The organism is Halococcus saccharolyticus DSM 5350 (assembly GCF_000336915.1).
GTDB lineage: Archaea > Halobacteriota > Halobacteria > Halobacteriales > Halococcaceae > Halococcus > Halococcus saccharolyticus.
The window spans coordinates 57672-115016 of sequence record NZ_AOMD01000015.1; the positions used below are offsets into that span (position 1 = coordinate 57672).

Annotated in this window: 55 protein-coding genes, 1 tRNA gene and 1 pseudogene (3 of these 57 only partly in view); 34 read left to right on the plus strand and 23 right to left on the minus strand. The window is 60.2% G+C overall.

All coding sequences use genetic code 11. The features are described 5' to 3' along the window. Nucleotide 1: a 1-nt sliver of a hypothetical protein gene (locus tag C449_RS18815; protein ID WP_275039163.1), read on the plus strand. Its footprint begins 125 nt before the window's first position; a 1-nt sliver of its 126-nt coding sequence is all that appears in the window; the start codon falls outside the window, past its left edge; only part of the stop codon is in view: it crosses the left edge, with 1 base visible at nt 1. Then, nucleotides 1-846: the 3' portion of an ethylbenzene dehydrogenase-related protein gene (locus tag C449_RS04990; protein ID WP_006076870.1), read on the plus strand. It extends 3 nt beyond the left edge of the window; the window shows 846 of its 849 coding nt (coding positions 4-849); the start codon falls outside the window, past its left edge; the stop codon is at nt 844-846. The genes C449_RS18815 and C449_RS04990 overlap by 4 nt, the downstream gene beginning before the upstream one ends. Next, nucleotides 846-1550, plus strand: coding sequence for a molecular chaperone TorD family protein (locus tag C449_RS04995; RefSeq protein WP_006076871.1), 705 nt, complete (start codon nt 846-848; stop codon nt 1548-1550). The genes C449_RS04990 and C449_RS04995 overlap by 1 nt, the downstream gene beginning before the upstream one ends. A gap of 1 nt (nt 1551) precedes the next feature. Then, nucleotides 1552-2463, plus strand: coding sequence for a hypothetical protein (locus C449_RS05000; protein ID WP_006076872.1), 912 nt, complete (start codon nt 1552-1554; stop codon nt 2461-2463). After that, the gene (locus C449_RS05005) at nt 2460-3371 is read left to right on the plus strand and encodes a HEAT repeat domain-containing protein (protein ID WP_006076873.1); all 912 of its coding nucleotides are present in this window, start codon (nt 2460-2462) and stop codon (nt 3369-3371) included. The genes C449_RS05000 and C449_RS05005 overlap by 4 nt, the downstream gene beginning before the upstream one ends. Before the next feature lie 3 nt (nt 3372-3374). Beyond that, nucleotides 3375-4625, plus strand: a complete 1251-nt coding sequence (locus C449_RS05010) for a P-loop NTPase (protein ID WP_049913902.1) — start codon at nt 3375-3377, stop codon at nt 4623-4625. Between the two features lie 168 nt (nt 4626-4793). Continuing rightward, a complete protein-coding gene (locus C449_RS05015; protein WP_006076875.1) occupies nt 4794-5018 on the plus strand; it encodes a hypothetical protein in 225 nt (74 codons plus the stop codon). Nucleotides 5019-5143: 125 nt separating this feature from the next. Further along, nucleotides 5144-5893 (plus strand): helix-turn-helix domain-containing protein, encoded by a 750-nt coding sequence (locus C449_RS05020; protein ID WP_006076876.1) that lies wholly within the window; start codon nt 5144-5146, stop codon nt 5891-5893. A gap of 62 nt (nt 5894-5955) precedes the next feature. Further along, nucleotides 5956-8307 (plus strand): heavy metal translocating P-type ATPase, encoded by a 2352-nt coding sequence (locus C449_RS05025; protein WP_006076877.1) that lies wholly within the window; start codon nt 5956-5958, stop codon nt 8305-8307. Between the two features lie 231 nt (nt 8308-8538). Continuing rightward, the gene (locus tag C449_RS05030) at nt 8539-9165 is read left to right on the plus strand and encodes a universal stress protein (protein WP_006076878.1); all 627 of its coding nucleotides are present in this window, start codon (nt 8539-8541) and stop codon (nt 9163-9165) included. Nucleotides 9166-9202: 37 nt separating this feature from the next. Here C449_RS05030 and C449_RS05035 read toward each other — a convergent pair. Next, nucleotides 9203-9276, minus strand: a tRNA-Met gene (locus tag C449_RS05035). 141 nt (nt 9277-9417) lie between these two features. Between C449_RS05035 and C449_RS05040 the strand changes: the two genes are divergently transcribed. Then, on the plus strand, nt 9418-10029 hold the full coding sequence (locus tag C449_RS05040) for a cyclodeaminase/cyclohydrolase family protein (RefSeq protein ID WP_006076879.1): 612 nt from the start codon (nt 9418-9420) through the stop codon (nt 10027-10029). A gap of 80 nt (nt 10030-10109) precedes the next feature. Here the strand turns inward: C449_RS05040 and C449_RS18450 are convergent, their stop codons facing one another. Together C449_RS18450 and C449_RS05050 are read right to left on the minus strand one after the other, a co-directional pair. Next, entirely contained in the window at nt 10110-10580 is a 471-nt protein-coding gene (locus C449_RS18450) for a hypothetical protein (RefSeq protein WP_006076880.1), read from the minus strand. A 19-nt stretch (nt 10581-10599) separates the two neighbouring features. Continuing rightward, entirely contained in the window at nt 10600-11523 is a 924-nt protein-coding gene (locus C449_RS05050; RefSeq protein WP_006076881.1) for a DUF1152 domain-containing protein, read from the minus strand. Between the two features lie 396 nt (nt 11524-11919). On the opposite strand from C449_RS05050, the gene C449_RS17720 reads away from it, so the two are divergent. Beyond that, nucleotides 11920-12168, plus strand: a complete 249-nt coding sequence (locus C449_RS17720) for a hypothetical protein (protein ID WP_152415654.1) — start codon at nt 11920-11922, stop codon at nt 12166-12168. 6 nt (nt 12169-12174) lie between these two features. Beyond that, the gene (locus C449_RS05060; RefSeq protein ID WP_080504895.1) at nt 12175-12639 is read left to right on the plus strand and encodes a TSUP family transporter; all 465 of its coding nucleotides are present in this window, start codon (nt 12175-12177) and stop codon (nt 12637-12639) included. Nucleotides 12640-13316: 677 nt separating this feature from the next. Here C449_RS05060 and C449_RS05065 read toward each other — a convergent pair. Then, a complete protein-coding gene (locus tag C449_RS05065) occupies nt 13317-14186 on the minus strand; it encodes a hypothetical protein (protein ID WP_006076884.1) in 870 nt (289 codons plus the stop codon). Next, nucleotides 14183-15133 (minus strand): hypothetical protein, encoded by a 951-nt coding sequence (locus C449_RS18970; RefSeq protein ID WP_049913904.1) that lies wholly within the window; start codon nt 15131-15133, stop codon nt 14183-14185. The genes C449_RS05065 and C449_RS18970 overlap by 4 nt, the downstream gene beginning before the upstream one ends. A 910-nt stretch (nt 15134-16043) precedes the next feature. Here C449_RS18970 and C449_RS05075 point away from each other — a divergent pair. From C449_RS05075 to C449_RS05085, 3 genes are all read left to right on the plus strand, one after another. Beyond that, nucleotides 16044-16343, plus strand: coding sequence for an Htur_1727 family rSAM-partnered candidate RiPP (locus C449_RS05075; RefSeq protein ID WP_006076887.1), 300 nt, complete (start codon nt 16044-16046; stop codon nt 16341-16343). Then, on the plus strand, nt 16340-17527 hold the full coding sequence (locus tag C449_RS05080; protein WP_006076888.1) for a TIGR04347 family pseudo-SAM/SPASM protein: 1188 nt from the start codon (nt 16340-16342) through the stop codon (nt 17525-17527). Before C449_RS05075 ends, C449_RS05080 begins: the two co-directional genes overlap by 4 nt. A 95-nt stretch (nt 17528-17622) precedes the next feature. Next, on the plus strand, nt 17623-18147 hold the full coding sequence (locus tag C449_RS05085) for an Rrf2 family transcriptional regulator (RefSeq protein ID WP_006076889.1): 525 nt from the start codon (nt 17623-17625) through the stop codon (nt 18145-18147). A gap of 54 nt (nt 18148-18201) precedes the next feature. Here C449_RS05085 and C449_RS17420 read toward each other — a convergent pair whose 3' ends face one another. The 3 genes and pseudogenes from C449_RS17420 to C449_RS05095 form a co-directional block, all read right to left on the minus strand. Next, entirely contained in the window at nt 18202-18543 is a 342-nt protein-coding gene (locus tag C449_RS17420) for a glutamyl-tRNA reductase (RefSeq protein ID WP_080504896.1), read from the minus strand. A gap of 14 nt (nt 18544-18557) precedes the next feature. Then, nucleotides 18558-19660: pseudogene (locus tag C449_RS05090) on the minus strand (TIGR04053 family radical SAM/SPASM domain-containing protein). A gap of 3 nt (nt 19661-19663) precedes the next feature. Continuing rightward, nucleotides 19664-19966, minus strand: a complete 303-nt coding sequence (locus C449_RS05095) for a CGCGG family putative rSAM-modified RiPP protein (protein WP_006076891.1) — start codon at nt 19964-19966, stop codon at nt 19664-19666. Between the two features lie 161 nt (nt 19967-20127). Between C449_RS05095 and C449_RS05100 the strand changes: the two genes are divergently transcribed. Beyond that, nucleotides 20128-20397: a DUF2249 domain-containing protein gene (locus C449_RS05100; RefSeq protein ID WP_006076893.1), complete on the plus strand. Its 270-nt coding sequence runs from the start codon at nt 20128-20130 to the stop codon at nt 20395-20397. 69 nt (nt 20398-20466) lie between these two features. Here C449_RS05100 and C449_RS05105 read toward each other — a convergent pair whose 3' ends face one another. Both C449_RS05105 and C449_RS05110 read right to left on the minus strand, forming a co-directional pair. After that, nucleotides 20467-20700, minus strand: coding sequence for a DUF2249 domain-containing protein (locus tag C449_RS05105; RefSeq protein ID WP_006076894.1), 234 nt, complete (start codon nt 20698-20700; stop codon nt 20467-20469). A gap of 53 nt (nt 20701-20753) precedes the next feature. After that, the gene (locus tag C449_RS05110; RefSeq protein WP_006076895.1) at nt 20754-20990 is read right to left on the minus strand and encodes a DUF2249 domain-containing protein; all 237 of its coding nucleotides are present in this window, start codon (nt 20988-20990) and stop codon (nt 20754-20756) included. 134 nt (nt 20991-21124) lie between these two features. Between C449_RS05110 and C449_RS05115 the strand changes: the two genes are divergently transcribed. The 3 genes from C449_RS05115 to C449_RS05125 all read left to right on the plus strand — a co-directional run bounded on the left by C449_RS05115 (nt 21125) and on the right by C449_RS05125 (nt 22574). Then, nucleotides 21125-21778: a helix-turn-helix domain-containing protein gene (locus C449_RS05115; RefSeq protein WP_006076896.1), complete on the plus strand. Its 654-nt coding sequence runs from the start codon at nt 21125-21127 to the stop codon at nt 21776-21778. Between the two features lie 149 nt (nt 21779-21927). Then, complete coding sequence (locus tag C449_RS05120; protein WP_005046168.1) at nt 21928-22299, plus strand: winged helix-turn-helix domain-containing protein; 372 nt, start codon at nt 21928-21930, stop codon at nt 22297-22299. Further along, nucleotides 22296-22574, plus strand: coding sequence for a DUF7521 family protein (locus C449_RS05125; protein WP_005046166.1), 279 nt, complete (start codon nt 22296-22298; stop codon nt 22572-22574). Before C449_RS05120 ends, C449_RS05125 begins: the two co-directional genes overlap by 4 nt. Nucleotides 22575-22596: 22 nt before the next feature. Here C449_RS05125 and C449_RS18600 read toward each other — a convergent pair whose 3' ends face one another. Continuing rightward, nucleotides 22597-23118 (minus strand): halocyanin domain-containing protein, encoded by a 522-nt coding sequence (locus C449_RS18600; RefSeq protein WP_080504897.1) that lies wholly within the window; start codon nt 23116-23118, stop codon nt 22597-22599. Between the two features lie 151 nt (nt 23119-23269). Here C449_RS18600 and C449_RS05135 point away from each other — a divergent pair, with 151 nt between their 5' ends. After that, the gene (locus C449_RS05135) at nt 23270-25585 is read left to right on the plus strand and encodes a nitric-oxide reductase large subunit (RefSeq protein ID WP_006076898.1); all 2316 of its coding nucleotides are present in this window, start codon (nt 23270-23272) and stop codon (nt 25583-25585) included. A gap of 107 nt (nt 25586-25692) precedes the next feature. On the opposite strand, the gene C449_RS05140 is transcribed toward C449_RS05135, so the two are convergent. Then, nucleotides 25693-26712, minus strand: coding sequence for a halocyanin domain-containing protein (locus tag C449_RS05140; protein ID WP_006076899.1), 1020 nt, complete (start codon nt 26710-26712; stop codon nt 25693-25695). A 15-nt stretch (nt 26713-26727) separates the two neighbouring features. Then, complete coding sequence (gene nirK / locus C449_RS05145; RefSeq protein ID WP_049913905.1) at nt 26728-27828, minus strand: copper-containing nitrite reductase; 1101 nt, start codon at nt 27826-27828, stop codon at nt 26728-26730. A 218-nt stretch (nt 27829-28046) separates the two neighbouring features. Here nirK and C449_RS05150 point away from each other — a divergent pair, with 218 nt between their 5' ends. From C449_RS05150 to C449_RS18070, 5 genes are all read left to right on the plus strand, one after another. Then, complete coding sequence (locus C449_RS05150; RefSeq protein ID WP_049913906.1) at nt 28047-29216, plus strand: hypothetical protein; 1170 nt, start codon at nt 28047-28049, stop codon at nt 29214-29216. Between the two features lie 151 nt (nt 29217-29367). After that, complete coding sequence (locus tag C449_RS05155; protein WP_006076904.1) at nt 29368-31023, plus strand: hypothetical protein; 1656 nt, start codon at nt 29368-29370, stop codon at nt 31021-31023. A 153-nt stretch (nt 31024-31176) separates the two neighbouring features. Continuing rightward, nucleotides 31177-33558 carry a hybrid sensor histidine kinase/response regulator gene (locus tag C449_RS05160; protein WP_006076905.1) on the plus strand — a complete coding sequence of 794 codons (2382 nt, stop codon included), beginning with the start codon at nt 31177-31179 and terminating at the stop codon, nt 33556-33558. A 411-nt stretch (nt 33559-33969) separates the two neighbouring features. Further along, nucleotides 33970-34539 carry a glycosyltransferase family 2 protein gene (locus C449_RS18605; RefSeq protein ID WP_006076906.1) on the plus strand — a complete coding sequence of 190 codons (570 nt, stop codon included), beginning with the start codon at nt 33970-33972 and terminating at the stop codon, nt 34537-34539. Nucleotides 34540-34594: 55 nt separating this feature from the next. Then, complete coding sequence (locus tag C449_RS18070) at nt 34595-34732, plus strand: hypothetical protein (RefSeq protein WP_006076908.1); 138 nt, start codon at nt 34595-34597, stop codon at nt 34730-34732. Nucleotides 34733-35034: 302 nt separating this feature from the next. Here C449_RS18070 and C449_RS05170 read toward each other — a convergent pair whose 3' ends face one another. After that, on the minus strand, nt 35035-35394 hold the full coding sequence (locus C449_RS05170; RefSeq protein WP_006076909.1) for a hypothetical protein: 360 nt from the start codon (nt 35392-35394) through the stop codon (nt 35035-35037). A gap of 457 nt (nt 35395-35851) precedes the next feature. Here C449_RS05170 and C449_RS05175 point away from each other — a divergent pair, with 457 nt between their 5' ends. Then, nucleotides 35852-37537: a transposase gene (locus tag C449_RS05175; protein WP_241430078.1), complete on the plus strand. Its 1686-nt coding sequence runs from the start codon at nt 35852-35854 to the stop codon at nt 37535-37537. Between the two features lie 427 nt (nt 37538-37964). Here C449_RS05175 and C449_RS18240 read toward each other — a convergent pair whose 3' ends face one another. Beyond that, nucleotides 37965-38135: a DUF7838 family putative zinc beta-ribbon protein gene (locus C449_RS18240; RefSeq protein ID WP_006076911.1), complete on the minus strand. Its 171-nt coding sequence runs from the start codon at nt 38133-38135 to the stop codon at nt 37965-37967. 143 nt (nt 38136-38278) lie between these two features. Between C449_RS18240 and trmB the strand changes: the two genes are divergently transcribed. The 3 genes from trmB to gfo6 all read left to right on the plus strand — a co-directional run bounded on the left by trmB (nt 38279) and on the right by gfo6 (nt 42431). Then, nucleotides 38279-39316, plus strand: a complete 1038-nt coding sequence (trmB, locus tag C449_RS05180; RefSeq protein WP_006076912.1) for an HTH-type sugar sensing transcriptional regulator TrmB — start codon at nt 38279-38281, stop codon at nt 39314-39316. A gap of 138 nt (nt 39317-39454) precedes the next feature. Next, nucleotides 39455-41197 (plus strand): pyruvate kinase, encoded by a 1743-nt coding sequence (gene pyk / locus C449_RS05185; protein WP_006076913.1) that lies wholly within the window; start codon nt 39455-39457, stop codon nt 41195-41197. A 142-nt stretch (nt 41198-41339) separates the two neighbouring features. Next, nucleotides 41340-42431 (plus strand): D-xylose 1-dehydrogenase Gfo6, encoded by a 1092-nt coding sequence (gene gfo6 / locus C449_RS05190; RefSeq protein WP_006076914.1) that lies wholly within the window; start codon nt 41340-41342, stop codon nt 42429-42431. Nucleotides 42432-42443: 12 nt separating this feature from the next. Here the strand turns inward: gfo6 and dgoD are convergent, their stop codons facing one another. Genes dgoD through C449_RS05215 form a run of 5 tightly spaced genes read right to left on the minus strand, consistent with a single transcriptional unit; the run spans nt 42444 to nt 48284 of the window. Then, entirely contained in the window at nt 42444-43595 is a 1152-nt protein-coding gene (dgoD, locus tag C449_RS05195; protein WP_006076915.1) for a galactonate dehydratase, read from the minus strand. 44 nt (nt 43596-43639) lie between these two features. After that, a complete protein-coding gene (locus C449_RS05200) occupies nt 43640-44806 on the minus strand; it encodes an ABC transporter ATP-binding protein (RefSeq protein ID WP_006076916.1) in 1167 nt (388 codons plus the stop codon). Nucleotides 44807-44861: 55 nt separating this feature from the next. After that, complete coding sequence (locus C449_RS05205) at nt 44862-45815, minus strand: carbohydrate ABC transporter permease (protein ID WP_049913908.1); 954 nt, start codon at nt 45813-45815, stop codon at nt 44862-44864. After that, nucleotides 45812-46879 carry a carbohydrate ABC transporter permease gene (locus C449_RS05210; protein WP_006076918.1) on the minus strand — a complete coding sequence of 356 codons (1068 nt, stop codon included), beginning with the start codon at nt 46877-46879 and terminating at the stop codon, nt 45812-45814. Before C449_RS05210 ends, C449_RS05205 begins: the two co-directional genes overlap by 4 nt. Then, nucleotides 46857-48284, minus strand: coding sequence for an ABC transporter substrate-binding protein (locus C449_RS05215; RefSeq protein WP_049913909.1), 1428 nt, complete (start codon nt 48282-48284; stop codon nt 46857-46859). The genes C449_RS05210 and C449_RS05215 overlap by 23 nt, the downstream gene beginning before the upstream one ends. A 338-nt stretch (nt 48285-48622) precedes the next feature. On the opposite strand from C449_RS05215, the gene C449_RS05220 reads away from it, so the two are divergent. Continuing rightward, nucleotides 48623-52468: a glycoside hydrolase family 97 catalytic domain-containing protein gene (locus tag C449_RS05220; protein WP_049913926.1), complete on the plus strand. Its 3846-nt coding sequence runs from the start codon at nt 48623-48625 to the stop codon at nt 52466-52468. 140 nt (nt 52469-52608) lie between these two features. Here C449_RS05220 and C449_RS05225 read toward each other — a convergent pair whose 3' ends face one another. Beyond that, nucleotides 52609-53847, minus strand: coding sequence for a mandelate racemase/muconate lactonizing enzyme family protein (locus C449_RS05225; RefSeq protein ID WP_006076921.1), 1239 nt, complete (start codon nt 53845-53847; stop codon nt 52609-52611). Between the two features lie 100 nt (nt 53848-53947). Between C449_RS05225 and C449_RS05230 the strand changes: the two genes are divergently transcribed. Then, entirely contained in the window at nt 53948-54352 is a 405-nt protein-coding gene (locus C449_RS05230) for a hypothetical protein (RefSeq protein WP_006076922.1), read from the plus strand. Between the two features lie 39 nt (nt 54353-54391). Here C449_RS05230 and C449_RS05235 read toward each other — a convergent pair whose 3' ends face one another. After that, nucleotides 54392-55432 (minus strand): zinc-binding dehydrogenase, encoded by a 1041-nt coding sequence (locus C449_RS05235; protein ID WP_006076923.1) that lies wholly within the window; start codon nt 55430-55432, stop codon nt 54392-54394. A gap of 176 nt (nt 55433-55608) precedes the next feature. Between C449_RS05235 and C449_RS18820 the strand changes: the two genes are divergently transcribed. Then, nucleotides 55609-55734, plus strand: coding sequence for a hypothetical protein (locus tag C449_RS18820; protein WP_275039164.1), 126 nt, complete (start codon nt 55609-55611; stop codon nt 55732-55734). A 213-nt stretch (nt 55735-55947) separates the two neighbouring features. Continuing rightward, the gene (locus C449_RS05245; RefSeq protein ID WP_006076925.1) at nt 55948-56934 is read left to right on the plus strand and encodes a metallophosphoesterase family protein; all 987 of its coding nucleotides are present in this window, start codon (nt 55948-55950) and stop codon (nt 56932-56934) included. An 18-nt stretch (nt 56935-56952) separates the two neighbouring features. On the opposite strand, the gene C449_RS05250 is transcribed toward C449_RS05245, so the two are convergent. Beyond that, nucleotides 56953-57345 carry the 3' portion of a hypothetical protein gene (locus tag C449_RS05250; protein ID WP_006076926.1) on the minus strand. The gene runs 72 nt beyond the window's last position, so the window shows 393 of its 465 coding nt (coding positions 73-465); the start codon falls outside the window, past its right edge; it ends in the stop codon at nt 56953-56955.

The following is a 57345-nucleotide window of genomic DNA, read 5'->3' on the forward strand; positions in this document are numbered from 1 at the left end:
ACCGAGGACCTCACAGCGATAGCACGGAAACTGCTCGTCGCGGCGGTGTTCGTCCTTGCTGCAGCCCTCGCCCCGATGCTCGTTGCAGGAGCGCCCGCCGATCAGATTCCAGTTATGGAAGCATCTCAATCGGAAGCTGACTCGGTCTCGAATCCGACGGCTTCGGTATGGAACGACGCGTCAACTGTCACGGTCCCGCTGTCGAGTGCCCCGAGCCAAGTGCCGGATGCTAATAACACCACCATCAGCCGAGCGAACGTCGAGGCGATTCATACGCAACAGCGGCTCTTCCTCCGAGCGTCGTGGTCGGACGCGACAAAGGACGGCAACGTCACGCCGTCTCAGTACGAAGCACCTCGCCTCAATTCCTACGGCGATGCCATCGCTGTTCAGTTGCCAGCAAACGTCAGCCAACAGCCCGGTATCGCCATGGGGAGCCCCGAAGCGATGGTGAACGTCTGGTGGTGGAACGGTGCAATGGGTCAGCAGGAACTCCTGGCCGCCGGTCCAGGGACGACGACGCCGTTCAATCAGACCGCTATTTCGACCAACGCCACATATCGAGATGGTCGATGGCACGTGGTACTCTCGCGGAGCCTTGCTGCCAACGAAACGAACCGCGGCTCGATGGCGATGGACCAGGACGTGCCCGTCTCCTTTGCAGTCTGGAACGGGTCGAACACTGAGCGCGCGGGGCAAAAGGCTGTCAGTGAGTGGTATACGTTTCCGTTCGGACCCGGGCCAGAGGGGCCGCCGTACCAGACGGTACTCTGGACCATTGCAGGAATCGCTATCGCCGTTGTCGCCGTCGTCACTGCAACAGCAGTCAGGCGGGGTGGAACCTGATGACGGCCGACGTTCCTGCACCGGAACCCGATGATCCACCACTCGATCGTGAGGATCTCGAACCGGATGCGGCGGCCCGCGGAACAGTGTACGCCTTACTTGCTAGTGCATTCGAACACCCGACCGAGAGCCTCCACACCGCGCTTGCCGAGGACGACCTCCGCGAGCACCTCGACGACCTGCTCGCTCGGACACCTCTTGATGTCGCCACGGAGGCGGTCGGGACCGACGACGACTACGATACGTTTTGCGCCCGGTACAACGACCTCTTCGTTATTGGCTACTCGGAATATGAGGACCGGACTGATGGTACGCTCTCGACTGACGAACCACCGGTTCCACTCTATGAATCAGCCTACCGACCCGAGGCGTCGTGGACCGACGTGAACCTCGATCTCGCGCGGGCTTACGATTACTACGGGGTACGACCTGCATCGTCCAACCGGGAACACCACGATTACCTCGTCCTCCAGTTGGAGTTTGCTGGCTATCTCGCCCGGCGCGAAGCCGTCGAGGACGGACCGGATGCCGCACGGGCACGGCTCGATCTCCTCGACCGTCACCTCCGAATTCTCGTTGAGGGCGTCGTCGAGCGCATCGACAACGAACCGAACACGGGTGCATATGGACGGTTTGCTCGGTTGCTCGATGAGTTCACCGCTACGGATCGCGAGGAACTCCTCGAACAGCTGGAGGGCGAGTGAGATGAGTCAATCGACCGGCGGAATGAGCGAACGTGTGCGATCGTTCGCGGGGACAGCCTCCCGGGTCGTTCCAAACTCGCAGACGCCGACGGTTCGACTCTCGGCGGGTCTCGTAGCAGTAGTCGGCATCGCTCTGCTGACCCTCACTCGAATCGCCGTGAACGTTCCCGTCGGTCTTCCACTGGTTAGTTCCAGCGTATGGTTCGATACAGTGACGACTGCGGCGGTTGTCGGCCCGGCTGGCGGGATTATCCTTCTTGGTGTGACTGCTGAGGAGGCATGGGAACGAATCGGACTGATACTTGTCGGCGTGTTCGGGCTCCTGTCGGCATTGACGTCCGCAATCGCTGTGCCGGCGGTCGGAGTCACCGTTGCTGGAAGCTGGTTGCTGCTGATCGGCCAAACGAGAGGTCTCAAACGGCAGGACTATCGATGGCAGAGCCTCGGCGGCCTCGTCGCGATAGCGCTTCTCGGAAGCCTGACTCTCTCGTTGTTCGGAGCCATCGGTGTCCGCCCGGCTGCGCTCCGACCTGCCGGTACGACGCTCGCACTCGTCGGGATGGCAATGACGCCGCTTGCCGTTAGATCGAGCCTCGGCCCGCTTGCGGTTGGCGCTCTCACTGGAGTTGGAACGTTCTCCCTGACCGCATCTGCCCCGTTCGTGTCGGGGGCGATCGTGCTGATAGCCGGAAGCGCCGTCGGTGCGTCGGCGGTCCTGCTCGCGGCAGCCGTGGGTGGACTGACCGCAACGATAACAGAGGGGGTAATGCGTCACCGAATCACGCCGGCGGTCGCGGGACTCCTGCTCTTGATGGCGGGCGTTCCCTCGTCGATCCCGCGCGCACTCAGTGTCGTACTTGCAGTAGCACTCATTCTCGGGATTCTATTCGACACCGGAAGTGATTCAGCATGAGCCACAACCACGATCACGACCACGACTGCGGCTGTGATAGCGGATGCGGGTGCGAGAGCAACCCGTACTCGGATGACCCGGAGTACGAGGAGATCGAAGAAGAACCTGACCCACAACTTGATCCGCGGAAGAGTCCAGGGTTCGATCACACTCTTGATAGTCTCGCGGACATCGAGGTAGGCCGGGACGTCACGCTCGGGGAAATGACTCCGGACGAACTGACCGCGAGTGACACTGATCCAGTGGCTGACGCGTCGGCCCGCGAACTGCTCGCCGATCTCGAGGATGGATCGAAAACGGAACGGCGGCGTGCCACGCTTGCGCTCGCCGAAACTGACGGGTCAGCGGCGGTCGTAAGCGCGCTGTCACAGGTAGCGCTTGGCGACGATGATTCCGATGTCCGACAGTTCGCGATCGAATCACTCGCCAAACTCCGAGCCGACGACGCCGGCGATGTCGCACTCGCCATCTCGCACGACGACGAGGACCCCTGGGTTCGGGCTGAGGCTCTCGTTGCACTCGATCGTATCGACCGAGAAGGGTATGCTGAACGAATGGAGGCTGCACTGACCGATGACCACCATGCTGCTCGCCGGAACGCCCTGATCTCGCTGTTCAAAGTTCGCGGCGAGGATATCGAAGACGACGCTATCGAGATGGCGACCGATCCAAGTGAGCGTGTCCGAGAGTGGGCCGCTCATGTCCTCGGAGGTATCGACGACGATCGTGCCCGCCGGACGTTGGAGGGAATGGCAACCTCCGACGACAGTGACATCGTGGCGCTGACTGCCAGACACGCCAGGTCGGTCGATCCTGCCCGCTTCCGGCGGCGGTTCACGGGAGCGATGGAGGAGGGAGACACTCTCCTCCCCGGTGAAGACCTACTGAATCGTCAACCGACCCTCTAACTCATGAGTGAACACGACCCTCAAATTCAGGAAGACGTAGAAGAGACGCTTCGATCGGTTGAGGACTCCCGGTCCGGAATGAACGTATTCGAGGCCGGGCTGGTCGAAGATATCACCATCGAGGGGGACTCGGTCACCGTCGAGGCGAATTTAGCCCAGTTCGATCCCCGGACCAGCACTGAAGTCATGGATACGATGTTGCACGCGGTTCGGGACGTGGCCGGTGTCGAGAGTGCCCACGTCGAGCCCGCGGAAGTCGATACCGGCGACCGGGTATCCATCGCCGAGATCGATACCGTGATCGCCGTCGCATCAACGAAGGGCGGGGTTGGAAAATCCACTGTCGCCACCCAGCTGGCCTGCACTTTCGCGGCCGATCGCGATGTGGGCTTGTTCGACGCGGATATCTTCGGTCCGAACGTCCCCTCACTCCTCGATGTCGATGGTCCGATACTGTCCGACGATGACGATAATCCGATTCCGGCCACCGTCGGAGGTATGGAGGTCATAAGCGTGGGCCTGATGACTGAAGGTGGTCCTTTGGCCTGGCGGGGAGCGATGGCCCACGACGCGCTTTCTGACCTGTTCGCCGACACTGCATGGGACGATCCCGATACACTCGTCATCGACTTGCCGCCCGGCACCAGCGACGTTCTGTTGACGACGCTGCAAGAGGTCCCTATCGATGGTGTCGTCTTCGTCACGACGCCGTTTCACACCAGCGTCGAGGATACCCGTCGGAGTCGGCGTCTGTTCGAGGAGAACGGTGTCCCGGTTCTCGGGTATGTGCTGAATATGGACCACTTCGTTTGCGACGATTGCGAGAAGAACCACGACATGTTCCCCGGGGGGACGCTGACTGAAGAACTCGATATGCCGGCGTTGACTCGTCTTCCGTTCTCGCCAGACTTGCAGGCGCAACCGAAACCGGGCACCGCCCCCGAAGCATTCGAGAGATTGGCCGAGTCGGTTGGTGAGCAGTTGGACGATGCTGACCGCCTCGAACTTCCCGAAGATCCAGTTGATATCCGTGGTCTCGAAGCCCAACAACGAGTGGAGCGGGTGCGCGGAACGTTCGAGTCGCTTGATTCTGGTGAATCACTGTATCTCGTGAGCGACCGCGATCCAACCCCAGTCGGCGAATTTTTAGTCACCCTCACGGGCACAGATGGGGATCCGACTGATGTACTCCCAGAGTTCACGACCGAGCGCCGTGGGCTCGAAAAGTGGGTACTCAAGGCAGTTTCTCCGTGAATATTCTACTCACGAACCTCTCGTTTCAGCTGGACAGCAAGGCGGAGCTCTCTTCCTCAATGAGCGAGACGCCGTGCGTAGGAGAACGAGTAGGAAGGGAGGAGCCAACAATTTGCAGGTACTGGTCCACTATATTATTTAATACCTACAAGCGACGACCAGACGAATATGCCGAATCAACTGGACGACGATGTGCGTGTGTGGCTGGTTGAACGCACCTACACCGACGATGAGCAGAATTTGATTATTCTCACCTATGCGACCACTGGCGGTGAGCAATACTACCGGAAGGAGCGGGCACTTACCTCCTTTACTGACGTGCGCGACACCACAGCGGCCGTCGATGCTGACCCGGATAACCTCGGCTCCGTCGATGACCCGGATCTCCAGTAACGGTACGCCGCCGAGGCACAGCGGATGCAGGAAACGCACGATCCGGACGACGTGATCTGATCCGACTAGTCGAATCTAACAGGCTGAAACCACCTGTTATGGCTCTGTAGTACCTATCGGATCCTATGCGCGAACTCGTCTTTGCCCTCGAATACGAACCCGGCTGCAATCGGGTAGCTGATACTCTCGCTGACCATCCAGATGCTTCGATTCGTTCGCTCTCGCTGCACGTTACTGAGGAGCGTCTCTGGCGTGTCGATCACGCCACGGGGACGCCCGACGCTCTCGCTGCCATCGAAAATGCCTTTCTCAACAGCGATTACTACGCGGACTGTCTCGCCACCGAGGACTGCGACGCTACTCAGAGTACACAGGTTCTCGACCATACCGACGACACACTTGTTCTCTACTCGTACTGGGAGCGCACTCCCCTCTGTTCGTCCATCCCCCACATCGCCCGCGATCATCTCGGTGACGGCTTGCTGTTCGATACGCACCACGAGAGTCGCCACTATACCTGGCGCATCATCCACTCCGGCGAGGGGGATGTGAGTGGGTTTTTTGATGAGCTTGAAACTGCCGTCGGCGACTGCGCGCAGATGGAGATGCTCCGAACGGCAGCTGCCTCGACACCGCCGAGCAACGGAGACGGCAGTGCAACCGAGTTGTCGCCAGAGCAGGAAGCGGCTCTCCAGGCCGCCGTCGAACATGGCTACTACGAGTCACCACGGGAGGTCGATGTGTCTGAGTTGGCTGAGCATCTTGACGCGCCACGGTCAACGCTTACCTACCGACTCCGGCGGGCGGAGGAACACTTGGCGAAGCAGCACGTCGCTCGCGAGCAGCTACCAGACGAGCTGTCGACGCCGCTCTGACCCCCTTTGGATTGGAATGTTCCAACTAACGCTTATCGAGTTGACTGCCCTATCTCGCAGTGATGACCGAAAACGCAGACGCAGCAGCGCAGGAACACGACAGTGGGCAGGCGCGAGAGTTGTCCGTCCGGCTCACCGTTCCGGAGATGGACTGCCCCTCTTGTGCGCAGAAAGTCGACAAGAGTCTCCAGCGCGTCGACGGAATTACTGACACCACCCTCCAACCCACGACGGGCATGGCCACGGTAAGCTATGATCCTGACCGTGCCGCCGAGGCCGACGTGATTGCGGCCATCGAGGGCGCGGGCTATGAAGTCATCGGCGGCGAAGACGGTTCTGACGGAGAATCCGTCGATGGCATGGAAATTGCACCTCCGTCCGAGATCTGGACGAGTTCGCGCGCCATCAAGACGTGGATAGGGGCAGGATTCGTCGTGCTCGGTCTCCTCTTCGAGTTCGTCCTCGCCGGACAGAACCCAGAGATTGCGACCCTTCTCAGCCATTCGTTCACGGTTGCGGACGGACTGTTTCTCGTCGCGATCGCCGTCAGCGGCTATCCTGTCGTTCGTGGCGGGTACTACTCGGCGCGGAATCTGAGTCTCGATATTGAGCTTCTGATGGGGACGGCGATCATCGCGGCCACCGGCATCGGCTACTTCGTCGAAGCCGCGACGCTTGCGGTCCTGTTCAGTGTCGCGGAGCTCCTCGAAGACTACGCGATGGACAGGGCACGGAACTCGCTGCGTGAACTGATGGAACTCTCGCCCGACGAGGCCGCGGTCCGCCGCGACGATGAAGAGGTGACCGTATCCGTCGAAGAAGTCGAGATCGGCGAAACCGTCGTCGTCCGTCCCGGCGAAAAGATTCCACTGGATGGCACGGTCATCGAGGGTGGGAGTGCGGTCGACCAGTCACCGATCACCGGCGAGAGCGTCCCCGTCGACAAGGCCGAAGGCGACGACGTGTACGCTGGCTCCATCAACGAGGAGGGCTACCTCGAAGTAAAGGTTACATCGACCGCGGGGGACTCGACACTCTCGCAGATCATCGGGATGGTACAGGGTGCTCAGGAAAAGAAAACGGAAAAAGAGCAGTTCGTCGACCGCTTCTCGGGCTACTACACGCCCGCGGTCGTCGTACTGGCGATCCTCACTGCTGCTGTACCGCCGCTCGTGCTCGGGTGGCCGTGGCAGACATGGTTCATTCGTGGCCTCACGCTGTTGGTGATCGCCTGTCCTTGCGCGTTCGTCATCTCGACGCCCGTTTCCGTGGTGTCGGGCATCACGAGCGCCGCGAAGAACGGCGTCCTAATCAAGGGCGGCAACCACCTCGAAGCGATGGGCGAGGTCGATGCCGTTGCGCTGGACAAGACTGGAACGCTCACGAAGGGCGAACTCACGGTCACCGATATCGTTCCGCTTGGAGACCACAGCGAGTCGGATGTTCTCCGGTACGGTGCAGGATTGGAGCAGCGCAGTGAACATCCGATTGCCGAAGCGATTCTCACCCGTGCCGACGAGGGCGACGTGACTGACCTCCCAGCACCCTCTGACTTCGAGAGTCTGACTGGAAAGGGTATTCGCGCCACAATCGACGGCGAGACGTACTTTGTGGGTAAGCCTGCACTGTTCGAGGAACTCGGCTTCGACCTCCCACAAGCACGCCGCACAACCGACGGTGGGACCGTGTCAGAAGAGGTCACCGCAGACTCCGGTCTGGAGGAACAGGAGAAGGAGTACACGGACCACGTGCTCGCCGGACTTGAGGAGGAGGGACGGACGGTCGTCCTCGTTGGGACGGAAACGGAATTGGTGGGTGGCATCGCAATCGCCGACGAAGTACGTTCAACCTCGCGGCGTGCCGTTGAGCGCCTGCATGAGTTGGGCGTCGGCCGCGTCGTGATGCTCACGGGCGATAATGAAGGAACGGCCCACGCCATTGCCGAGCAGGTCGGTGTCGACGAGTACCGTGCGGAACTCCTCCCTGAGCAGAAGATCGAGGCACTCGACAAGCTACGTGATGAGTACGGAGACGTCGCAATGGTTGGCGACGGAGTAAATGATGCACCGGCTCTTGCGACCGCGACTGTCGGCGTTGCGATGGGGGCTGCCGGAACGGATACGGCACTGGAGACGGCCGATATCGCGCTTATGGGCGATGATCTCTCGAAACTCCCGTACCTGTACGACCTGTCGCACAAAGCAGGAAACGTGATTCAACAGAATATTTGGGCGAGCCTCGGAGTGAAGGCGCTGCTTGCAATCGGTGTCCCACTCGGCTACGTTAGCGTTGCTGTAGCCGTGGTCGTCGGCGACATGGGGATGAGCCTCGGGGTCACTGGAAACGCGATGCGACTCTCGCGGATTGTCCCCGACAGCCTACACAACGACGCTGATCGAGAGGCGGAAGTGTGAATCAATAAACCACTATTGTTAGTGTGTCAAGAGTGAAATCAAAGATCAAAACACACCAGGGTGTGAACCACCTCGACCGAGCGCAGCTATCGGTTCCTCAACGCGTGGTTCGATACCGAATCGGTTTTTCACCGCCGTATAGCCCATCATCGGTAGACTCATTCCCGCAAACCGAGAATTGGCACAGCCCATTATCCACCGGATAGCGTATGATCTACTGGAAGCCAAACGATGTACGACCGAATCCTCTTCCCGACAGATGGGAGCAACCAAGCGAGCGCGCTCGAACACGCAGTAGACATCGCGGAGCTGTCCGGCGGGACTCTCCACACGCTCTACGTCGTCGACGACGCCGAGATTCCTGAGACGAACCGAAACCAAATCGTCGATTCGTATGAGCGGGAGGGAGCCAATGCCATCGAACACGTCGAGGATGTGGCGGCCGAACGCGACGTCGCTGTCATGGGTGATATCGAACAGGGCACTCCACACGAGGCGATCCTCAACTACGCCGATGAACACGATATCGACCTCGTCGTGATGGGAACCCGTGGGAGATCGGGTCTCGACCGACTCTTGATCGGGAGCGTCACCGAGCGAGTCGTTCGGGCGAGTGACGTCCCTGTCCTCACGGTTTCGTTGGCGAGCCATGAAGCAGCCGTCACGGATACCGAACAGGCGATTGACCTCGCAACTCGAAGTCTCGAAGACGATGGCTACGAGGTGACCTCGATCGCGGACGAACCGTATCGAGTGAGCGGCACGTGGATCGTCAGAGCGCGTACTGGCGACAATGGGACGTTCAACGTCCACATCAACCGCACTACGGGCGATGTGAGCCTTGCAAAGGTCAATTGAGGGGTAGACACGACCGGCGATATGCTTGCAGAAAACATAGCGGGAGGTGGATTCGAACCACCGATCTGCGGGATATGAACCCGCTGGAATGTCTGGCTATCCCATCCCGCTATCGATTCATTTGGCTCGAACGGCAGTAAGGGTGGCGAAATTCATATTTCCGCAAACGGTGCGAGAGTGTACCGAAATCATCCAGAGCCGGGAAGCAACAGCGGGAACAGATACTTGATCGGCCACCACCGGCAGTCAGACATGACCTTCGCCGATCAGACTATCAATCAGTTCCTCGAGAATGTCGCAGCAAGCGCCGTGACTCCAAGTGGCGGTGCAGTCGCTGCCGTCGGCGGTGCTTTCGGTGCGGCGCTTTGTGAGATGGTGTGTATCCACACGATCGAGAAAGACGGCTACGCCGACGTTCGACCCGAGCTAACCGATATTCGTGATGAGCTCGGGACACGCCGGGTTCGCTTGTTGGAACTCGCAGACGAAGACTCGATGGCTGTTGACGAGTTGCAGGCAGCGTTCGAAACACCGAACGACGAAGATCGCGCCGAACTGGTCCAAGAGAAATCACGCCGTACTGCCGAAGTGCCTCTCGAGATAGCTGAGACCTGTCTCGGCGTTCTCGAACATGCGAGAGTGGTAACGGCGAAGGGAAACCGAAATGCCATCGCCGACGCCGGAACAGGTGCATTTCTTGCTCACTCAGCCCTGAAAGCGTCAGTATTCACTGTACAGAGCAATCTGGAGCTGATAGAGGATCCAACTGCTGTCGCGGACATCGAGGCGCGTTTGGCCGAGATCGACAGGCGGGACGACGAAGCGCTGAAACAGGTAGAAGCAAACATTGAGGAAATTGCCTGACCGTCCTGCTTTGCTCCCAGGCCGGTCATGGTCTGAGCGGATCTGTTGTGATTCGTCCCCTATAGCTTCTCACCCCATGGCTACTCCTCATCGGTGCCTCGATTTCTGTGACGACCGACGACCCTAACTCGCTCATATCCAGTGCCGAAAAACAGCCACACCGAGCCCTGTTTGCCCTTCAGATTCCGCCGTTCCCGGTACTCACGCGCGTCATGCGTTCCACTAAGATTGATTGCTCCGGCAGGAGCCTCGATATCCGCTACTCGGTCGTCGCCCTCCTCGATCAACTGCCATGCATACTGCGCTTTCGGCTTGTCTCTGTGCTCCTCCTCAGAAATCACCACGTAGCCGAGATCTTTCTTATCTAAAATCCCATGGAAGGCGTCACACGCCCAGAACATTGTCTCGACGGCGAGATCGAACGCCTCGTCGGCGTCGCTACCGAATGATTTACGATAGAAAGAACCAGACCGCCAGTCCGACCACTGTCTCGACGTAGCGCGTTCCCCGTTCGTCTCGTTGTCGCCTTCAGAATTCGGAGTTTCGTCCATTATTTTCCAGAGAGGGTATTCACTGGGCAGTAAGTCGCCGTTCCAGATCAAGCTCAGTTTCGTAACCGGCTTGGCTCAGAGCTTCGTGAGCGGCCTCGAAACTCTCGGTATCCCGAACGTGCGTATCGAGGGCAGAGCCAGCTGCCACGGCTGCTGGGTCAAGATAGAATGTAACAGTACTCGCAGGCGTGAGTTCGACCGACCGCTCTCCATCCCGAATAGCTTCATCGCCGAGCTTCCCGCGCGCCGCTTCTACTGGAAGCCGATTTGCCTCCGTAGTCACCTCATCCAAGAGCGCATCAAGCTCATCAACAATACGGGGCGTCAGCCCCCACGCACCGAGAAGTCCGTCTCGTCGAGCTGCCCGACCGATCCCAGCTGTGATTTCATCGAGTGTGAGTTCGCCATCGCTCCCGTACCCATACATCCCGAGACAGGTATCGACATTGAGAAGGTCCAACACAGAGAGCATCACGGCGTCTGTCAGTGGACTCTTGATTCCCGGCTCGTCTCCCGCTGCGAGTACGTCACCGCCTGCATCGGTACCGACGACGAGGTCGATATCGAGTTGGTCGCAGGCATCATCGAGCCCTTTTGCTACCCCGCGTGCGCCCCCGCCAATATCGATGAGGAGCACTTCTTCGTCATACTGACGGGCAACGTGTGTCTCGGCAAATTCGATTCCGTCCTGCGTGGCGGTTTCCGCTGACGCAAGCGCAGCCGCGTCATTCAGTTGTTCGATGCCGGTGATCTCCTCGAAATGTCGGGGACCGGGCGTCGGGTCGACGACGACACGCTCCCAGGCGACGCCACCGAGAACGATGTCGACACCATGCGATTCAAGCAGGCGAGCAGTCGGGATCGTGCTGACAATATCTCCACATCCTCCGACACCGAAGACGAGTGCCCGGTCATGGTCGAACGTCTCCTCGAGAGTCTCCATGGTTGTGACTGAGCCTACTTATTCAAAATATTCTCGCACTGCGGCCCCATCATAGCTCTCGGCAAGGAGTGCGCTCTCCGACCGAAGTTTGTCCTTTGGATATCGATATTATATATCCAAACCATGGACGATCAAACATCGTCTGAAGATCGGGGAGAAATCGGTGCCATCGCCCGCGAGCTGGATGCGTTGCCAGTGGTGAATCGTCTCCAACTCGACCGCACGAGCTGGCAGCGAATCGGACTTGCGCTCGTTCTGTATGTGGTTTTGCTCTGGATTCTCGTTGCGTACGTCGTCCCTCGGTTTACGCCCGAGTCCGCCGAATCCGTTGCGTTGTTGCTCCCCGTTGTAGCCGTGTCGGCGTTCGTCTTTGAGACGTTGGATTCAGCCTCCGAGATGGGATTCGGAGCAACGATCGGGGCGCTTCTGTTCGTCCTTGGCTACGACCCGCTGGCGGTCACACCCGTCTTGTTGCTCTCAGAGGCCGCTACTGGGATCGTCTCCGGGTTGTTCCACAACGAGTTCAAGAACGTCGAATTCGGCTTCGAGAACGACTCCGCCGTCGAAGCAACGCGCGTGCTCGGAATCATCATCGTCCTCGGCGTACTCGCAGTCGTCGTCTCAGTCGTATTAACGTACTTCTAGTTCTCGATTCCAAGTGCGTACATCAAGGGCTACGTCGGCGTGGTAGTGCTGCTGGTTGCTTCGACCACGCTCGTCCAGAAGTACGTCGGGGCGGCGACTGAGTACCGACCTCGGTGGTTGATTGGCTTCGCGATCTTCGCCGGGTTAAACAAGGGCATCGCCGGGAGCGGGTACGGACCGGTGATCACGCTCGGTGAAATCATCTCCGGTGTCTACGAAAAGAGCGCGACTGCGATCACGTCGATGGCTGAGGGGGTTGTTTCTCTCGCTGGCATTGCCGCCTTCTTTGGCATTACCGCCGCTGGCGTCGAGATCAATCTCATGTTGCTCCCGTCGGTGTTTGCAGGCGGCTTCCTCGCCGCAATCCTCTCTCCGTATACCGTGCGTGCGCTTCCGAACCGTGCGCTTCAGTATCTCGTTCCAGGGTATGCGTTGGTTCTCGTGGTGATTCCATTCGCCCAGATACTCTGATGTAGGGATTATCGGAGCAATTCATAGATTTGCGCGAGTCCTTCTCTGCAGTTGAGAGATACAGCGTGCGAGATACAAGGCGCTTATGCAGCAATGGCTCGCTGTAACTTCAGAATGCCAGACAGTAGTTTTTGGGATCTACGGTCATTGATTGGGCGGTGGATTTAATCACCGACGATGGGATAGTCGCTACGTATGGTCTGTCCGGTCTGTGGAGGCACGGAGATGACGGAAATCAACGTCCGCATGAATCAAGAGAGCGATCTCAAACAGGTGATTGGCAGTACATGGGATGGGCGAAATATGGCCCGGTGTGACGAGTGTAGCGTTCTCTATGACCATCGACATGCAAACTCAGGAAGCGAAAACGCACAACCAGCCGAGAAAATCAACTGTCCCGAGTGTGGATCTCTAACCTCTCAAGATCAAGATAATTGTTCACATTGTGAGGCAACTTTGAACTCGGAAACGGAGTGAGAAAATCCGAGCACGGTTATGCTCGGCTCCACGGTTATTGGACAGTTCATAGACTCACCCGACGATGCACTCCCCCTATATCTCGCACGGTGATTTCAACAAGACAACAATTTGTGATGTGAGAACTCCGAAAGTCAGTGCAAATCCTCATAGCACGCTTCTTCCCCGGTATCAGGACACGAGTTGCTCGCCTCGGAATATCAGCGAAAACGAACAGTGCCATCGTCCCGTTCGAGAATCCGTTTCTGGCTCAGTCGGTCGACACCTGCTTCCACCTCGGCACCATCGCCCTCCGAGAGCGATCGCACATTAGCCAGAACATCTCTGTAAATTGCATCTATATCGTGAATTCCATCATCGACAGAACGTAGAACCACATGTTCGATCTCGAATTCAGTTGCGAACTCCGATACACGATTTGTGAATGTACTTGGGAGGCCTGAGAGTGAATGTACGGCCGTTTCAATAGCGAATAGCGGATGAGAGCGATCTCGGATTTGTCTTGCTTCGGTCGAGCCTGTGTTGAATGGTCGCTGTTTCTCGATTTCGTTGAGGATAACGTCGTACTCTAGCCCTCGTTGTGCGTACCGTCTCATATCCTCGATATCACGTCGTCTACCGCTCCCGAGGTCACCTCCGGAAACTGCTTTCAGCAAGAACATATCCTCGTCAGATAACACGAAAGCAGTGGTGTGATCCCCTGACCAGAACTTCTCTGCTCGTTCGTGCATCCGTTCGGTGATCCACACCTTCCCGACTACCTGTCGTTCAAAGATATCAATCAGAAGGCCCCGTTCAGAATGGTGAAGCTCGATCGTTTTCCCGACCTCCTCAAACGATGCTGTGGGCTCACCAGTGATCTCGAATCCCTGGTCTTGAAGCGACTCACGAACGTGTTCAAACTCAGAAGAAACTCCTAGCGCAAAATCGATATCCTCCGTTTGATCCGTCAGGCCACGGATAGTCATTGCAGAACCTCCAAGAAGATAGACCTGAACTGATTCCGAGAGCCAGCCGTCAAACTCTTCCAAGAACTCCGTGATCGCATCTCCACCCCGGAATACAGTCATGTTCCTGCGTACTGCGCTTTCAACGCCGAGTATTCGGCTTCACTCGGTAGTCTTACAGTGTGTCCATCCGTCTGTTCCAAATCCTCCCTGAGAGCTTGATACATTTCAGACACCCCAGCCGCTACCCCATACCAGTCGGCGATATCAGTGAGCACCCCTTCATCGATCTCAGCTGTCTCGATCAAGAGCATGGCGTAACTCACTCGTCGGGAATCACTATCGAGTACAAGCGTATGACAGACCACCTCGGCAGGCGTCAGTTCTTCCGTGGGAGCGTACCAGAAGGCAGGCTCGCCCGAAAGATAGAATCGGAGCCCAAACGCTTGGAACCTCGCCAGTCCTGATACCTGCCAGTCGTCAGACGACCGGAGAATATCGGTATCTTCAGGTTCAGACACTCGAATGAGTGCCCGCTTTGGGTCGCACCACTCAACCGTCGCGCTTGGTGCAAGATGTCGAGCTCGCTTCCGATGTTCGTGCGTAACGAGAGCCTGAACGAACTCCAGTAATGGGTGCAGATCATCGGCTAGGGCGTACTCTGGTCCAGCAGGCGATAACATGGCTCGGTTTTTCAACGGTGACAGCGCATTGTGGACTGCTTGGCGAGAGATATCCAAACGGTCGGCAATCGCTGCGACACGACGTGGCTCGTCAAGATACCAACAGATGCGTATGGTGGCTGGAGAAAGGAGATTTATCCATTCTACGTGTCCGAGCTTCGATGTGAGTTGGCGATATGCTTCGACCACTGGATCGTCAGTTACGCGGACACGACGCTGGTTGTGATGACCTCGGGATTCGGTGAGTAGGCCAGCTGTGAGTAAGTCATCTAGCACTCGGTAGAGATGTGTCCGGGAATACGCTGTGCCTGCCACGAGGTCATCAAGAGTTGCTTCATACCCAGAACTGAGTGTGTCTAACACAGCAAGATGGGCTCGCGCGAGCATGCTTGTAAATCGTAGTACCTAATCGTATATAAGGGCTCTCACATTCATCTTTACATCCATGGCATCCTCCCAGTACTAGTCACCAGGAAATGTAGCCACCATTGGGTAATCTCTCTAAGCGTTCGGGCGCGTCGGGCAAGACGGGATTCGGATATAGTACCACTCACGAATAAGCACCTTTAATTCCCAAGGAAGTGATTCATGCCCTTTCGAACAGGAATGTCTGGATAAGAAGTAAAATGACGGAATCGAAAACCATGAAAGACTCGACCTCCTACATGAGAGAATCTGACACGCATTGTCCGCTCTGTGATACTCTCCTCTCGGACGACCGCTATCCGCGCCATCGGATAGTGCTTGAAGACGAAAGTGATAGCGCACCCAATCAACGAAAAGAAAAACGTCTCTGTTCGGACTGTTGGAACAATCTCCTCACTAAAATCTCCAGCACCTCGAGGTGAGAATCATAGAGTGTAAGGCGTATCTCGACACAACTTGAACAATCCAGAAAGCATCCTCACATCTCACATGCGTCGATAGGCGAATATGTTCGGGGTGATTGATTAGTCTCCTAAGGCTGCATTGTCGACCATGGCCCACCCCTGGATCAGGGTGAACTGGACCGAACGCCGGCAGATCATCGGTGGAGCGATAGCACTGGCGATTGGTTCGATATGTTTGTTTTCATTAACGGCCACGAGAATAGGGGGTGGTTCAATTTCGGTACTACTTGCCTTGATTAGTGTCGCTCTGTTCGTTACTGGAACACTATCGATCGGCACCTCTGGTTTGAATTGACGGCCCATCCATGGCTTGTAAGACGGTAAGTGCAAGGTGTAGTTAACATCACTATTCTCACCCGAATATCATCGGGAGAAGGGTGTTTGCGATGGGACTCCCATTCACAATTATGGTTGAGAAATCGAAACAGTACCGTGTCGGTGATCAGCCCCGCGATGCGGTCGAACAGGAGTGGGAGATTTTCATTCGGAATGAGAAGACTGACCCATTACGGCATACAGGCAGCATTTCCGCTCCGACAGCCGATGTTGCTCACATACAGGCGACAAAGCTGTTCAGGTGGTATGCGACCGATATTTGGCTGTGTCCAGCATCCGACGTTCGACGATATTCCACATACACGCTCGATGAACAAGCCGATTCAGTCAGCCCCGATGAAGAAGGTGAAAAGCGGAGCCACGAAGCGTGATTTCGATCAGCAAACTCCTCTGTGACCTCGACGCAGAGGGCGACGGTCTTCGATACGATGCTGCCAGCGAATCTTCAAAGCCCCAGATCACCGATCGCAAGCAACAGCAGCCGGTCGTCGTCTGGAACCTCACCAAGCAGTGCAATCTCTATTGCTCCCACTGCTATGCGGCCGCCGATACTGAAACCGCGCAGGGCGAACTCACTACTGAAGAAGGTAAACGCCTACTGGATGACCTCGCCGAGTATGCGGTTCCAGTAGTGTTGTTTTCCGGTGGAGAACCCCTCGTCCGCGACGATCTGAACGAACTGATCAGGTATGCCGATTCGAGAGGTATCCGTCCTGTTCTCTCGACAAACGGCACGCTAATCACCCCCGAAGGCGCTCGGAACCTGCGTGAGGCGGGGCTCGAGTATGCTGGAATCTCGGTTGATGGACTCCCCGAACGAAACGATGCGTTCCGTGGACAGGACGGTGCATTCGATGCTGCTGTTCGCGGGATTAGAGCGTGTCTCGACGCCGGACTCAAGACTGGGCTTCGGTACACGATCACCAAGCAGAATGCAGGTGATCTCTCCGGTGTCATTGATCTCCTCCACGACGAAGGCGTCAATCGGTTCTGCTTCTATCACCTCGATTACGGTGGCCGTGGTGCGGACATCGTCGACCTCGATCTCCCCCCAGAAGAGAAGCGGGCTGCCGTGAAGCGACTCTGTGATCTCACTCGAAGGTACTACGACCAAGACGAGGAGATCGAGACGCTACTCGTCGGTAACTACGCGGATGCTGCCTATCTCGTGGAATACGCGCGTCAGTATCTGAGTGAGTCCAAAGCTGAACGAATATACGACTACCTCCGCCGGAATGGGGGCGATCCAACTGGCGAGCGTGTCGCCGACATCGACTACCAGGGTAACGTCCATCTCACACAGTTCTGGCAGAACTATAGCCTCGGAAACGTCCGTGATCGCCCATTCAGTGCTATCTGGGAAGACGAATCAAACCCTCTGTTGAAGGCGTTGCGTAACCGAGAGCAGCGATTATCAGGTCAATGTGCCCGATGCCAGTATCAGAACATTTGTCGCGGGGCGTCACGTCTCCGCGCGCTCGCCGTTCACGACGACCCGTTCGCGCCTGATCCGCAGTGTTATCTCACAGACGGTGAAATCGCCTCGAATGCATAATTCCGCTCACCGTCCGTCTTGTACCATCTCAAAGAATGGGCCATCAAGCGCTCACCCACTGGGTTTGAAATGTATAGCCCTCCTAGTATGAGAATATGTCATCAATCGAACTAACGGACAGCCAGAAGAAGGTCCTCCAGACACTGGTCGATCTCTACCGCGAGAGTGAAACCGCGATCAAAGGCGAATCCGTCGCGGAGATGATCGATCGCAAGCCCGGCACGATCCGCAATCAGATGCAGAGCCTCAAAGCACTTCAGCTCGTCAAGGGCGTTTCGGGCCCCAAAGGAGGGTATAAACCGACCGCGAACGCCTACAACGCGCTCGATATCCAGGAGATGGACGAACCTGCATCCGTCCCGCTCACCCTCAATGACGAGCGTATTGAGACCGTGAACGTCCAGGAGATCGATTTCCTCAGCGTCCATCACCCTGAGAAGTGTCGCGCGGAGATTCACATTCAAGGGTCGACGGAGGACTTTCAAGACGGTGATACTGTTACCGTAGGACCGACCCCGAAATCGCGTCTCGCCATTACCGGACGGATCGATGGTATTGTCGATACTGACAACATCCTGGTGCTTGACACCGAGAGCATGGATGCACCTGTCGACAACTGATATCTCAATTGTAGTCGGGAACCCCCAGCATTCACGCCTGGGAAGCTGTCACTGTTATTCTCCATTTGATAGTGAATCCGGATCAAACAACTTCAGCGCTGTCTGAACGTCAGATCGGTCCTCGGACCGAGCGTTTCGAAGTGATTGCGTCGGCGGAGCCACCAACTCAGTAACGAGCGTGTCCGCCATGTCGGCGATGATCTCGCGCTGCGATTCAGTGAGGTTTCCCTGATTTCCTAGCTTCGTGAAAGCTGTCTCGAGTTCCCGCTGCTTGATCCGTTCTGCGTGAGCGTGAATGTGCTCGATAGCTCGCTCTCGTGAGGGATCTGGATCCACTGGTCGTCCTGATGCGTGATTCCGACGGCTCTGAACACTGTTCTCGGTACTTTGGGTCATCGATGAGTAGTCTCTCAGGCGGTGAACTGCTGTTCGGGAAGCGCTCCATCGTACTCATCCGGCGTGTACGCGCAGAGCGGATCACTTGCCAGTGGGTCACCAGTGTACGCGTACGCTCGCGACCGGCTCCCGCCGCAAACGTGCTGGTACTCACACGCGCCGCACTTGCCCTGGAAGGCGTCCGGGTCTCGAAGAGTTTGGAACAGCTCTGATTCTCGGTACACGTCGACGATACTCTCGTGTTTGACGTTCCGGCTGTTTCGGGCAGAAAACCCGAGGGATACACTTCGCCAGTATGGTTGATGAACGCGAACCCGTTCCCGGCGGTGATTCCGAGCCGCCGGCCGATGCCGTCCTCCGCTGGCTTACGGGTAGCATGGTCGGCACGGTCCCGTTCGATCGCAACACGTCGATAGTGAGGTGCCTCGGTCGTCTTGATCCCGAACGATGCCTCATCGCTGACGGTACACAGCCATTCCAAGACTCGTTCTGCACGGTCGGGTGAAATCGGATCGAGGACTCGCCCGCGGCCGATCGGGACGAGGAAAAACACCGACCAGAGTACAGCACCGAGATCCGCAACGAGATCCCTAATAGCAGGGAGTTCGTCGACGGTCTCTGCACAGACGGTCGTGTTGATCTGTATCGGCAGTCCGGCCGCCTGAGCGTCACGTGCTGCTTGCAGGGTTTGGTCGAAACTGCCCCGTTCCTGACGGAGCTCGTCGTGTGTCGTGGCCGACCCGCCATCGATACTTAGTGCCATGCGGCGAAGGCCGGCATCGGCCACCGTCTGGATCCGATCGGCGGTGAGCGATGTCGTCCCACTCGGCGTGAGCGTCATCCGAAGCCCGTTGTCGGTTCCGTAGTCGACGAGTTCGGTGGTGTCATCCCGAGCGAGCGGATCACCACCTGACAACACGACGAGTTGTCCGTCGCCGAAGGCGCGTACATCGTCCAGAAGCTCCTTGCCCTCTGCTGTCGTGAGTTCGTCCGGATCTCGCTGCGGGTGCGCGTCTGCTCGACAGTGTTTGCAGGCGAGGTCACACGCCTGCGTTACCTCCCAGATGAGAACGAACGGTCTTTGGGTGGTGTCGATCTCCCGTGGATTCCTCGGCATCGATTAGACGTGGACGCGGGTGACGTGGCCACCGCAACCACACTGTTCGACGTAGCTCCACTCGATATCGCCGCCGTACTCGTCGGCGAGCGCCCCGAAGAGGTACTCTCGTGGATGGCCGTGATCTCCATGCGTGACGAGATTCACGTGGTTGCCTGATTCCGTGTGATCGATCGCGTCGATAGCCTGCTCGATAACGAGCGTACTGTCGTCGGCGTGGTGAGGCTTTTCGAGATTCGCCGACCACGAATTGTCATGCATACGATCGGTAATCGGTTCGGCATCGTTGTGGGAGACGCTCGCCATATTCGGTCTTCGGCTCGTGGGCTGGAAAGCAAATCCCCGAACGTGTTCGGAGATGGTGGAGCAGGATGGAATGAGATTCACTCTGACGATCCGATACTGACGAGTGGACTCTGAACATCTTCGGGAAAGTATTCGTGAGAGTGTGGCCCATCAACGAAACCATGCCCGCTGTCGAAGAGTACGTGATGGGCACTGAAGCGCCATCAGACCGAGCGCGAGAGACCATGGACGCCCGCGAGCTCCCGCCGCCACAACCGCTCCAGAACACCCTCGAACGCCTCGTCGAGCTGGATGATGAAACCGTGTTGGTGCAATTAAATGACCGTGCTCCACAACACCTGTATCCGAAACTCGCCGATCGTGGATACGAGTACGAGACGATCGAGACGGAACTCGGTGTCGTCACTGTCATCTGGTCCCCGGACCCGTAACCCGAGCGAGACTGCTCACATCTCAAATCCCGTTGACGGACACGAAATCAGACTGGTCCGGTAAGTCGCTCACTTCTTTGGGAGCGTGGCTACGAACTCGTTCTCACCACGTTCTTCGACTTCGTACCCTTCGGTGTCGAATTCAGGGACTTCAGCCTGCATCTCGTAGAACAGCGGCTTCGGGTCGTGGTCGTTGACCAGCGTTAGCGTTTCGCCACTGTCCAGTCCCGCGAACGCGTCGTGGATCTTCGGATGGCGCTCCGGAGCCGGGACATCGCGGAGATCGAGCGTCTGTTCTGACATACGGCTGCTCGTACTCCTCCGGGACCCCAAGGCGTTTTCCCGAAGATGTTCGGTCAGTCGTGCGTGATCGACACGCGCCACTCGTCGTCTCCAGTATGTGTCGTCTCGTAGACGAAGCCACGTCGTTCGAGAACGGTGTAGAGCGGTTCAGGCTCGAAGCTATTGATGAGAACGAGCGTCTCGTCCTCATCGAGCTCTTTGAGCGCTGTCATGATGTCAGTAAACGGTTCGCCGTCAATCGTTCGGACGTCGAGCTCTTGGGTTCCCTCAATGGTTGGTTCGATACTCATGCATGGTCCTTCATGAGCGACACAAATGGCCGTTCCGCCGATGATGTTCGTCTCCTCGAGTCCCTCATCCCGTGACCGAACATGTTCGGGAACACTGATTGGGAGTCAGGCCGAATATATTCGTACGAACACCGATGCCACGAGCCAACCTCACGCTCACGATCCCTGAGAGCGTCTGGATCGGAGAGGTCTCACGCGCACACCCGGAAGCAACGTTCCGCATCCTTGCGGCCCTCGCGGACGATGACGCTGGCGTTGGTCTCGCCGAAGTCACGAGCCAGAATCTCTCTTCGATTCTCTCTGAGATCAATGCGAGTGACTCGATCGTCGAGCTCGACATCCTCCGCCAACATGGTGATGAGGCGCTGATTCAGTTCGAGACGACGATGCCGTTGTTGCTGTTCCCAGTCCAAGACTCGGGCGTCCCGCTCGAAATGCCGTTCACTATCGAAGAGGGAGAGGCCAACTGGGAGATTACCGCACCGCAGCGGCGTCTCTCCGAGCTCGGCAATCAGTTCGAACAGTTCGAGATCCCGTTCACGGTCAATGAAATCCACCAGCATATCGAACCAACGCAACTCCTCACCGACAGCCAACTCGAACTCGTTCGGACAGCCATCGAGCAGGGCTACTACGATACGCCGCGACGTTGCTCGCTGACCGATCTCGCCGCCGAATCCGATGTGGCGAAATCAACGTGTAGTGAAACCCTCCACCGGGCCGAAGAGAAGATCATGAAACGATTCGTCGAGGACCTTTCCGAAGCAACGTCGACGGAACGAACATGAAATGTCGTGGCCGGGCTATCGTCAATAGCGGTGGCCAACGGTCGGCGTGAGAGTACACTTGCGGCACTGTGGAGAGAATGACCACATTCAAGCCCTACATGACCGATCACACAATCGAGCACGACGCGGCTTCCACCCAGGATCAAGGAATGGTACGTGATCCGTTCGCTGCTGACCATCCGCAGCTTCAAGACGTGCTCGATGCCCTCGATGATCCCGAATGCCGAACTATCATCAAACACATGGAGAAACCGATGACTGCAAAAGAGGTCTCGAACAGGTGTGACATTCCGCTCTCGACCACCTACCGAAAGCTCGAGCTTCTCGTCGAGGCTTCATTGATCGAAGAGCAAACAGAAGTCAGAGTTAGTGGTCGACATACAGCACGATACGTACTGGATTTCGAGGAAGTAAACGTCGCCCTCGACGAGGATCGTTCGTTAGAGGTTGCGATTGAGCATCCCGAACGCACGCCGGATCAACAGCTCTCCGAACTTTGGGCGGAGGTGAGAAAGAAATGACAGCACTCGTTGCGACTGCAGTGACCGTCCTCAAGGTGCTGAGCCTCTCGCTCGGCGGGCTGATAACGTACTTTTCGTACAAGGCATATCGGAGAACCGGATCGCCCGCTCTTCGTGCACTCACGCTCGGGTTCGCGGTAATAACGCTCGGTGCGTTCGTGGCCGGTATTGTTGACCAAATCGTGCCGGTCGATCAGAGCCATGCACTCCTCGTCGAGAGTGCGTTCACCACGGGAGGATTTGCTATTATCCTGTACTCTCTCTACGTCGACTGAGGTCGAAATCGTTGTCGCAAGCTCACTTCACCACGATGCCGCCTTTCATTCCCATCGCTCTGTGCGGCGTGCAGTAGTACTTGTAGGTGCCCGTGTCATCGAAGGTGTGTTCGAATGTGGCTCCCTCCGTGCTCTGCAGTTCACTCTCGAAGCTACTGTTCTGTGCCACCACGTCGTGATTCCCACCCTTCCCGGTCCATTTCCAGAGTACCGTCGTTCCTGTACTGATTTCGATCGCCGGTGGAGCGAGGGCATACGCGCCATTGTTCCCCTGTGCACCCACCGAAACGGTGACCTCACTCGCCCCGGTCTTGTCCGCGACGCTGCTGTAGTTTCCAGTATCGCTGAGCCAGGCATCGAACGTACTTGTGCCACTACTGTTCGCTTCAGTTCCAGACGAAGGTGAGTTTGCCGTATCAGCAGGACCCTCCTCACCTGTTTCGGATGAATTGCCAGTACAACCAGCCAACACTGTTCCTCCAACGATGATCGTTGGCGTTGCTCTCAGAAACGTCCGCCGGCTAACACTGGACAGGTGCGACATTGGGACTCTCCGGTAGTGCTATCAGTGGAAGCTACAAGGAACCGTTCTCGATTCCGAGTTACTGGGAATTGCCGAATATGTTCGTCAGGTTTCAATTGCTGAGAATCGGCCACGACATATAATGAGGTAGTCGGCGAACTCTCAGTGAACTATGGAAGTCACTCGAAAGACGCTGGCAAAGCTCCTCGTAGTGGCCTTCGTCTTCAACCTGATCGTCATGGGTGCAGGGGCGTATCTCACCTACCAACAGTCACCCGACCGCCCCGAGCGGATCGTCGGTCCGAACAGTGACACGCTCACGACAAACGAACAGATCGTGAGCGGCAAGGCCGTCTTCCAGCAGAACGGTCTCATGAATCACGGGTCGATACTGGGCAACGGCGCGTACTTTGGAGCCGACTACACCGCTGATGCGCTCGACCGACTCGTGACAAACATGCGCGAGTATGTCGCCCGCGAGCGCTACGGGACTCCCTACGCGAATCTCGATGAGGCACAGGAAGCGGGCGTGAAGACGGTCGTCGAGCGGCAACTCAGCGACAACACCATCGACGACACCATCGAACTCGGTGCGGCTGAGGCATACGCCTACCAGCAAGTCCGCGAGGCATACGTCGAGCGTTACTACGGCGGTGCACCCGAACACGGTATTCCGTCGGGGTTCGTCTCGTCGCCGGAGGATGCACGCCGATTCGCGGATTTCGCCCTCTGGACGTCGCTGTTCTCCGCGAGCGAGCGTCCCGGTTCCGAGAATTCCTACACCAACGAGTGGCCGTTCAACGCCGGTGCGGGTAACGATGCCCCCGCCTCGGCGATGCTCTGGAGCGTATTTGCGATGGTGATACTCGTCCTCGGCGGCGGGGCGGGCATCTGGCTCTACAAGTCCATCCAACTCTCCGAACCGGAAAGCGAGGGTATCGATATTCCCGACCCCGAGGAGGTCACGCTCTCGCCAAGTCAGTTCGCCGCCGTCCGGTTCGTCCCGGTCGCGGCCGCCCTGTTTCTCGTCCAAACGCTGCTGGGCGGGCTGATGGCCCATTACTACATCGAACGCGAGGGATTCTACGGCATCGCGCAAGCGCTCGGCATCGACGCGATGGCGACGCTCCCGTTCGCCATCACAAAGGCGTGGCACATCGATCTCGCGGTGCTGTGGATCGCGACGCTCTGGCTCGGTATCGGACTGTTCCTCCCGCCGCTGCTCACCGGCTACGAGCCCGATAACCAGAAGACGCTCATCCACGTCCTGCTGGGCGCGCTGTTTGTCGTGGTTGTTGGGGGATTGGTCGGCATCTGGCTCGGCGCACAGGGCTACATCGACGGCTCGCTCTGGTGGCTCCTCGGCAACGAGGGACTCGAATATCTCGAAGTCGGTCGGGTCTGGCAGGTCGGTCTCCTCGTGGGCTTTGCGCTCTGGACTGCCCTCGTCGCCCGTGGATTTAAACCGCTTCTCGACCGGGAGAGTCGCTACGGACTCGCCCACATGATCATCTACGCCGGCGGGTCGATTGGGCTGTTGTTCACCGCGAGTATGCTGTACACGCCGAAGACGAGCATCGTCGTGACGGAGTTCTGGCGGTGGTGGGTCGTCCACATGTGGGTTGAGGGGGCCTTCGAATTCTTCGTCGTCGCCGTCACGGGCATCGCCCTTGTCGCGATGAACCTTCTCTCACGCCGGAGCGCGGAGAAAGCCGTCATCCTCGAAGCACTGCTGGTGATGGGAGCGGGCGTCATCGGCGTCTCACACCACTACTGGTGGATCGGGCTGCCCGAATACTGGGTCCCCATCGGGAGCCTCTTCTCGACGCTGGAGTTCATTCCACTGGTGTTCATCCTTTTCGAAGCTATCAACCAGTATCGCGCGTACATGAGCGCCGGCGAGCGGTTCCCGTACAAACTGCCGTTCATGTTCATCATCGCGTCGGGGATATGGAACTTCGTCGGTGCGGGTGCGCTCGGCTTCTTCATCAACCTCCCGATAATCAACTACTACGAACACGGGACGTTCCTGACGGTGGGCCACGCCCACGCCTCGATGTTCGGGGCTTTTGGCTTCCTCGCGCTCGGGATGGCGACGTATCTGCTGCGCTTTACCACCAAACCCGGCGCGTGGGACCCGACGAATCTGAAACGCGCGTTCTGGTTGCTGAATGCCGGTCTCGCGTGGATGGTATTCGTCGGCGACATCCCGATCGGCTTCCTTCAGCTGGAGACCGTTTTCACGCAGGGGTACGACGCCGGCCGCTCGCTCGCGTTCTACAACCGCGGTCTCGTCCAGGACCTGTTCTGGGCGCGGCTTCCCGGTGACATCCTCATCATCCTCGGTGCTGCAGTATTCGGTTACGATGTGGTGAGAAAACGATTCGTTCGCCGCGAAGAGACGGCAACCACGTCTGGCGGGACGATCATCTCACGGCGCGTGCTCGGTGAGGAGGCAGACAGCAGACGGAGCCCCGACGACGACTGAGCACCGCCTCATTCGTTGGCATCGCGAGAGGATCGAACGTCAGAAGACGACTGCCAAACGTCCGTTCGAGAGGGTGAGTGCTGATAGTCGAAACAAATCCGAATCGATCAGGCCGATTCTTCACCGCTCCACGGACCGGTCGCCGTTTCGTTGTGAAGCTTGATGCCCTGGTGGAGGACCCCACCGAGAACGGCAGCACCACCACTCGCTACCACGAGCCCCGTCGGTCCGAGCCCGGGCACGACGCCTCGTCCGACGATGACCGCTCCGCGCATCCCACGGTCGCTATGTGAAACGCACTCGTATTTGCTGAGGCCATCACCGCCGAATTTCATCGCGAACTGATGGCCCGCCGTCGCTACCTTCTCACTCTGATACTGTCCGTTCGTGTCGACGACATCGTGCGGGCCGGTATCCGTGACCCACTCCCAGATGACGGTCGTCCCGGGATCGACGTGAATCGCGGGTGGGTCGAACGCGTACGGACCACCGTTGCCCTCTACACCGACTTTCACACTGACCACGTCGTTTCCAGTCCGATCGACCACTCCCTCGTAGTTGCCCGTGTTCGAGAGCCAGCCATCGAACGACCGAGGCGTATCGCTGGCTCCGGTTGCGGACGCGTTGGCTCCGCCGCCGTCGCTGTCGGCTCCAGCACCGCCGCTAAGTGACGCGGTGGCGTCACCGACGACGACAGCTCCTTTCATTCCCATCGCCTTGTGCGGCGCACAGTAGTATCGGTACATCCCCGAACTATCGAAGGAGTGTTCGAACGTGGTTCCCTGCTCGCTGTGCATCTCGCTCTCGAAGCCGCCCTCCTGCGCCACGACGTTGTGACTCCCGCCCTTTCCGTTCCACTTCCAGACGACAGTAGCTCCGGCGTCAACCCGCACCGCAGCGGGACCGAACCCGAAATTACCGTCGTTACCCTTCGTGCCGACGGTAATTTCTACCGTCGACTGCCCGCGCTGATCAACGATCTCGTTCGCATTTGAGACGTTCTCGAACCAAGCCCCGAGGCCACCCTCCTGTGCAGCAGCTGGTTCGGCGAGCGCCCCAACGCCGATGGCCGTCCCCGCAAGAGCGCCGAGGAACGTCCGCCGACTCGTAGTTTTGGTAGTTGTCATCGTTCTCTACGGGGGTCAGTATTGCGGCCCCTCCTCGTCTCTCCCCTTGGCCTTGTTCGGTGAAGGATCGAAAATCTCCGGTCGCTCGGGGCCAGTCACGTCGATCTCGGCGAGCAACCCTCGCCGCGTCACACGCGTGAGCGCGTGATCGACGAGTTTGATGCGCGAGGGGACTGGCAGGTCCATCTCGCCGACCATGCAGCTTCCCGGCGGCACCTTCATCGTCTGAACGTATTTTTCGGGTTGGCCGGCGAGTGCGCCGTCGCGCCACGCCCGCGTCCAGACGTTGCCGATCGGGTGGAAGTTCGAGGAGACGTTCGGTCCACCGGTGACCAAGAACACCCGTACGGTTTCGCCGGTTTCCGCCTTCATGGTGCCGTACCGATCGGGCGTGTACGGGTATTTCTCGCCGTTGAACAGCACGTACGTCGGTTCCTCGTTCAGCATCGCCTCCGCGTCGAAGCTGTGGTGGCCCTGCTTGCCGACCGGCTTGTTGGTGTAGGCCTCGTGCTGGCCGAGATAGAACTCGCGGTCGACCGGGGGCAGCCCCTCCTTGGGTTCGACGAGCACCATCCCGAACATCCCCGTCGAGATGTGCTGGTCCATGTTCGGGACCGCACAGTGGTAGATGTACGCCCCCGGATACATGGCTTTGAACCGCTCGCTGTTGGCCTTCCCTGGGCCGGCAGTCGTGGCGACGCTTCCACCACCAGTACCGTAGATGGCGTGCATGTCGACGTTGTGCTGGCGTTTGTTCTCCGGAGCGTTCTCCATCGTGAACGACACCGTGTCGCCCTCCCGGAGGCGGATCATCGGTCCCGGAACCCGCCCGTCGAAGGTCATGAAGTTGAACGTCACGCCCTCTTCGATCTCGGCGGTGACCTCCTTGGCCTCCAGGGTGATGTCGTGGTGTTTCGGTTCGTTCCGGTCGATCGGCTCCGGAACGTCAGTGGGATCAGCTGCTACTCGGTCCGCAGCTTTCTTCTGAGCCTGCTGGAGCGTCGTCGAGGGCTGGCCGACCGCTTCGGCTTCGAGGCCGGTCGTACAGCCGGCGACGGAGGTCGCACCCCCGATGCCGAGCGCTCCCATCAACCGTCGTCGTGAGATCGGGAACATGGTTGGTTCCTCCTTACAGGTGCTACTTCCGCTTCTCTCACCATCAACCGGGAAGGCGATTCTCACGCGGCTGAAACGCCCCCGCATATGTTCCCATTGATGTTTAAGAAGCGATTGCGAAGCAAGCTGTCAACGAGACCATCGGTGTAATTACGGTACTTCGTTTCAGCAGATTGCGCCCAACCCATTTAAATATCGATTACGAATTCGAGAGCGTAATGGACGCAGTAGGATATAGCCTCCAATATATCGACCACGGAACGTTTGAACACATCTCGACCGCGTTCCTCGCTCACGAAGAACACGATATCCATCCAAGTGGAACCAGAGGAACCGACGGCGGCTGGGATGGGTTGCTCCGAATAGATGATGGCGTCGCGGCCTACAGCACGAAAGAAGAGTGGCGACCGAAACTCCGAAGCGACGCCGCCCGCGCAGAAGACCTCAAAGACGAGCTTGACGCCGACTTCGAGCTGTTCATCTATGTAACGAATGAGGAAGTCACCGGCAAGCAGGAGCTAGAGCTGAAAAGCGAAATCGAGGAGGAGCATGGTTGGAGTCTTCAAATCTATCACGCCGGCGACCTTCGACGGTTTCTCACGCTTGATCGTCCTGATCTCGGCGATCAGTATCTTCGAGTCCCCCTTGACGATTCACAATCGCAGTGGAAACGAATCAACGAATTCGTCGATCAGCGACTCTCGTGTATCGCTGACCGTCGCGGTCCATACGATAACCTTCGTGACGGGCCAACTGTCGCTGTACATCTGGTCCCGAATCGATTTGATCGACGGCCGTATGAACGGGATCCGAACGACCTACCAACGATGTATCCATTCGGGAACGTTCAATATCGGAACGGCCCGCCGAGAAACGGGGTCAGCGGAAAACTGCGCTGGGCAGTGGGGAGGCCAGGAGAAGATCCACGTTGGGACTTGAGTGTGCTTAGCCGCTCCGGCTGGTATGAAGCAGTCTCGACCGAGATGTTCTCGGTCGATGATAATGGCAACCACTGGATCAACAACAAGACTCGTTTTCCCGACCATCTCGATACGCAAGTGGCTGGGACCTTTGCCCGTGGCCTGGCGACGCTGAAGGAACTGGATGCTACGACGCCCATCTTTGCTGCGGTGAGCCTACTTGATGCAGGAAAGTGCCACATGAAAGTCACGAAAACTCATACTACAGATTACGTCGATCCGTTCCCGAGCGATAAGTACAAGACCGGGTTGGAAGTCATCGAGTCGACAGATGTAGATCCCGCCGATGCAGCACGTCCGCATCTGAACGAAATAATGAGAGAGGCCGGTAACTCACCGGGGTCGGAGAACTACTCGGACGACGAGTGGGTAGGCGAACAGATCCTCGGTCGATCAAACACAGTCTGAAAACTGTGCCAACCCAACCGCCCTGGTAGTTTGTGCGCTCGTGTTATTTGCTAGAATCCATAGTCAAGCAACTGCCATCTTCCGTCAGCTGTTTGACTTCGAATCTCGCGGTGAGATTTTCGACTGCCTATTTTTGAATGGTTGAGAGCGTATGCAGGTAGGACTCCGGATACGCGCCACCTTCTGCGTCGCTATACTGTACGTTTCTGAGCACGTCACCAAGCTCCATCGTCACACGGTCGACCACTGTCTCACCGTTTGCGAGAAGAAAAGGTCGGTTGTGGACGAGATGCCCGTTCTCGTTCCACCCGCGAGAGCGGAACGCGAATGCGTTGGTTTCACCGTCAGCGAAATGCTGAACTCTGACCGTCCAATACTCACCTCAGCGCTCGATCGCTTCGGCTTTCAGCCGTCCACCCCCCGATCCGAGATTACCCATGCCGCGCTATACAAGTACTGCTGGCTACGAAACAAGATACTGATGACCGAAACGAACGATGAGGATGAGCAGGATCAGGAAGACGATGAAATTGTATCTGCAGAAGACGCATTCTTCGTTGACCAAGATTTGCGTGAGGAGAACATCCAACGTGTCTCATTTGAGTATTGCGAGACTGCCAAGAGGGTGGGCCAACGCTACTGGAGAGGTGAAGAAGGGTTCGACATTTCCCACCTTACCGACGAGTTCGATCTCTCAGAAAGTGAGGTTCGCTCAGGTGCAAGCACCTACTATCTGATCTACGATGTTCCGCCACAAGATCTGGAGGGGGTTTCCGACGGTGCGTATTCAGTCATGGTCAAATATTTTCGAGATTTGCAATCGGTGGAGGAGCTCGCTGATGAGGAAGAGAGTGGTCTCGAAACTGTCCGCTGCCGAGTCAGAGAATACGTGGGCGGCGTACTGAAGCACACACGGCCTGAAGAGGTTGATCTAAACGAAGTCGACGAATTGCCACCGCCTCCTCGAACATTATCGGAGAGACTCAGCGGCGCGAGGGAGTTCAGGTCACCAGACGTGAGCGGCCTCCATTCAGCTATGGAGACCGCAACATCCGTAATGGAGACCGCGGAATCCGTAGCCAGAGCTACTAGAACCTCAGACGCCATGGCGAGGGCGAGAAGATCCACTCAATTTCTACAATCTGCCGAGTACCGAAACGCTCTCCGAGGACTTCGGGTGCCTTCAAACGCGGTTAGGAACACTGCCGAACTTGGCGAAGCGGTCCGGCGGCTTAATCAGCGTATCTCTTTCCAGAACATTGGAAGACGCGCTCGTGAATACATCACACGGGCCATTTTGGAAGGCATCACGAATTTCGACAGTCCAGCAGATTACGACCCAGATTCGGTCGAGGTGAACCCGTTCGTAAAGGATCACGGACTCGATGAATTGAACACCTTCTGTGACGTTATTGAGGAGGAAGCGGACGACGAGTTAGATGCGTATTTGGATCGAACACTCACCGGAATGGCGGCCTACGAGCAGGGTGACTATATCACTGCAACGTTCCTCTTCATAAGCGTTCAGGATGGTCTGATGGCAGCTCTTTGCCAGTGGGAGCATGGACCTCCAAGTGATGGCTACTACAGAGCTGACGAGAAACGAGAGACACTTCAGGAAGTGTCTACCGGGTACTACGGTATAGAGGAGCATCAACTGGTGGGAATTTTGGGAGGTTTCTACGACCATCGGAACGCGATCATGCATGGTGATCCAGTAGCGTATTTTGACGAGAATATCGCAACGATAGCGCTGCTGTTTCTCGTGATGACCTACGAGGCAGTACTCAACTACCGAAACGGGTAGTCGTGTGTCGAGATTGTCGACGAGGAATGTGCTCTTGATGAGATTCTTGATCCCCTGCCGAAATCGTTCGGAGAGTGCCTGATGTGAAATGCAATTGCGAGCTTCTCGGACAAATTCTATAAATACCTTCTCTGAGACGACCACGCAAGTCACATGAACGGCGTCGAAACAGACTCGATACTCATTCTCCACGTCGATGATGACTCGGAGGTGCTCGACCTTACCCGGTCGTTCCTCGAACGCAAGCGCGAGAGATTCGAGGTGAAGACGGCAACGACCGCCAGGGAAGGACTCAGTCGTCTCGCCGAATCCGACTCTGGGATCGACTCCGAGGTGGCGATCGACTGTATCGTGAGTGACTACGATATGCCGGACATGGATGGGCTCGAATTCCTCGACGCAGTACGCGAGAACTATCCAAAGCTGCCGTTCCTTCTCTTTACAGGCGAAGGCAGTGAGGCAGTTGCCAGTGAGGCGATCTCCGCCGGTGTCACTGACTATCTTCAGAAGGGGGGTACCGAGCAGTTCGACCTCCTCGCGAACCGAATCGAGAACTACACTCAGAACAGGGTAACCGAACGCGACTTAGAACGTGCCGAGAAACGGCGTCAGCTTGCGATCGAAGCTACTTCCGACATCGTCTGGGAGCGGACGGTCGGTGAGGGGACGGTCACCCTGTTCGGTGGATCCGATGGTGCGTTCGGCTACGATGCTGGGTCAACAGAGATCGGCTTTGATGAGTGGATCAGCCGCATCCACCCGGAAGACCGTCAACGGATCAACGAAGATCTGGAAAACACGCTGGAGAACAATCGAGATCGGTTCAGCGCCGAATACCCCCTCCAAGCGAACGACGGCTCGTATATGATCGTCTCCGACAGGGGACGTATCGAGTATAACGACGCCGGCGATCCGGTTCTCCTTGTGGGTGCAATCCGCGACATCACTGAGCAAAAAGAGCGAGAACATGATCTCAAAGCGACTCAAGCACGCTTCCGGGCGCTCGCTCAAAACACCACGCTCGGTGTCGTAACGATTGATTCTGACAGCACTGTCGAGTATGCAAACAACGCCGTTTCGGACATCTTCGGCTATCGACCCGAGGAACTGATTGGCGAATCACTAGCCAAAGTGATCCCAGAGCGATTAGAAACGGCTCACTTCGAGGCCCTCAACCGCTATTTGGAGACAGGAGAGCAAAGGCTCGACTGGGATTGGACTGAATTGCCAGCCTGTCACCGCGACGGCCATGAGATACAGGTTGGCATCGCCTTCGGCGAGTATACCACTGATGGTGAGCAGCACTTCACGGGTATCATCCGAGATGTTACTGATCGCCGCGAGAGGGAAGAGTATCGCCGCAGATTGTACGAAATCTCCGCTGACGCGGAGCTGACAACCGACGAGACGATCGATCGGGTACTCGAACTCGGGTGTGAGTACTTCGACATGGAGTCGGGCTTTCTCACCCACATCGACGACGACACTCAACGAATCGTCCGGAGCAACAGTCCTCACGAGGCGATTCAGCCAGGAAGCGAGTGCCCGCTCTCGGAGGCATACTGCCAGAAGACAATCGCGATGGATGAGCCGTTGACCGTCGCGCATGCCATGACCGAGGGCTGGGAAGACGATCCAGCATACGGACGATTCGGTCTTGAGGCGTACATCGGGGCAAAGCTCGTGGTCGATGGCGAGAGCTACGGAACAGTCTGCTTCGCGGATCGCTCACCGCGCGAGACGGAATTCTCGGAACTCGATCGGTCGTTCATCGACCTCGTCGTTCGTGGAATCAAGAGTACGCTCGAACGGCACAAATACGAGTCGGAGCTCGAACGTCAGAACGAACAATTGGGAGAGTTTGCGAGCGTCATCAGCCATGACCTCCGAAACCCCCTGACAGTCGCGGACGGATATCTTGAGCTGGCCTGCGAGACCGGCGACGACGAGTATTTCATGAAGATCGGCAACGCCCACGATCGGATGGACGCTATTATCGACGACGTACTGACGCTCACCCGTCAGGGGGAACGAATTGCTGAGACGAGTCGCGTGGGGCTCGCAGCCGTCGCCGAAGACGCGTGGGAGAACGTCGCCACCGCGGATGCAGAGTTAGCGATGGCGGACGAACTCGGTGACGTCGATGCCGATGTGGGACGGCTCAAGCAGTTGTTCGAGAACCTGTACCGTAACGCCGTGGAGCATGGCACCACGAGTCCTCCTTCGCGTTCTCAGGAGGACACGGTCGAACACGCTGGCGAGACCATCACAGTTCGGGTGGGGAGGTACCCGGCTGGCTTCTACGTCGAAGACGATGGACCCGGAATCCCTGAGAGTGAGCACGACGACGTATTCGACTCGGGATACACGACCAGCGAGGAGGGCACTGGAATGGGACTATCGATCGTCGAGACTATCGCTACGGCTCACGGTTGGGGGATCGGGGTGGACGAAGGGACCGAAGGGGGTGCTCGGTTCAAAATTCAGTTGGGAATGACCAGAGGTGGCTCCGACGATTTGCTGTTCTCCGACTGAGTGCTGGCTCACCGGCGGAGATCCCAGTTTCGACGCGACGCCTGAACCCAAAATCAACGACGGGTCCACGGATGCGACGCTTGAAAATCTACAGGAAGCGTACGATCTCGTAGAAATCGATGCCGACGCACCAGTTTCGCCACCGACCGAGCCGGTTCGAGCGGTCTACCGCTCCCAGGATGCGATCGACCTCCTGGTTGTAGACAAGGTAAATGGTGGTCGCGCGGACGTGCTCAACGCCGGACTCTGGCTCACCGACCAGCGATTGTTCTGTACGGTCGATGCCGATTCGCTTATCGATCCCGATGGGTTGTTGCAGGTCGTCCGGCTGTTTCTCGAACGTCCAGCGGAAACCGTCGCCAGCGGGGGGACGGTTCGAGTGGTGAACGGCTGCACGGTCGAAGAGGGTAGGTGGCTGAGGTCGACCTTCCGAGGGGGCTGCTTGCCCGGCTCCAGGTTCCCGAGTACCTCCGTGCGTTCTATTCGGGACGGCTCGGCTACGTCCGGTTTCGGGGGGTGTTGCTCCTGTCGGGGGCGTTCGGCGTGTTCCGGACCGACATTGTGCGCGAGATCGGTGGCTTCAGCACCGACAACATCACCGAGGACTTCGAGCTCGTGATGCGGCTCCACCGGCGGTTGACCGACACGGACCGGGATTACCGTATCAGCTTCGTGCCCGAGCCGATCGTCTGGACGGAGGTGCCGACGAGCCTCGCGGGGGTTCGAGGCCAGCGCTCGCGGTGGTATCGTGGGCTGCTCCAGACGATCCGGAGGTATCGCCACATGATCGGAAACCCGACTTACGGCCGGGCTGGCTGGTTCATGCTGCCGGTGTTCGTACTCGCGGAGTTAATCGGGCCGCTGGTCGAGGGGTCGGTTACGCTCTCGTCGGCCTCGGGCTCATTGGCCTCGTTAGCGTGGAGTTCGCTGCGGCCTACTTTCTGCTTGCAGTCGGGATCGGCGTCGTGCTCTCGTGGCTGAGCATCTACAGCGAGGTGTGGGGCTACCGGCAATACGACCACCCGCGACAGCAGATATGGCTGCTCGCCGCGAGCCTCGTCGAGAACCTCGCTTCCGCCAGTGGAAGGCGTTCGTCAAGTGGCGCGCGCTGATCGCGTACCTCCGAGGCGACCGATCGTGGGGCGAGATCGCACGTAGTGGGTTCGACAAGTAGCCACAGTGATGCCAATACGAAGCTGACGCCGACGCTAGCCCAGGAATTTCCCGATTTCGTGACGAAATACGACGTGTACGACTGGCAGTGTCCGTCTTGTGCTGGGACGTACGTCTGGGACGACATCGATTTGGACGGAGATACGTCCGATCCGCCAATCCGTCCAAACTGTCTTGAGTCAGGTAACTTCGTAATGGTGAGTAGTCCCGAACCCAGCGAGTAGTTGTTCGAGTGAGGCCCTGACTCTCGGTTTGTTATTGCAGGATCATCTTGGCTCTTTTGCAGCAATCACGGGGCCTGATTCACAGTGGATTCTTCGAGGCCCAGACTCTCAGTTTGTCGCTTTTCATATCGTACTCGCTTCGGATCGTCTGCAGTTCTTCATAGGATTCGTAGAGGCCCAGCTCGTCGATTTTTTCTGCGATTTTGATACCCCGTTGGGTCAGAACAAATCGCTTGGCATTGCCGTGATCAGACATCAAATATTCCCGGTCGACGATGTCTTTCTCGTACGCTTCCTTGAGCAAATCGGAGAGAGACTGCCGTGACACATTGAGTTGTGAGTGGAGTTGGTTCACGATACGCCCATCCTCGACATTCAAGAGGGAAACGAGTGGAATCGCACCTTTCCGAGAAAGGAATCCACCGATGTCGTCGCTCATTCTGACACTCTGAAACTCGTGGGGTGGATGTGTATACCCTACTTTTTGATCTACTATAGGTATAAATCTGATGTAGAAGTATTTCTATTGCGACCTTGGGTCGGGGCTGCAGTATTCAAACTATCATCAAATCAATCATTCCTATAAGTGTGCCGAAGGTAGGTGTAATTGGAAGACCCGGAAATGCCACGGCTACATTTACTTCAACGCCGAAATAACCTCATTGATAGGAAATTCGGCTCATGCTCTACCTGGACACGCCACCGTCCCAACCAGCGGGGTGTACTCACCGTCAATCAGCCAATCGGCTGCTCTCCTCCACTAAGACTTGCGATGGCACTCGTTCAGCGACAAAATCCAGAGCGAAGATACGACTGTGACCTCCGATAATCGGTCGACTGGTTCGCCTTCCCTCGGTGATCAAGCTGCTGATATCATTACAGCTGAGACTGACTGGGTGGAACTTGCAGAACAGCTTGACGTCGACCGCTACCGCTACCGTGATGGGCACCCTGACTGGCGTAAAGGGACACCGTTTCGTCCGATGTTTCTCGCATATTTGCGGTCGAAAGTCGAGGATGAGTCTCTCGGCACCGTCCAATCACGAGTAGAAGACGACGCCGAGTTGGCTGAAGCGTTTGGATTCGACCCCGACGACCCTCCATCACCAGCAACGTTCCGCCCGTGTCGTGTCAAAGACCGGTTCGAGGATCTTGAACACAGACTTTCCAGTAATGCTGACACCATTCGCGACGTGGCTGCCGAACGCGGCGCGTCCCTTGGCTTCAATTTGGGGTCCACCGAATCCGAGTCCGATGACGGTGACGGTGAGCCCTCGGAGCGGACGATTCAGCGTCTGCTCCGGAAGAAAGGCCGAGACGTACTTGACGAGTTGAAAACGGTCGCCATCCCGTCGCTATCGATGCCCCGACCGGAGGACGCCATCTACGAGGACGATGAACTGCTCGTGATGGAGGCGATCGCGGCAATCATGGATCTGGCAGCGAACGACGCTGGAAAGGCATTTGCCGACAAGAAAAACCCGGACCCGGATCTCGACGACCCGTTCTATGAGGACGGGCCTTCAGGCGAAACTTTGCTGGAAGCGATGAAGCAGATGTCCATCGAAAAGATCGCCACGATGATGAACTTCGCACTGCGGAAGACGTACACTCGCGCTAAACCTCGTTTGCAGGAACTGGAAAACGACGACGGGTACCGATTCGGTGTCCGGTCGAAAGTCGCGCTCGACATCACATACGTCGCGTACTACGGCGATCGTGACGAGCTTGAGTGGGTGCAGGGCACGCCGACCAACAAAGAGTATGACTGGTGTCATAAGTTCGCGACTGCGGTGATCGTCGGGGAGAACACGCACTACGTCGTCGGCGTCTGTCCACTCGGCAGCACCGAATACGCTGACACGCAGGCGTACGCTCGCGAGCGCTCCTATTATGTCGGTGATGTTGCGCGTCGACTTCTCTCCATTGCCGACGACTACGTGAATATTCGGATGGTGTACGCGGACCGCGAGTTCCACGCTGCGGACGTACTGTACACGCTGGAGGTAGAGAGAGGCTTGAACTACATCATCCCGGCAATGAAGGACCAGCACAGGATTGGGCCGATGTGCGACGAGTTCGATGAGCTAAAGCGTGGGGACGATGAACAGAATAATGTACCGCTGTACGTGAAGGAGGAGCACCCAATTCATGGTCCGGTGAAGCACGACGTATCAAATACGAAAGTCTACACAAACGTCGTGGTACTCCCACCGGACAACGACGACGATGACGTGAACGAAGAGGGGTCACCGCAGCCGTTCCTGACGAATCTCGACGTGAGTGATGAACTCCCGCATGAGCGGCGGTGGGCGACGAAAAAGATGGATGAATACGACGACCGCGGTGCGATCGAGAACTCGTACTCCTCAATCAAAGACGCCGCTGCGTGGACGACATCGAAAGAATTCGAAGTCCGGTGGTTCCATTTTGCGTTCGGCTGCATCATTTACGATCTGTGGCTTTTAGTTGATTTTCTGACGCAAGACCGTATCGGGGTGATCGAGACGCGGACGAAACCCCGAATCTCGCTGTCACGCTTCCGTGAATGGCTGAAAAGGGAGCTGGTCACACTCATTTAATCCTCATTCCGAGTTCGCGTTTCGGGAGAGCCATCAGTAGGCAGTATCGTTGTTTTCCGCTGTTTTTGTGGTGTGGTTTTCTATCCTCAGTATCGTGATAGGTTAGATAACCTGGTTCGGGTCGATCCTCGGGTAGCAGGACGACAAAACTGGATAGGTCCGTGAACGTCTGCGACCGCATTCGCAACCCCAGAGCATGTATTTTGTATTGCTGTATTTGATTTATTGGACAGGTATCGACGCACTAGCGGCCATCTGGACCTGCTTATCGAGGAGCGTACTCGTCACGATGTCAGCCCGGCTGTGCCAGGTGGTTGTGACAGAGCTATCGACCGGGTATTCGACAGTCGAATCCCGGATCGATCCGATCAGCCGCTCGTTTGGAGACGGATAGTGCCCGGAGGAACGTCTCGAAAAGGAGCGCCCGCTACGCTGTCGCGCTGGAGTCGATGTCGTCGCCGATGGTAACGAAGCTGTACTCACAGTCGGGACAGCGCCACTTCACTTTCTCGCCGAGCCGGACCATCGTGCTCGCGGCGCGATAGAACGTTCGCTCCTCGTCACAGGTCGGGCAGTCGTGGTCGCGTTCGAGACTCATGGGTCGGTTTGGGAACCATCCACCCTCAATGTACTGGTTCGCCGGCCATTTACCGCGATACACTTCATCCTGATATATCGAATGTGGTGGCGATGGGTGGTGAACCACAGTACTCAATTGGGTGTACGATGTGGGTGGTGACAATGGTCTCGGACGATCTCGCCGGCGCGCTCGACCGGGTGAACCAGCGGTTCGATCTCAACGAGTACGAGACCGACGCCTATCTCGTGGTGCTCGAACACGGTCGACTGACTGCCTCGGAGATCGCCGATCGAACCGATATCCCCCAACCACGGGTGTACGACACCGTCCGGAGCCTCGCCGAGCGCGGTCTCGTCGAACTCCGGGAATCGCGGCCCATCGAGGTGCTCGCGGTCGATCCTCAGACGGCGTTCGAAGGGATCCACGACTCGCTCGATGCGCTCGTCGACGACCTCCGGACCCACTACACCGCGCCTGCCCGCGACGCCGAGGCGGCGTCGCTCGTCAAGTCGCGCTCGACCATCCTCCGACACATCGAGAGCGTGATCGAGGAGGCCGAGTACGAACTCATCCTCTCGCTGACGCCCGATCTCGTGGCGCGGTTCGAGGATCGACTCGCCAACCGACAGCGCGCGAACGTCGCCACCGAGCTCCTCGTCACTCCCTCTGTCGACGCCCCAGCCGCCGAGGAGTACGACTACGCGTCGATCGCCACTACCGTCCGGGCGCGCGAGGGGGTCACGACCCCGGTGGTCGCGGTCGGCGACGGCGAGCACGCGGTCTACGCCACCCAGGACGCGCTCGCGTGGAACCGCGAGCGCTACGGCGTGGTGTTCGACCGCTCGGAGCTCGGCTTTCTCGTCTCGGGGTTTTTCAACACGCTCCTCTGGACGACCGCCGATCCGATTCTCGACGATGGCGACGATCGGACGTTTCCCCGGCGGTACGCCTCGATGCGTCGGTGTGTGGCGGATCTCGACGACAGCGAGGGATCGTTTACCGTGTCGATCGAGGGTCGGGACACCGCAACCGGCGAACCACGGTCGGTGTCCGGGACGGTTCGCGAGGTCACGCGCGACGAGACCGGTTTGACCGCCACCCTCACCATCGCCACCGACGACGGCACGGTGACGGTCGGCGGTCGAGTCGCTGCCTTCGAGGACGTCGAGGCTCACGAACTCCGGGTCGAACGGAACTGAATATCGACACACGAACGCAAATCGGACTGGCAAATTTTTTCGCTCATGAGTAATCTTCTTGTGTCGGCCACCCGTAGCAATGCGTGACGTTCACCCGCACGCGAACCGTACTGGATGCCACGGACACACCGGAGAACCATGCATACAACGAAAATCGTCTGTACGCTCGGTCCTGCCTCGGAGTCGCGCGAAACCGTCGCGGCGCTCGCCGACGCCGGCATGGCGCTCGCACGGTTCAACGCCAGCCACGGCTCGACCGACGACCGAGCGACCCTCATCGAGCGGGTCCGAGACGTCGACGCGACGAGCGAAGCGTCGGTCGCCACGCTGCTCGACCTCCCCGGCCCCGAGGTCCGGACCGCGCCGCTCGACGAGTCGATCGAGCTCGCGACGGGATCGGAGATTCGGTTCGTCGAAGGCGAGACCGCGACCCCCGAAGAGGTCGGGCTCTCGACGTCGATCACGGGCGTCGAGCCCGGCGATCGGGTGTTGCTCGACGACGGTCGGATCGAGACCACCGTCGAGGAAAGCGCGGGGAACGCGGTCCGCGCGCGCGTCGATTCGGGCGGGCCACTCGGCGGGCGCGCGGGTGTCAACGTCCCCGGCGTAGACCTCGGTCTCGACGTGCCCACCGAGGACGACCAACGCGAACTCGATCTCGCCGCCGATGCCAACGTCGATTTCGTCGCCGCGAGTTTCGTCCGGAGTGCCGACGACGTGTACGCCGTCAACGAGGCGCTCGAAGCCCGCGACGCCGAAATCCCGGTGATCGCCAAGATCGAGCGCGCCGACGCGGTGGCGAATCTCGACGGGATCGTCGAGGCGGCCGACGGCGTGATGGTCGCCCGCGGCGATCTCGGTGTGGAGTGTCCCCTGGAGGAAGTCCCGCTGATCCAAAAGCGGATCATCCGTCGGTGTCACGCGGCAGGCGTCCCGGTCATCACCGCGACCGAGATGCTCGATTCGATGACCCACGCCCGGCGTCCCACCCGTGCGGAGGCCTCCGACGTCGCGAACGCGGTGCTCGACGGTACCGACGCGGTGATGCTCTCGGGTGAGACGGCCGTCGGCGATCACCCCGTGCGAGTGGTGGAGGCGATGCACAGTCTGGTCGGCGAGATCGAGCAAAGCGCCGAGTACGCCGAGGGAATCGAGCGGATGGTGCCCAAACCCGGCGACTCCCGGACCGGCGCGCTCGCGCGATCCGCACGCTATCTCGCCCGCGACATCGACGCCGCAGCGGTGGTCGCGGCCACCGAGTCGGGCTACACCGCCCGGAAGGCCGCGAAGTACCGTCCCGACGTGCCGGTGGTCGCGGTGACGCCCGACGATCAGGTCCGTCGCCGACTCGGGCTCGTAGCGGGGGTGATCCCGCGACACGCGCCGCTGACGGGACCGAACGAGAGTGCGGACGCCGTGATCCGCAACGCGGTCCAGACCGCACTCGACGCGGGCGTCGCCGATGCAGGCGACACGGTGGTGGTGCTCGCCGGGATGATGACCGATCTCGAAGGCGCGAACACCACCAACACGCTCAAGGTTCACGTCGCGGCCGAGATCCTCGCGACAGGTCGATCCGTCGTCGACGGTCGAGTCTCCGGTCCGCTCTCTCGTACTGTGGACGGTGATCTCACTGACCTTCCTGAAGGGACGATCCTGTCCCTCCCCGCCGACTTCGACGACGAGTTCGACGGTAACTCGGCCCGACTCGGGGGCATCGTCAGCGCCCACGAGGGCGTCACCGGCTATCCGGCGATCGTCGCGCGCGAGACCGGCCTCCCGATGATCTCGAACGTCTCGCTGCCCGGTGTCGACGAGGGCGACAGCGTCACGCTCGATGCCGGCCGCGGCGTCGTCTACGAGGGGAGCGTCGGCGGATAACTGCTCGTTCGTCGCGCGACACCGTTTCCCCGATCACTACCGCTGCACGCGACTCCTTCACCATGACACACGATACGACACATCTCACGCTCGTTCGTACCGACCGACGACCACCCGCTGGGGACGACTCCCGCGGTGAACGATGACCGACGGCTCGCTCGACGGACTGTTCGACGGGTTCACCGAACGCGACTGGCGGTCGGACGCGTCTGGGACTGTGCGATTCGCGATGATCGGACTCGGATGGTGGACGAAAGAGATGGCGATGCCCGCCGTCACCGACTCCGAACTCTGTGAGACCACGGTCGTCGTCAGCAGTTCGAAGGAGCGGGCGACCGATCTCGCCGACACCCACGCGACGGTCGAGCACGGCCTGACCTACGACGAGTTCCACGACGGCGTGGCGAGCGAAGCCTACGACGCGGTCTACATCGCCACGCCGAACGCGCTGCATCTCCAGTACGCCGAAACTGCGGCCGCACTCGACAAGGCGATCCTCTGTGAAAAACCCATGGAAGCCACTGTCGAGCGCGCCGAGGACCTCGTCACGGTTTGCGAGGACGTCACGCTGATGGTCGCCTACCGGATGCACACCGAGCCGGCGGTTCGGCGGGCGCGCGACCTCGTGAACTCGGGGTTCGTCGGCGACGTCGTGGGAGTCCACGGCGCGATGACCCAGCGCCTCCTCGATATGTTCGACGACCCGAACCACTGGCGACTCGATCCCGACCTCGCGGGCTACGGCGCGAGCGTGATGGATCTCGGTATCTACCCGCTCAACACCACACGATTCGTGCTCGACGCCGACCCCGTTTCGGTGTCCGCTCGAATGGACTCGACTCACGACGCGTTCGCGGACGTGCCCGACGAGCGCGCGAGCTTCCGGCTGGATTTCGACGATGGCGTGACCGCGGTCTGCACCGCGAGCCAGAACGCTGCGCAGTCGAGTCATCTACGGATCACCGGGACGGAGGGCGAACTCGAACTCGATCCCGTCTTCTTCCCCGACGAACCCCGTCGGCTCCGGATCCGCCGGGGCGACCTCGACGCCACCCTCGATTTCGACCAGCGTGATCAGATGACCGAGGAGTTTACCTACTTCGCCGATCGGGTGCTTGCGGACGAGGACCCGCTTCCCGACGGCGAACACGGCCTGGCCGACATGAAGATCCTGCGGGCGATCTACGAGGCCGGTGAAACCGGCGCAGTCGTCGGCGTGGCCGACGAGCTCTGAACCTCTCGCCTGTTACCACTCCGCAACGCTGCCGTCGTCGTGTCGCCAGACCGGGTTGTGCCAGTCGATGTCGCCGGCCTGGTCACGGACGTACTCCTCGTCGATCTCGATCCCGAGCCCCGGCTCTTGGGGGAGATCGACGTAGCCATCGCTATACTCGAACACCGACGGGTCGGCGAGGTAGTCGAGCACGTCGCTGCCCTCGTTGTAGTGGATCCCGAGGCTCTGCTCCTGGATGAGCGCGTTGTGAGCACAGGCGTCGACTTGAAGGCACGACGCGAGCGCGATCGGGCCGAGCGGGCAGTGGGGCGCGAGCGCGACGTCGTGAGCCGCAGCCATCGACGCGATCTTCCGGCACTCGGTGATCCCGCCGGCGTGGCTGAGGTCGGGCTGGATCACGTCGACACCGTCGGCTTCGAGCACGGGGCGGAAGTCCTCGCGGGTGTAGTGACGTTCGCCGGTCGCGATCGGGACCGCGGTCGACGACCTGATCTCGGGGAGGTGGTCGTCGTGTTCGGGGAGTACCGGCTCCTCGACGAACATCGGCTCGTGGGGTTCGAGCGCGCGCACGAGCCGCTTCGCCATCGGTTTCGCGACTCGGCCGTGGAAGTCGACCCCGATCCCCACCTCGGGACCGACGGCCTCGCGCACCGCGGCGAGCCGGTCGCCCGCAGCCGCGACCGCCGCCGGGGTCTCGATCCGGCGGAACTCCGCGGTGGCGTTCATCTTGAGCGCGTCGAGGCCCGACTCGACCCGTTCGCGTGCGGCGTCGGCCACGTCGCTTGGCCGATCGCCGCCGATCCAGCCGTAAACTTGCATTCGGTCTCGAACCGGGCCGCCCAGGAGTTCGTAGACCGGCGCGCCGAGTTGCTTGCCCTTGAGATCCCAGAGCGCCTGGTCGACGCCCGCGATCGCGCTCATGAGTATCGGACCGCCCCGATAGAACCCGCCGCGGTACATCGCCTGCCAGTGATCCTCGATCGGGTCGGGATCCGAACCGAGCAGGTGCTGGTCGAACAGTTCTTCGACGGCCGTCTCGACCGTTCGCGCTCGTCCCTCGACGACGGGTTCGCCCCAGCCGACCCGGCCGTCGCTGGTCTCCACTCGCAGAAACAGCCAGCGCGGCGGGACGGCAAACAGCTCGTAGTCGGTGATTTCGCTCACGTAGGTCGGTCGTGGCGACCGGGGAAAAAGCCAGCCGTCGCGGCTCAGAGCTGCGGTTCGACCGTCTCGACGTCGTCGAGCTTCCGGTTGCGGAGCGCGTCGCCGGTCTCGGCGTCGAACAGGTGGATCGCGTCTTCGGGAATCCGTGCGACCGCCGGCTGGCCCGCCTCGACACGGCGGAGCCCGCCGATGGTCGCCACGAACGTCCGGGACTCGTCCATGTCGAGTTCGGACGCCTCCTCGCTATCCTCGAACGCGAGGTAGACGTTGTTGCCGCTGCCCACCGGTTCGACCACGTCGACCACCGTTCGGAAGTCGTGGTCGCTTTCGACCGTGTCGACGAGTTCGATGTCCTCGGGTCGTACGCCGAGCGTCACGCGGTCGGTACTGCCGATCGACTCCTGTGTCTCCTCGGAAAGCGGGTACTCGAACCCGTCGCCGACCAGTCGCCCGTTCTCGACGGTGGTCTCGAAGAAGTTCATCGAGGGTTCGCCGATGAACCCCGCAACGAACTGGTTCGCGGGTTCGTGGTAGGCTTCCAAGGGCGTGGCGACCTGCTGGAGCCGGCCGTCGTCGAGGATCGCGATCCGGTCGCCCATCGTCATCGCCTCGGTCTGGTCGTGGGTGACGTACACGGTGGTGACGCCGAGATCCTCCTGAATGCGCTGGAGTTCGGTCCGCATCTGCGAGCGCAGTTTCGCGTCGAGGTTCGAGAGGGGTTCGTCCATCAGGAAGACGGCGGGATCGCGGACGATCGCGCGGCCGAGCGCGACGCGCTGTTGCTGGCCGCCGGAGAGCTCGCCTGGCTTGCGGTCCAGCAGCCGATCGATCCCCATCATTCCGGCGGCCGACTCGACGCGCTCGTCGATCTCGTCGTCGGGCATGTCCGTGCTCTCTTCGAGCCCGAAGCTCATGTTCTCGCGCACGGTCATGTGGGGGTAGAGCGCGTAGCTCTGGAACACCATCGCGATGTCCCGGTCGGCGGGCTGGCGGTCGTTGATCGCCTGGTCGTCGAGAGTGATCGTCCCCTCAGTAACGCTTTCCAGCCCCGCGATCATCCGGAGCGTGGTCGACTTGCCACAGCCCGACGGCCCGACGAGGACGATGAACTCGCCGTCGTCGATGTCGGCCGAGACGTCGTCGACCGCGACGATATCGCCGCCGCCGTCCGCGAAGCGTTTCGTCACGTGATCGAGCGTGAGTTCAGCCATCAGTCTCTCCTCCGTCGCGTATCGTGTGTCATAGGTGTCGTGAGTCGTGATCGCGTCATGTTCCGCCTCCCGCGACGCCGCGGGCGAACTGATCGCCGAAGATGATGAACACCAACAGCGTCGGCAGCGCGGTCAGGAACGCGCCGGCCATCCGGAGGCCGAAATCGATGCCTTCGAGGCTCGCGCCCAGTCCGACCAGCGAGAGCGTCACCGGGGCGGCTGGCGAGCCCGCACCGCCGATCAGGATCAGCGCGAACAGTAGCTCGTTCCAGATCTGGGTGAACTGATAGATCAGCGTCACCGCGAACATCGGAGCCGACAGCGGCAACACGACCCGCCGGTAGATCCCGAACGCGCTCGCGCCGTCGAGTCGGGCCGCCTCGATCATCTCCTCGGAGAGCCCGACGTAGTATCCTCTGAACAGCACGGTACAGATCGGGATCCCGTAGGCCGTGTGGGTGACGATCAGCTCGACGAGGTCGGTCTGGTAGGGGTGGAAAAAGGGCAGCGCCCACAGCGGCGACAGCAGCTCTTCGAGCGGGATCATCGACCAGAACTGCGAGAGCGGCACCAACACCGCTTGGTACGGGATGAACACGCCGGCGACGAACAGCGCGAGGATCGGGATCTGGCCGCGCCAGCTGATCTGAGTCAGCCCGTAGGCCGCGAGGCTGCCGAACAGCGCGCCGAGCACCGTCGCCGGGATCGTCATGATGAGGCTGTTGACGAGGCCGGGCGCGAGCGCGTCGAACGCCCCCGTCCAGTTGTCGAGCGTGAACCCACCCGGTCCCGGTGGTGCGTACGGCGCGGTGCGGATGACCGACTCGCCGGTCTTGAACGACGTGACCAATCCTGCTTCGATCGGGATGAGGAAGTACACCCCGATCACCGTGAGCGCCGCGTAGAGCGCGATCCGCCACCAGCTGATGGAATCGCGCACGCTGTCGAGCGTCGAGGGCGTTGCCGTGCCGCCGTCGGTCATCGTTGTTCCATCATTTCGATCGGTCATAGCTCACCTCGCCGGTACTGACTGTAGAGATACGGGATCACGACCAGCAACGCGAGCACGTAGAGCACGATCGCGATCGCCGAGCCGTACGCCCAGTTCTGGTTCGAGTACGCCTCTCGGACCATGAACGTCGCGAGGATGTCGGCCCCCGCGGCCGGTCGGTACTGACCGAACAGCGCGTAGAGGAAGTCGAACGCTTTGAGCGCGGCGATCATCAACACGACGAGCGCGCTGATCATCGAGCCGCGGAGCTGGGGCACGATCACCCGCCAGTACATTTTGACGGTGCTCGCGCCGTCGATGCGTGCGGCCTCGAAGTGCTCGTCGGGGATAGTCTGGAGTCCGGCGAGAAAGACCACCATGGTGTAGCCGCTGAACTGCCAGACCAGCGCGAAGATAACAGCTCCAAGCACCAGTTGCGGGTTGCCGATCCAGTCCGGCTGAAGCCCCACGACGCCCAGAATCGAGTTGACGATCCCGTTTTCGATGTCGTACATCCACGACCAGAGCTGGGCCGTCACCACAAAGGAGAGGCTGAACGGCAGGAGGTACAGCGTCCGGAAGGTGTTCTGGAACCGGATCGTGCGATCGAGGAGGATGGCGAGCACGAGCCCGAGCACGATACACAGGATCGTGAACGCGACGAGCAACACGAAGGTGTTGCGCGCGGCGTCGATGAACGTTTGGCTCGCGAACAGCTCGGTGTACTGCTCGAAATCAAGCGAGGAGTACTCGGGATCGCCGAACCCCTCCATGTCGGTGAGCGAGATGAGGAAGTTCCACCCGATGGCTCCGTAGACGAACAGGCCCATCAGGAGGAACGGCGGGAGCCAGAACGGCAGCGAGCTGACGAAGCCGCTCTTTCGGAGCGATCGGAGCCATCCTCCTTGGCTCGTGGCGGTCGAGCCGGAGCCGCCGCTCACGGTCGTGCCGCCGTCGGTGCGTACCGCGCGCGCGTCATCGTCGCTCGATCGGTCGTCGGAACCGGGAGTGAGCCGCTCGGCGAGCCCGCGGAGTCTCGATCGCACCGTTTCGTGGGGGTCAGTTCGATCCGGAGACGGCATCAAGCATCCCCTGGGTCGCGGCGTCGAGGTCTTCCGAGCCGAGGAAGGAATCGGTGATTACGCCGTCGATCTCGCTGTGGACGTCCGGCAGCACGGCGAGACCGTGGGCGATCGTCGGCGGCTTGTTCGAGACGTTGTTGTAGTCCTCGATGGTCTGGGTGAGGTAGGGGCCGAACTCGTCGGTGGGGACGTCGGTGCGCGGCGGGATCGATCCTTTGTACTGGTTGAAGCGAACCTGGGCATCGGGCGTGCCGACGTACGAGAGCCACGCCTGTGCAGCCTGGGAATCGGCGGCGCTGGCCGCCATGGGGAACGAGTCGAGATGCAGCCCGTACATGTCGTCGGTGCCGGGGAAGGAGACGTTGTTCCAGTCGGATTCGTACTCGAAGCCATCCTGGTTGCGGTACGCGCCAGCCACCCAGTTGCCCTGGTGCATGAACGCGGCCTCGCCGTTCATGATCAGTTGGTTCGCCTGGGTGAACCCGACGCTGGAGGCGTTCTGGTTGATGTGATTGAAGTACTGGTTGACCATTTCGAACGCCGATCGCACGGCCTGTTCGTCACCCTCGCCGTTGATGTAGTCCATGAACGGCTGATAGCCCGCCTGGCCCTGGAGGACGACCTCCCAGAGCTGGAGCGTGGTGAAGGGGGCCTGGAGGCCCTGGGCCATCCCGACCGCGTCGGTCTCCTCTTCGACAGTCTTCATCGCCGCGAGGAGATCGGATGGTTGCGAGAAGCTGGTGGGATCGACGCCGGCTTCCTCGACGACCGAGACGTTGTAGAAGAGGTCGTTCATCCGGTGGGAGCCGATGGGGACGGCGACGTAGGGGCCGTCGCCGATGGAGCCGGCGTCCTCGCCGACCTGGGAGTAGGTTTTGGCTTCCTGGGAGTAGTTGCTGCGGAGATCGTCGGTCCAGACCTGCTCGCCGACGTCGGCGAGGAGTCCGGCCTCGGTGAACGGAACGAGGTTGAGCCCGGGCCAGTCGGCCCACGATGCGGGGAGATTTTGGTTTTGGGCGCGGTTGGAGATGGTGGTGTCGAGGTTGGTGTTGCCACCGCCACCGATCGCCTGGAAGTTCGCGCTGACGTCGGGGTTGGCTTCCTCGAACCCCTCGACGAGGTTATCGAGGGCCGTCGCGCCGTCGCCACCGGTCCAGCCGTGCAACACGGTGAGGTTTCCACTACTGCCGCCACTGCTGCTGCCGTTGGCACTACTGCCGTTGCTACCACTTCCGTTACCACTGCTGCCGTTGGCACCACCGCCGCTCTCGTTGCCGCCGCTGCCGTTACCACCACCGCCACCGCCGCCCGTACAGCCGGCGAGACCGGCCATGCCGACGGTGCTTGCTATCGCTGCGCGCTTCAGGTACGACCGCCGTGAATGTCCCGGATCCGAATCTGTCATGGTTCTCTCGACATCCAGACATTGAAACCCGATTGTAAAACTCTTTCGTGGATTTACTCGTCATCGTGTATCACTCTAGAAAAAGGCGAAATCGCGGTAGGTGGGACGTGTCGTTCGCTGGGGCACTCTCTCGTTCGATCGTCACTGGTGTGGTATCGTGTTGGTCGTTGCACTGTCCGGGACGTATCGGTCGTTGCAGCTACGTCGAGTGATTCGTCTGTTCACTGCAGTCACTTCTCCGCGGACGGATGGTTGCACCCGACGTCAGCACGTTCTCTCAGGAAAACCATTCGAATTTGAAATAATGTTTATTGACCTCCGATGTGGTGTGTGAGATGATGTTTGACGAAGGAAGTCAGCACACTTCACAACGGATCGGTCGTCGACAGTTCGTCGGTGGATTGACGTCACTGGCTGCGGCGTCGGCCTTCTCGCTCAGCGTTTCGGACGCCGCTGCGGCGCAGGTGACTGCGGGCGATGACTCACCCACCCAGACCGTCACCTCACCCGACGGGACCGTCGCAGTCACGGTGGACGTCACCGATGGCGTTCCGAGCTACCGCATCGCCCACGGTGGAACGACCGTTATCGAGAACTCGACGCTCGGGTTCGAGTTCGAAAACCAGCCCGCCTTTCGGGATGGCGTCACCGTCACCGGAACCGAACGCTCGACGGTGGACGAGACGTGGACGCCGGTCTGGGATCGGTACGACGAGATCCGCGAACACTACGCGGAACTCCGTTTGGGGCTCCGAGAGTCCGGTGGCTCCGGGCGTGCACTCACGCTGGCGGTCCGTGCGTTCGACGACGGTGTGGGATTTCGGTTCGTCTTCCCCGAGGACAGCGGGTTCGGCGAGTTCACCATCAGCGCCGAACGGACGCAGTTCGCCTTCGCCGACGACTCTACGGCGTGGTGGATCCAGAGCGACTTCAACAGCTACGAGTACGCCTACGAGGAGACGCCGCTTTCCGAAATCGGCTCACAGAGCCCGACGGGTGGGGCGCACACCCCGATCACGATGAAGACTGCCGAGGATCGCTACGTGAGCGTTCACGAGGCGAACCTCGTGGATTACGCCTCGATGGCTGTTCGTCCGGTATCGAACGGTTCGACGACCTTCGAATCGAACCTCGCGCCGCTCCCGGACGGAACGAAGGTGACGGCGTCGGCCCCCCACCGAACGCCGTGGCGCACGGTACAGCTCGGCGAGCGACCGGGCGACCTCGTCGAGTCGAACCTGGTCGTCAACCTCAACGAGCCGCGTGATCCCGAGGCGTTCCCACAGGGAACCGACTGGATCGAACCCCAGAAATTCATCGGGATCTGGTGGCTGATGATCACTGGCCGCGCGGACTGGGAGTACACGGGCCCCGAAACCGGCAACCACGGTGCTCAAACCGGGCGGATGAAGCAGTACATGGAGTTCGCGAGCGAGCACGAGATTCCGAGCGTGCTCGTCGAGGGCTGGAACGAGGGCTGGGATTCGTATCCGGGCGACGGCTCCACGATGGATTTCGACGACCCGTACCCCGACTTCGACTGGCAGGAAGTCGTCGACTTCGGTCGGGAACTCGATCCGTCGGTCGAGATGACCGCCCACAACGAGACGGCGGGCAACGTCTCGAACTACGAGAGCCAACTCGACGACGATCCGAACCCCTTCGCTGATTACGACGAAAAAGGCATTCGCTCGATCAAGACGGGCTACGTCGCCGACAGCGGGGTCTCGATCGATGGGACGACCTACAATCACCACTGCCAGGCGCTGGTCAACCACCACCACCTCGTCTACCGCGAAGCCGCGAAACACCGCCAGATGCTGGAGGTCCACGAACCGATCAAACCGACCGGCGAGCGCCGCACCTATCCCAACGTGATGACTCGCGAGGGTGTGCTGGGCCAGGAGTACGATTCCTTCGGGTATATCGACCCTTCACACCACGTCACGTTCCCCTTCACCCGGATGCTCGGTGGGCCGGTCGAGTTCACTCCGGGCATCTTCGATATGGACTCGGGATCGGGCGGGATCGAGACGACCCGAGCGAAACAGCTCGCGATGTATCCCACCTACTTCAGCGGCCTGCACATGGCTGCGGACCTCCCGAGTTCCTATCTCGCGGATCGGCCGGCGACCCTCGAAACCGACGCGGTCGCCCAGGCGGAGTTCGGCGAGATCGAGGGATTCCCGACTGGTGCGCGGTGGGCCAACGCACAGGGCGAACGGTACGTCCGGGTCGATCCGAACAACGCCGGCACGGGAGCGTCGGTCTCGTGGACGATCGAGAACGTCGAGAGCGCGGGCGAGTACGAGCTCCATCTCCGGTACGCGAGCGACGCCGAGGACAACGCTGTTCCGGCGGACACCGACCGAACGGCAACGGTGACAGTCGACGGTTCGGCGCGCACTCACCTCACGTTCCCGCCGACCGAATACTGGGACGAGTGGACAGCGATCTCGACGACAATCTCGCTGGCGGCCGGCGAGAACACGATTTCGGTGTCGTTGGCCGATGGTGACTCCGGCGGATTCAACCTCGATTCGATCGCCGTCACCGAGACGGGCGAGTCGATGCCAGCACCCGAGACCGCACCGATTCGTGGACCGACCGTCGAGGAGTTCCAGTTCATCGAGGACGTGCCGGCCGCCGGCTGGGACGACACACGCGTGCTCGACGCTGCGATCGGCGAGTACACGGTGACCGCCCGCCAGAAGGACGAGGAGTGGTACGTCGGCGCGATGACCGACGAGAACGGCCGCGCGCTCGACGTTCCGCTCGACTTCCTCGCGCCCGGTAAGCGAAAGGGACACCGAGTGAACGGGGAGAAAGACGAACGAGGCGGCCGTGGTAGAGGCAATGGGAACGGTCGTGGAAAGGGTCACGAGAAATCGAAGGGACGAGGCCACGACGACCACCGCGGCAAGGGCAAGGGTCACGGGAAGGCGAGCGGCAACGGACACGAAAAACACGACGAGGAAGACGAAAGGGGCGACCAAAAAGTCCCGAACGGCCCGAAGTACGTCGCGGAGATCTACTCCGACGGGATCGACGCGGCGTACGACGCGAACCTTGCGGACGTTCGTGTCGACGAGGCCATCGTCACGCCACGGACGACGCTGCTGGCCTCGATGGTCGAGACCGGCGGCACCGCCGTCCGCTTCCGTCGGGCCACCGACGGGGAAGTCGGGGAACTACCGCGATACGAACGGCCCACCCAGGAGGTGGACGTCGCCATCGCGGACGAGGTGTTCGTCCAGGAGACCTTCATCACGGCCACGGGATCGAACGCGAGCGACTTCATCGGTGGGACGACCGTCGAGATCGCCGTCGACGGCGAAGTGGCGTCGAGCGCGAACGTCCGCTTCCCGCCGAACACCACGGATGCGAGCTACACGTTCTCCTCCACGATCGACGAGCCAGGGACCTACGACGTTCGCGTGCGCACGACCGACGGGACGACGCTGGCCGCGGAGACCGTGACGATCAAACCGCCCGCGACCGTCGCCGACATCAGCGATCCGTCGGGTGACGACGACGGCCCTGGTGGCTACACCTATCCGACCGCCGACGCGTTCCGATCGGGTGCGTTCGATCTCCAGTCGTTCGTGGTCGAGCAGACGCCGAGTATCTACGAATTCACCTTCGAGGTCGAGAACCTCTACAACGCCTTCGGGAGCAGTCGCGGCTTCTCGCCACAGATGTTCGTCCTCTGGGTCCGCGATCCCGCCAAGAGCGGTGGCTCGACCAGTAGTCTCGACGACCTCGGTGCGACAGTCGAGTTCGAGCAGCCCTGGCACTACCGTCTGGAGATCAGCGGGTTCACCAAGAGCATCGTCGACGCGACGGGCGCGCCCGTGACCAACGCCGACGACAACACGGTGAGTCTCAACGAGTCCGTCGATATGTCGGCCGGAACGATCACGTTGACGCTCGATCGGGACGCCTTCGACGGCGTCGACACTGCGGATCTCGAAGTCATCGCGATGGTCCAGTCCGAAGACCGGGGGACGCTCCGTCCGGTCGCAGAACAGAAGGGAGCGTACGTTTTCGGCGGGGCGAAGTCGGGTGCGGCAGACGTGGCTCCGCGCATCGTGGACCTGATCACGCCCGATGGCGTTTCCCAGCCCGCGGCACTGTCGTACTCGGCCGGACAGCGCGCGACGCTTCCGTTCCGCTCACTCTGATTCGGACAAGAGACGGCGACTGACTGACATCGCCGCTCTTCCGGACGCTTCGGTGAACGGCGAGGAAGATTGTCTTCTGCTCCGGTAACAGTTACGTTCCGTCGAACGTCGCGAATCGCTGATTCACGGGTTCGATGCGACTACGCTTCGTCGAACAGCTCCTCACCGTCGATCATGTGTTCTTCGACCGCATCGAGATCGAGCGTCAGCCCGAGGCCCGGCTCCTCGGGTACGTCGATCGAGCCGTCAGCGATGACCGATTCCTCGACGAGGTCCTCCCACCACCCGAGCTGGTAGGAGTGGTACTCGACCGCGAGCGAGTTGGGAATCGCCGCGCCGACGTGCGCGCTCGCCATCGTCGCCACCGGCGAGGAGACGTTGTGCATCGCCACCGGGACGTAGTAGGTGTCGGCGAGGTCCGCGATCTTCCTGGTCTCGCGCATCCCGCCGACCTTCGGGAGGTCGGGCGCGACCACGTCGACGGCCTGCTCTTCGAGGAGCCGGCGGTGGCCGTGCTTGCGGTAGACGTTCTCGCCGGCGGTGATCGGGACGGTCGTCGACTGGCTGACCTCGCGCTGGACGTCGTGGTTCTCCGGCGGCACCGGATCTTCGAGCCACCAGACGTCGTAGTCCTCGATTGCGCGCGCGATGCGCTTTGCGCTCCCGCCCGAAAACGCCCAGTGACAGTCGAAGGCGGCGTCGGCCCGACCGTCGAGACGTTCGGTCACCGCACGGACGATCTCGGCTTTGTGATCGATTTCGGCGTTCCGGAGGTGGCGATTCGCCCGATCCTTCTCGTGGCCCGAGGGAACGTCGAGATCGAACTTCAGCGCGTCGTAGCCCAGTTCTTCGACGACGCGCTCGGCCTCGTCGGCGTTCGCCTCGGGGTCTTCCTCCTCGCCGGCGTGACAGTCACAGTAGACCCGCACCTCGTCGCGGTACTTCCCACCCAGCAGCTGGTAGGCGGGGAGTTCGAGGATCTTCCCTGCGAGATCGTGGAGCGCGATCTCGATGCCCGAGATGGCGGTGACGACCGTGCCCTCGATCGAGCCCTCGCCCGACATCTTCTGAATCAGGTGCTCGTACAGCCGATCGAGATCGAGCGGGTTCTCCCCGACCACGAACGGCGTCATCCGATCGATGACCTCCGAGACCCCGGCCCCCCAGTAGGCCTCGCCGGTGCCGACGATCCCCGCATCGGTGTACACCCGTACGAGGGTCCACGGGAAGTTGCCGTCGACCATCGTGGTCTGGACGTCGGTGATCTCGACGTCGCGGCCGCCGCCGCGTTTCGCGCGAATCCCCATGGTTCCGGCCGAGAGGTCGCGCATCGTGTACTCGGCGTTCGGATCGTGGAGCTGTGTGTAGTCCACCGGCATACCCGATCCTTTACTCGCTCACTAATAAATCGTGAGGGGACGGATTCAGGTGGTGAATGCAAGCCCCAGGACTATTCCCGTTCGGTCAGAGTCGAAACTCGTGCAACCGTTACAGCTCGAAACGGTGGATATTCTGACCGGGACGGCGATCATCTTCGCCGTGAGCATGTTCGCCGGTGGGATCGGAAACTACCTCGGCATCCGGCTCGTCTCGGATCAACATCCCTCGTTCGTCCACGCTCTCGTCTCCTCGATACTCAGTGCGGCCGTGTGGGGCATTGTGAGCCTCGCGCTCAACGTCTACGATGTCGGCATCACGCCGTTCGCCGGCGCACTCGTCGCCCTCCTCATCTGGATCGTCGTGCTCTACCTCCGGTACTCCGGCGGGATCGTGAGTGCCGTTCCCGCGGCCCTCCTCGCGTGGGTGATCTCGATCATCGTTCTCTACGTGATCGCAGTCTATACGACCGTTCCCTTCGAGGCCATCGGAATCCCCGCAATCTGAGTCGTTTTCCACCGTCTTCCTCTCGCCGATCGCCGGTGGCTATCGTTCGCTGTCGGGAACTACGACGACTTTCCCGAATCCCTCGCGCTCTTCGAGCATCTCGTGGGCGCGGGCGGCTTCGCTCATCGGGAGCGTCTCGCGGATCTTCGGCTCGAACGTACCGTCCCACACCAGCGAGAGGACGTCGTCGACCTCGCCCAGCGAGGCCATCGTCGATCCCAGGATGTCGACTTGCTTCCAGAACACCCGATTGATGTTGGTCTCGGCTTTCGGCCCGGTGGTCGCCCCGCAGGTCACGAGCCGGCCGCCCTTGGCGAGACACTTGATCGAGTCCTCCCACGTCGCTGGCCCCACGTAGTCGACCACCACGTCCACCCCGCGGCCGTCGGTGGCCTCGCGCATCGCGGGCGCGAAGTCGGTCTCCTCGTAGTTGACGGTGTGGTCCGCGCCGCACTCGCGGGCGTACTCGAGTTTCTCGTCGGTGCTCGCGGTGGCGTACACCTCCGCGCCGACGTACTTCGCGATCTGGACCGCGGCGTGGCCCACGCCCCCGGACGCGCCGAGGACGAGAATCGACTCGCCGGGACCGAGGTCCGCCCGTGTGACCAGCATCCGCCACGCGGTCTGGAAGACGAGCGGCGCGGCGGCCGCGGTCTCCCAATCGACGCCCTCGGGGACCGGCACGAGGTTCTCGGCGGGGACGGCCGCCTGCTCGGAGTGGACCCCTTGAACGTGCTCGCCGATGATGTGGTAGCTCTCACAGAGCGAATGCTCGCCGTGGCGGCAGAACTCGCACTCTCCGCACGACCGGCCGGCGGTGACCGCGACTCGGTCGCCCGGTTCGACGCGGGTGACGTCCTCGCCGACTGCCTCGACCACGCCGGCGGCGTCCGATCCGGGAACGTGGGGCATGTCGAGGTCGACGCCCGGCAGTCCGCCGCGGGTGAACACGTCGAGGTGGTTCAGCGCGCCGGCTTTCACGTCGACGAGCGCCTCGTTCCGATCGGGTTCGGGATCGGGATACTCGCCGTACTCGATGACGTCACGGTCGCCGTGCTCGGTGAACTGGACGGCCTGCATGGGGCGTGGTGGGCGCGACGCCCGGATAGCGGTTTCGATGGCGGAGATCGACGCCCACGACCGCCACGCGGACGACCCCGATCGGCGATTCCGTGAGCAACGTACTCATGCGGAGAGTCCGGGCGGTAGCCTCAATCGATTCCTCGCTCAGGATCCATCCGGGGACGAGGTGACCAATGTCAGACTGCCCGATCTGCAAAACGACCGAGAACGTCCGGCCGAGCTGGACCACCGGCTACCAGCGCCGGTGCAACGAGTGTGGCGTCCTGTTCAACGATCACGGTGCGAGAGCCACGCTGTAACGCCGTCGCGTCGCCACTGTAAGCCACCCTGTCGCTTCCGTCGAGTTCGTTGCCCATGCGGCCGCGCATCGTACTGCGGCCGTATCGTATCTTCTCAAAAACGTGCGCTCCGATCACCGGTACTCCGTGGGTACGTATCACAACGGATCGGTACAGAAACTCCGGGCACAATCGCTATCCACCAGTCGTCGACAGCTTCCAGCAGAGACTACAATGAGAAACTACGCAGGCGGGCGGGGACCGGTGCTCGCGCGGTTCGCACGACCGACCGGTCGCTCGACCACGTTCGCCGTGGTCGCGGACCCGCACGTGACCGCGACCGCCGAGGGGACGTGGAAAGTCTTCCATCGGACCGTGGCGCGCTTCCGGACCGCGCTCGACAACGCAGACCGGCTCGACGTCGACGCGGTCGTCGCGACCGGTGACCTCACGAAGGACGGAACCCCCGCGGAGTTCGAGCGGGTGGACGCGCTATTGGCCGATCGCGACGTGCCGTTCGTCGCCGTTCCGGGGAACCACGACGTCCCGAAGGCGGCCGACGAACACGACACGCCACCGGTCGAGCGGTTCGTGAGACAGTACTCGCCCGGCAGGCTCCCTACGGTCGTGCGGATCGGCGGCGTCGATCTCGTCATGCTCGACAGCGCCACCGCTCCCGACGGATCACTCGTCGACACGCACGAGGGGGCGCTCTCGGCGGCCCAGCTGGAGTGGCTCGACACGACGCTCGCCGAGGTCGAGTCACCGGTCGTCGTCACTCACCATCCGGTCGGAGCGATCTCCGAGGGGATCGATGCGCTCGCCCCGAGTTCGCACTACCGACTCCGAAACGCCGACGCGGTCGCCGACGTCCTCGCTACCCACGACGCTCCGCTCGTGGTTTCGGGGCACGTCCACTGGCCCGCGGTGGTCGATACGGGGACGGCTCGTCAGGTGATCGCGCCGGCGACGTGTTCGTTCCCTCAGGCGGCGCTGCTGGTCCACGTCGAGCCTCGGGGAACCACCGTCTCGTTGCTCCCGCTCGCCGATCGACGAGGGCTCGAAGAGGCGCACCGGCACGCACGACGAGGCGGCGACCGCGCCGCAGCGTTCGTTGCCACCGCCGACGACGGCTATTTTCGGGAGTTGCCGCTGATCGACGAGGCGACCGACGCGACCGCGTTGCGGCCGCGCGATCCGCCGGTTCGTCCGCCGTCCTGACGACTCTAGCCAACGAAATCAGTGCGGCTTGGGGTTCAGGTGGTCGGGAACGAACCAGCGACGGACCACGATCCCGATCGTCCCGCCGATCAGACCGGCGAAGGCGTACATCGGCGCGAGCAGGCAGACCGCGAGCAGTGCGAAAAACGGCGAATAGAACAGGAAGGCGGTCCCGCTCGCGGCAAACCAGACCACGAACGAGGTGATCCCGAGCAGCAGCGAGAGCACGGCGATCCCGAAGCAGCCGGCGCGGAGCCCTGCCGACGCGCCGTCGTAGACGTTGGTGCCGAGAGCGAACCCGGCGGCGAACCCGCCGGCAGCGCCACCGAAATGACCGGCGACACCGAGATCGATCCCCTGGCTGCCGGCGTAGAGCATCGCGAGCGCGTACATCGTCGTCGTGACCGCTCC

Coding starts and splice junctions, on each gene's coding strand:
- C449_RS05220 (WP_049913926.1), top strand. CDS start 48,623: ATGTTTGACGAAGGAAGTCAGCACACTTCACAACGGATCGGTCGTCGA.
- C449_RS18070 (WP_006076908.1), top strand. CDS start 34,595: ATGGCTGCTCGCCGCGAGCCTCGTCGAGAACCTCGCTTCCGCCAGTGG.
- C449_RS04995 (WP_006076871.1), top strand. CDS start 846: ATGACGGCCGACGTTCCTGCACCGGAACCCGATGATCCACCACTCGAT.
- C449_RS05215 (WP_049913909.1), bottom strand. CDS start 48,284: ATGACAGATTCGGATCCGGGACATTCACGGCGGTCGTACCTGAAGCGC.
- C449_RS05050 (WP_006076881.1), bottom strand. CDS start 11,523: ATGGAGACTCTCGAGGAGACGTTCGACCATGACCGGGCACTCGTCTTC.
- C449_RS05225 (WP_006076921.1), bottom strand. CDS start 53,847: ATGCCGGTGGACTACACACAGCTCCACGATCCGAACGCCGAGTACACG.
- C449_RS05005 (WP_006076873.1), top strand. CDS start 2,460: ATGAGCCACAACCACGATCACGACCACGACTGCGGCTGTGATAGCGGA.
- C449_RS05085 (WP_006076889.1), top strand. CDS start 17,623: ATGTCATCAATCGAACTAACGGACAGCCAGAAGAAGGTCCTCCAGACA.
- C449_RS05120 (WP_005046168.1), top strand. CDS start 21,928: ATGGTACGTGATCCGTTCGCTGCTGACCATCCGCAGCTTCAAGACGTG.
- C449_RS05030 (WP_006076878.1), top strand. CDS start 8,539: ATGTACGACCGAATCCTCTTCCCGACAGATGGGAGCAACCAAGCGAGC.
- C449_RS05065 (WP_006076884.1), bottom strand. CDS start 14,186: ATGACTGTATTCCGGGGTGGAGATGCGATCACGGAGTTCTTGGAAGAG.
- C449_RS05170 (WP_006076909.1), bottom strand. CDS start 35,394: ATGAGCGACGACATCGGTGGATTCCTTTCTCGGAAAGGTGCGATTCCA.
- C449_RS05100 (WP_006076893.1), top strand. CDS start 20,128: ATGCCCGCTGTCGAAGAGTACGTGATGGGCACTGAAGCGCCATCAGAC.
- C449_RS05075 (WP_006076887.1), top strand. CDS start 16,044: ATGGTTGAGAAATCGAAACAGTACCGTGTCGGTGATCAGCCCCGCGAT.
- C449_RS05135 (WP_006076898.1), top strand. CDS start 23,270: ATGGAAGTCACTCGAAAGACGCTGGCAAAGCTCCTCGTAGTGGCCTTC.
- C449_RS05155 (WP_006076904.1), top strand. CDS start 29,368: ATGCAGGTAGGACTCCGGATACGCGCCACCTTCTGCGTCGCTATACTG.
- C449_RS05015 (WP_006076875.1), top strand. CDS start 4,794: ATGCCGAATCAACTGGACGACGATGTGCGTGTGTGGCTGGTTGAACGC.
- C449_RS05125 (WP_005046166.1), top strand. CDS start 22,296: ATGACAGCACTCGTTGCGACTGCAGTGACCGTCCTCAAGGTGCTGAGC.
- C449_RS18240 (WP_006076911.1), bottom strand. CDS start 38,135: ATGAGTCTCGAACGCGACCACGACTGCCCGACCTGTGACGAGGAGCGA.
- C449_RS05200 (WP_006076916.1), bottom strand. CDS start 44,806: ATGGCTGAACTCACGCTCGATCACGTGACGAAACGCTTCGCGGACGGC.
- pyk (WP_006076913.1), top strand. CDS start 39,455: ATGCATACAACGAAAATCGTCTGTACGCTCGGTCCTGCCTCGGAGTCG.
- C449_RS05095 (WP_006076891.1), bottom strand. CDS start 19,966: ATGGCGAGCGTCTCCCACAACGATGCCGAACCGATTACCGATCGTATG.
- C449_RS05040 (WP_006076879.1), top strand. CDS start 9,418: ATGACCTTCGCCGATCAGACTATCAATCAGTTCCTCGAGAATGTCGCA.
- C449_RS05150 (WP_049913906.1), top strand. CDS start 28,047: ATGGACGCAGTAGGATATAGCCTCCAATATATCGACCACGGAACGTTT.
- C449_RS17420 (WP_080504896.1), bottom strand. CDS start 18,543: ATGACCCAAAGTACCGAGAACAGTGTTCAGAGCCGTCGGAATCACGCA.
- nirK (WP_049913905.1), bottom strand. CDS start 27,828: ATGTTCCCGATCTCACGACGACGGTTGATGGGAGCGCTCGGCATCGGG.
- C449_RS18970 (WP_049913904.1), bottom strand. CDS start 15,133: ATGCTCGCGCGAGCCCATCTTGCTGTGTTAGACACACTCAGTTCTGGG.
- C449_RS05110 (WP_006076895.1), bottom strand. CDS start 20,990: ATGAGTATCGAACCAACCATTGAGGGAACCCAAGAGCTCGACGTCCGA.
- C449_RS05210 (WP_006076918.1), bottom strand. CDS start 46,879: ATGCCGTCTCCGGATCGAACTGACCCCCACGAAACGGTGCGATCGAGA.
- C449_RS18450 (WP_006076880.1), bottom strand. CDS start 10,580: ATGGACGAAACTCCGAATTCTGAAGGCGACAACGAGACGAACGGGGAA.
- C449_RS05115 (WP_006076896.1), top strand. CDS start 21,125: ATGCCACGAGCCAACCTCACGCTCACGATCCCTGAGAGCGTCTGGATC.
- trmB (WP_006076912.1), top strand. CDS start 38,279: ATGGTCTCGGACGATCTCGCCGGCGCGCTCGACCGGGTGAACCAGCGG.
- C449_RS05000 (WP_006076872.1), top strand. CDS start 1,552: ATGAGTCAATCGACCGGCGGAATGAGCGAACGTGTGCGATCGTTCGCG.
- C449_RS05105 (WP_006076894.1), bottom strand. CDS start 20,700: ATGTCAGAACAGACGCTCGATCTCCGCGATGTCCCGGCTCCGGAGCGC.
- C449_RS05020 (WP_006076876.1), top strand. CDS start 5,144: ATGCGCGAACTCGTCTTTGCCCTCGAATACGAACCCGGCTGCAATCGG.
- C449_RS05140 (WP_006076899.1), bottom strand. CDS start 26,712: ATGACAACTACCAAAACTACGAGTCGGCGGACGTTCCTCGGCGCTCTT.
- C449_RS05010 (WP_049913902.1), top strand. CDS start 3,375: ATGAGTGAACACGACCCTCAAATTCAGGAAGACGTAGAAGAGACGCTT.
- C449_RS05025 (WP_006076877.1), top strand. CDS start 5,956: ATGACCGAAAACGCAGACGCAGCAGCGCAGGAACACGACAGTGGGCAG.
- C449_RS05205 (WP_049913908.1), bottom strand. CDS start 45,815: ATGACCGATCGAAATGATGGAACAACGATGACCGACGGCGGCACGGCA.
- C449_RS18820 (WP_275039164.1), top strand. CDS start 55,609: ATGTCAGACTGCCCGATCTGCAAAACGACCGAGAACGTCCGGCCGAGC.
- gfo6 (WP_006076914.1), top strand. CDS start 41,340: ATGACCGACGGCTCGCTCGACGGACTGTTCGACGGGTTCACCGAACGC.
- C449_RS18600 (WP_080504897.1), bottom strand. CDS start 23,118: ATGTCGCACCTGTCCAGTGTTAGCCGGCGGACGTTTCTGAGAGCAACG.
- C449_RS05160 (WP_006076905.1), top strand. CDS start 31,177: ATGAACGGCGTCGAAACAGACTCGATACTCATTCTCCACGTCGATGAT.
- C449_RS05245 (WP_006076925.1), top strand. CDS start 55,948: ATGAGAAACTACGCAGGCGGGCGGGGACCGGTGCTCGCGCGGTTCGCA.
- C449_RS05235 (WP_006076923.1), bottom strand. CDS start 55,432: ATGCAGGCCGTCCAGTTCACCGAGCACGGCGACCGTGACGTCATCGAG.
- C449_RS17720 (WP_152415654.1), top strand. CDS start 11,920: ATGGGATTCGGAGCAACGATCGGGGCGCTTCTGTTCGTCCTTGGCTAC.